General features: G+C 40.5%; 27 protein-coding genes and 1 pseudogene. 15 read left to right on the forward strand and 13 right to left on the reverse strand.

The annotated features are described in order from the left end of the window. Nucleotides 1-809 precede the first annotated feature (809 nt). The gene (locus tag RMX98_RS29665) at nt 810-1,796 is read left to right on the forward strand and encodes a transposase (protein WP_409882004.1); all 987 of its coding nucleotides are present in this window, start codon (nt 810-812) and stop codon (nt 1,794-1,796) included. 335 nt (nt 1,797-2,131) lie between these two features. Here the strand turns inward: RMX98_RS29665 and RMX98_RS29670 are convergent, their stop codons facing one another. Further along, nucleotides 2,132-3,568, reverse strand: a complete 1,437-nt coding sequence (locus tag RMX98_RS29670; RefSeq protein WP_322676611.1) for a carotenoid oxygenase family protein — start codon at nt 3,566-3,568, stop codon at nt 2,132-2,134. A gap of 185 nt (nt 3,569-3,753) precedes the next feature. Between RMX98_RS29670 and RMX98_RS29675 the strand changes: the two genes are divergently transcribed. After that, nucleotides 3,754-5,304 (forward strand): GTP-binding protein, encoded by a 1,551-nt coding sequence (locus tag RMX98_RS29675; RefSeq protein WP_322676612.1) that lies wholly within the window; start codon nt 3,754-3,756, stop codon nt 5,302-5,304. An 87-nt stretch (nt 5,305-5,391) separates the two neighbouring features. On the opposite strand, the gene RMX98_RS29680 is transcribed toward RMX98_RS29675, so the two are convergent. Further along, a complete protein-coding gene (locus RMX98_RS29680) occupies nt 5,392-6,081 on the reverse strand; it encodes a hypothetical protein (protein WP_322676613.1) in 690 nt (229 codons plus the stop codon). Nucleotides 6,082-6,644: 563 nt separating this feature from the next. Between RMX98_RS29680 and RMX98_RS29685 the strand changes: the two genes are divergently transcribed. Continuing rightward, the gene (locus RMX98_RS29685) at nt 6,645-8,420 is read left to right on the forward strand and encodes a serine/threonine-protein kinase (protein WP_322676614.1); all 1,776 of its coding nucleotides are present in this window, start codon (nt 6,645-6,647) and stop codon (nt 8,418-8,420) included. A 464-nt stretch (nt 8,421-8,884) separates the two neighbouring features. On the opposite strand, the gene RMX98_RS29690 is transcribed toward RMX98_RS29685, so the two are convergent. The 3 genes from RMX98_RS29690 to RMX98_RS29700 form a co-directional block, all read right to left on the reverse strand. Next, a complete protein-coding gene (locus RMX98_RS29690) occupies nt 8,885-10,174 on the reverse strand; it encodes a response regulator (RefSeq protein ID WP_322676615.1) in 1,290 nt (429 codons plus the stop codon). Next, nucleotides 10,171-12,600, reverse strand: a complete 2,430-nt coding sequence (locus tag RMX98_RS29695) for a hybrid sensor histidine kinase/response regulator (protein WP_322676616.1) — start codon at nt 12,598-12,600, stop codon at nt 10,171-10,173. The genes RMX98_RS29690 and RMX98_RS29695 overlap by 4 nt, the downstream gene beginning before the upstream one ends. A 293-nt stretch (nt 12,601-12,893) precedes the next feature. After that, entirely contained in the window at nt 12,894-15,026 is a 2,133-nt protein-coding gene (locus RMX98_RS29700) for a tetratricopeptide repeat protein (protein WP_322676617.1), read from the reverse strand. Nucleotides 15,027-15,207: 181 nt separating this feature from the next. Between RMX98_RS29700 and RMX98_RS29705 the strand changes: the two genes are divergently transcribed. From RMX98_RS29705 to RMX98_RS29725, 5 genes are all read left to right on the forward strand, one after another. Continuing rightward, nucleotides 15,208-15,906, forward strand: coding sequence for a rhomboid family intramembrane serine protease (locus tag RMX98_RS29705; RefSeq protein WP_322676618.1), 699 nt, complete (start codon nt 15,208-15,210; stop codon nt 15,904-15,906). 533 nt (nt 15,907-16,439) lie between these two features. After that, nucleotides 16,440-19,079: a PAS domain S-box protein gene (locus RMX98_RS29710; protein ID WP_322676619.1), complete on the forward strand. Its 2,640-nt coding sequence runs from the start codon at nt 16,440-16,442 to the stop codon at nt 19,077-19,079. A 79-nt stretch (nt 19,080-19,158) separates the two neighbouring features. Further along, nucleotides 19,159-19,386, forward strand: coding sequence for an addiction module protein (locus RMX98_RS29715; protein ID WP_094347640.1), 228 nt, complete (start codon nt 19,159-19,161; stop codon nt 19,384-19,386). After that, nucleotides 19,386-19,592 carry a hypothetical protein gene (locus tag RMX98_RS29720; protein WP_322676620.1) on the forward strand — a complete coding sequence of 69 codons (207 nt, stop codon included), beginning with the start codon at nt 19,386-19,388 and terminating at the stop codon, nt 19,590-19,592. Before RMX98_RS29715 ends, RMX98_RS29720 begins: the two co-directional genes overlap by 1 nt. Continuing rightward, the gene (locus RMX98_RS29725; protein ID WP_322676621.1) at nt 19,582-19,830 is read left to right on the forward strand and encodes a hypothetical protein; all 249 of its coding nucleotides are present in this window, start codon (nt 19,582-19,584) and stop codon (nt 19,828-19,830) included. Before RMX98_RS29720 ends, RMX98_RS29725 begins: the two co-directional genes overlap by 11 nt. Here the strand turns inward: RMX98_RS29725 and RMX98_RS29730 are convergent. Then, nucleotides 19,800-20,669, reverse strand: a complete 870-nt coding sequence (locus RMX98_RS29730) for a hypothetical protein (RefSeq protein WP_322676622.1) — start codon at nt 20,667-20,669, stop codon at nt 19,800-19,802. The two genes, RMX98_RS29725 and RMX98_RS29730, sit on opposite strands and share 31 nt — an antisense overlap. A gap of 226 nt (nt 20,670-20,895) precedes the next feature. On the opposite strand from RMX98_RS29730, the gene RMX98_RS29735 reads away from it, so the two are divergent. Beyond that, the gene (locus tag RMX98_RS29735) at nt 20,896-22,230 is read left to right on the forward strand and encodes a 50S ribosome-binding GTPase (protein WP_322676623.1); all 1,335 of its coding nucleotides are present in this window, start codon (nt 20,896-20,898) and stop codon (nt 22,228-22,230) included. A 284-nt stretch (nt 22,231-22,514) separates the two neighbouring features. Here RMX98_RS29735 and RMX98_RS29740 read toward each other — a convergent pair whose 3' ends face one another. Next, nucleotides 22,515-23,135 (reverse strand): rRNA large subunit pseudouridine synthase E, encoded by a 621-nt coding sequence (locus RMX98_RS29740; protein ID WP_322676634.1) that lies wholly within the window; start codon nt 23,133-23,135, stop codon nt 22,515-22,517. A gap of 382 nt (nt 23,136-23,517) precedes the next feature. Here RMX98_RS29740 and RMX98_RS29745 point away from each other — a divergent pair, with 382 nt between their 5' ends. The 6 genes and pseudogenes from RMX98_RS29745 to RMX98_RS29770 all read left to right on the forward strand — a co-directional run. Then, nucleotides 23,518-24,291, forward strand: a complete 774-nt coding sequence (locus RMX98_RS29745) for a sulfite exporter TauE/SafE family protein (protein WP_322676624.1) — start codon at nt 23,518-23,520, stop codon at nt 24,289-24,291. Between the two features lie 346 nt (nt 24,292-24,637). Further along, entirely contained in the window at nt 24,638-25,789 is a 1,152-nt protein-coding gene (locus RMX98_RS29750; RefSeq protein WP_322676625.1) for a sulfate ABC transporter substrate-binding protein, read from the forward strand. Nucleotides 25,790-26,077: 288 nt separating this feature from the next. Then, on the forward strand, nt 26,078-26,938 hold the full coding sequence (cysT, locus tag RMX98_RS29755) for a sulfate ABC transporter permease subunit CysT (protein WP_409881757.1): 861 nt from the start codon (nt 26,078-26,080) through the stop codon (nt 26,936-26,938). Next, the gene (gene cysW, locus RMX98_RS29760) at nt 26,925-27,800 is read left to right on the forward strand and encodes a sulfate ABC transporter permease subunit CysW (RefSeq protein WP_322676626.1); all 876 of its coding nucleotides are present in this window, start codon (nt 26,925-26,927) and stop codon (nt 27,798-27,800) included. Before cysT ends, cysW begins: the two co-directional genes overlap by 14 nt. 162 nt (nt 27,801-27,962) lie before the next feature. Next, a complete protein-coding gene (locus RMX98_RS29765) occupies nt 27,963-28,229 on the forward strand; it encodes an NIL domain-containing protein (RefSeq protein ID WP_322676627.1) in 267 nt (88 codons plus the stop codon). 234 nt (nt 28,230-28,463) lie between these two features. Beyond that, nucleotides 28,464-28,670, forward strand: a pseudogene (locus RMX98_RS29770) (IS630 family transposase); the annotation flags it as partial. Between the two features lie 66 nt (nt 28,671-28,736). On the opposite strand, the gene RMX98_RS29775 reads toward RMX98_RS29770, so the two are convergent. From RMX98_RS29775 to RMX98_RS29800, 6 genes are all read right to left on the reverse strand, one after another. Then, nucleotides 28,737-29,516 carry a hypothetical protein gene (locus RMX98_RS29775; RefSeq protein WP_322676628.1) on the reverse strand — a complete coding sequence of 260 codons (780 nt, stop codon included), beginning with the start codon at nt 29,514-29,516 and terminating at the stop codon, nt 28,737-28,739. Nucleotides 29,517-29,844: 328 nt separating this feature from the next. Beyond that, a complete protein-coding gene (locus RMX98_RS29780) occupies nt 29,845-30,081 on the reverse strand; it encodes a pyrroline-5-carboxylate reductase family protein (protein ID WP_322676629.1) in 237 nt (78 codons plus the stop codon). Then, the gene (locus tag RMX98_RS29785) at nt 30,082-30,666 is read right to left on the reverse strand and encodes a pyrroline-5-carboxylate reductase family protein (RefSeq protein ID WP_322676630.1); all 585 of its coding nucleotides are present in this window, start codon (nt 30,664-30,666) and stop codon (nt 30,082-30,084) included. Between the two features lie 355 nt (nt 30,667-31,021). Then, nucleotides 31,022-31,816 (reverse strand): hypothetical protein, encoded by a 795-nt coding sequence (locus RMX98_RS29790; RefSeq protein WP_322676631.1) that lies wholly within the window; start codon nt 31,814-31,816, stop codon nt 31,022-31,024. 146 nt (nt 31,817-31,962) lie between these two features. Then, nucleotides 31,963-33,972 carry an ABC transporter ATP-binding protein/permease gene (locus RMX98_RS29795; RefSeq protein WP_322676632.1) on the reverse strand — a complete coding sequence of 670 codons (2,010 nt, stop codon included), beginning with the start codon at nt 33,970-33,972 and terminating at the stop codon, nt 31,963-31,965. 187 nt (nt 33,973-34,159) lie between these two features. Continuing rightward, nucleotides 34,160-40,562, reverse strand: a 6,403-nt coding sequence (locus RMX98_RS29800) for a non-ribosomal peptide synthetase (RefSeq protein ID WP_322676633.1), incomplete at its 5' end; no start/stop codon positions are given.

Here is a 40,562-nt window from a genome sequence, read left to right on the forward strand (position 1 = left end):
AATGATTTCGACAATAGTGAAACTTTTGATTTCAACCTACAACTCACGAATTTTACACGCGATGGATTGCTTTCTTTCTTAACAGAACTCCACGGCTCCATTACCAATTTCACCAACATTACCCCGCCCGATGAGGCTAGCTGACACACTAGCCGAAACGGTGGCACAGAATGCCACCGTCGCGGATTGTGTCCAAAGCATCCGCAAGTTAATTAGTATTGTGCAGCGTTCAGAGTGAAATGCGCCCCTTTTCGTGAGGCGTTCCCCAATTCATGCGCGACACAACTCTAGTTAACTCCCCGAATGCGTTTACTCCTGAATCGCGCCCCTTATATGTGGGGCGTTAGGGTGATTCGTGCGCTATTAAGTTCGGGTAATTCAAGAGATGCCAGTCTCTAAAACCATCACTCATATCTCGCAGAACCATGACAATAGAATTAACAATTCTGGGAATTGATGTTAGTAAATCAAGCGTAACTTGCCATATTTGAACACAATATCCCAAGGGCGGATTACAAACATATTGGAATAAAACCAGAAATAAAGCATCAAGTTTATATCCGGCTTTTTACTCCAATCCTGATGCTAAGAAGAAGCAAAAATCAGCTTTTGAATTTGCAGATTATTTAGCAGAAATCAAGCCAGATTATGCCGTTTTAGAACCAACCGGAAACCACTATTCAAGACTGTGGGCATCCATCCTTAAAAAGCTAGAAATCAAAATTCTTTGGGTTGGTCACGTCGAACTCAGACGTTATCGCGGAGGTAAAAACCTCCCGAATAAAAGCGATCCAGCTGATGCTTTAGCAATGGCTGCTTACGGTCACGATCCAGATCACCGACTGGAAACTGGCGAATTAAACATGAGATATTTCCTCATGCACCGCCCTGAACCCATAGATGAACTCCGCGACGTGTGCCAACAGCTAGAACATCTCAACCGGGTGCAATCGCCAATTGTGAATTATGCCCGTCAGCTTCTGGCTTGGCAGTTTCCAGAAATGGCGCACACCAAGAGCGCATCTAGTAAACCAGGATTACTGCCACCACTTTGGGGATGGTTAGCTAAAAGGCTGGAAATTTCGCCCGCCGCCAAAACCCGAATTGAAAATCGTTATAAAATTTCCATCGCCCAAGACTATGAAATTGAGTTTGACCCAATCCTAGAACTCCATGCTGGTTGGATGTGCGATATTGCCCTTTTTGAGCAGCACTTAGAGGCAAGAATCACTCAAATGCTCTCTGAAGATGAATTTCAGCCTTACATGAGCGTGTTTGACAAATTCGGTTTTGGCCTGAGAGTGCGATCGCGACTGCTTACCAGGATTTATCCCTTTGAGTCGTTCCTGGGTGTCAATGGCAGGCCAGTCATTGAATACGAAGTGCGGGAGGTGAAGAAAACGGAACGCGATCGCAAAAACGGAGAAACCACCGTCAGACGTTTAGCCGGTGATACCAAACGCATTAAACGCAACCGCAGCCGCGACACTTTCAAAATGCGTTTGGGTATGGGTACTGTGCTGGAGCAGTCGGGGGATGGTCTAGTAGAGAAAGCTAGCGGCTCGTCACTATGTCGAATTAGCCTGTGGCAGTACGTCTTAACCGGGGTTGAAACCGGCAGGCTACCAAGCAATGACCTAACTAAGGAGTTGATCGACTACCGTGACTCACTTAAAGCTAATGTCACTGAGCAAGGTGAAAAATTGCTAGGTGGTAAACACATCCAGGGAAAGCTGATGAGCAAAGTAGTTAACCTACTGTTCCAAGAATTGTGTAAAATAATTACCCTAACCTGATGTTATCAGTGAATCAGCATTTAAAACCGAGGGGGATGAGTAGGGATACTCATCCCCCCAACTTTTGTAAATCCCCACAAAAATTTCAGTTACCCTGAATTGGGTATGGGGCACTTGTACTGATTTTCGACTACGCGGTAATCGAGCGAAGTCGAGATTCAACTACCGCGTAGCCGTTGGCGTGGTAACAGAGCGTAGTCGTTCGCGGAGCGTCTCGTAGAGAAGTGCAGCCTCTCTAAGAGTTGTATTGGGCATTGGGAAAACGCTTTTTTATTGTCTGCTTATCCCCAAGTCTTGCTTGCTTCTTAGCCATTCCCCAATCCCCAGTTGAATTGTTATGCTGGATTCCAAGTGCCGTGGAAACTGTAGGGAATAACGCTAGGTAATCCTAGTTTGCAAACGGGTTCTGCATCCAGGCGATCGCTATCAAATACCCAAACTTCACTACTATGAGAATTACCATCGTATACAACGGTTAACACCCAGCCTTGCTCAGGGTTTTGGGCATCTTGGGCGTAGATGGGTTCTGAAGGATAGCGGTTTTCTCCTAAGTCTGCTTCGGTGAGGGTTTCGGTTTTGTAGTCGAAGCGGGCGATCGCACCAAACGATTCTTTGTCTATATCCCCTCTTTGAGGCATTAATGATATGTAAGTATAGCGCCAAGGTTGCCCAACTTGCGAGTGCTGCACTACAGGAAATTCACACTTGCGATTGACAACTTCCTGTATTGCCGTTACTTTAGCCGTTTGGGGATTGAGGCGTACTTGCCACAATGTTCCTTTAGAAACTGTGTGTGTCTCACCAGTTGCAAATTCTCTAAGATACTCATTAGTTTGTTGAAAATCTGCATATCGCACCATGTCTAGAATCACGGAACCGTCTTCATCTTCATAGCCATTGCCAAAATGCCAATTAAACCAAGGATCGGTTTCGCCACGACTAACTAAAGATAAGTTTTCCCGGTCAAAGATTAACACCTGGGTTCCTAATTGAGGTTCCCACACCAGAGATTCACTAAAGGTAGTCAAACCTAGCAGAACTGACAGTGTTTTCATCCGCATCGGTGGCATAAAAAACACTAGATACTTTTGAGTTAAAACAAAATCATGCATTATCGAGCAGCGATCTAGCTTAAAAGCAGTTTTTTGGATAATTTTGCCAGTCGCATCGCTTTTGTAGAGATTCAGTTGTACAGAACTGCCGATGCTGATGCCAAAGTTAAAAATCTCACCTGTTTGGGAATCGCGCTTGTAATGAGCAGAATAAGGTAATCCGTTATCCAAAGCACCTAAATCATCCAATCCCTTGGTTTCTAAAGTTTGCAAATCAAGGCTATATGGATTGGTTACTTCCCATAAAGCCAACAATTTATCAGGTAAAGCCAACACTGAGGTATTTGCTGCATTCTTAATTTGTTGACCCCAACGCTTCCAGATGGGGCCTGGCGGATGCATCCCATAGACACCATAAAGAAACCTATCCGCTTGAGTTTCAGCTTGATATTCTGCGGTTTGCACATAGCGATAGACTCCGGTGGCTCCTGCATCCGTGAAATGAACGCCAAGAATTGCCCCATCTCCATCAAACCAGTGTCCCACGCGAGTGCCACCGCGTTCTAGCCGTGCGGGGCCATTGCGGTAAAGTGTGCCACGCAAGCCATCTGGAATTTTGCCAGAAATAATTGACAGTTGAGTAAGAGGAAATTCTTTTGCTGGTTCTGCGATCGCACTCGCCCAAGATTTATCGATTGACTTTTTAGTAATAGTATGCATATTAAAATTTATGAAAATATTAATGTAGACAATTACATTGTTGCAATTTTTTAATTGCTATACCTCAGAATCTCAAATTTCACCTCGTCGAGCAAAAGCTGCTTCTTACCACTCTGGTAAAAAATACCGAAACTATTAAGATTAGAAGCATCTGCCTACTGAATACTCACTAATCTTTCCTAGCCATGCCTCTGTCACGCATAGTAACGCTGATTGTCGGTCTGATCGTCATTTTGGGGCTAGCTCTATGGCTAATTGATTCGCTATCACGCCTCTACTGGCAATTGTCCTATTCGCCGTTGCTAGGCAATTTGCTGTTGTTGCTGCTGATTGTCCTCATTGGAGCCTTGGTTGCGGCTTTTGTCTATTATGTATTGGTAATTCAATCTGGGGAAAAGCGATCGCGTCGCAACCCGAAGCGAGTGACTGCGGCCCAAATTCCGGCTGCTAAATCTGACGCTGCTTCTACAACTCTCCAGGCTGTGCGGCAACAAGTAGCGCAAATTCAAGATGAAGTCACCCGCCAAGCTTTATTAAGTCGATCGCGAGAGATTGAAGCCAACCTAGCACGGGGTGAACTTCAAGTAGTGGTATTTGGTACGGGGAGTGCTGGCAAAACTTCTCTAGTTAATGCAATTATGGGGCGCATGGTCGGTCAGGTAGATGCACCAATGGGTACAACTCAGGTTGGGGAAACCTATTGTTTGCGTTTAAAGGGATTAGAACGCAAGATTTTAATTACAGATACGCCAGGGATTTTAGAAGCCGGGGTAGCGGGAACGGAACGGGAACAAATGGCGCGAGAATTGGCAACAGAAGCAGATTTACTGTTGTTTGTGGTAGATAATGATTTACGACGCTCAGAATATGAGCCGTTGCGGGGGTTGGCAGAAATTGGGAAGCGATCGCTCCTTGTTCTCAACAAAACTGATTTATATACAGATGAAGATAAAGAATCTATCCTCGCGAGATTGCGTCAACGGGTACGGGGATTTATTGCTACTAATGATGTGGTAGCGATCGCTGCTAATCCTCAACCTGCACAACTCGAAACTGGCGAAACCTTTCAACCGGAACCGGATATTGTTCCCTTGCTGCGACGCACGGCTGCTGTTTTACGTGCCGAAGGTGAAGATTTGGTAGCAGATAATATTCTTTTACAATCTCTGCGATTGGGAGACGAAGCGCGAAAACTCATCGATGGCCAGCGTCGCCGTCAAGCTGACAAAATCGTGGAACGGTTTCAATGGATTGGTGCTGGTGTAGTATCAGTCACGCCGATACCAGTTGTAGATTTATTAGCGACAGCAGCTGTCAACGCTCAAATGGTTGTAGAAATTGGCAGAGTTTATGGCTGTGAATTGAATATGGAACGCGGACGAGAATTAGCTCTTTCTTTAGCGAAAACTATCGCTAGTTTGGGGATTGTCAAAGGAGCAATTCAATTATTATCTACAGCGTTGCAACTCAATGTTGCTACCTTTCTGGTTGGTAGGGCAATTCAAGGCGTGACGGCAGCTTATTTAACGCGAATTGCTGGTAAAAGTTTTATTGAATATTTTCGTCATGACCAAGATTGGGGTGATGGGGGAATGACGGAAGTTGTGCAGAAACAGTTTCAAATTAATCGCAGAGATGAATTTATTAAAGCTTTTATTCAGGAAGCGATCGCGCGGGTAGTCAAGCCGTTACAAGAAAAATCTGAGGCGATCGAGGAAGAAGAAAGCAGAGAATAAAAAGTTTGTAATAGGGACTTCAATCTTCAAAAGCAGGAATAAAGTCCTTACTACAAACATTTTTGATTCAACGTAAATTAAATTAGCCTATAGATTTTGGAATGCTTTTCTTTGAAGCTTTAACCACAAACCCGTAATGCCAACAAGCACTGCCCCGCTAAGAGTGCCAGGTTCTGGAACAGTAGCTAGATCGGTATCAAGCACAAGTTTAGCAGACGAATCACTAAATCCAAACAGATACTGATCTCCAATTCCAAGATCCCCCAGAAGCGCACCTCCAATTGAGAAAAACTCTCCACTTCTTTTGTTAATATCTGCAATAGCGTCTGAGTTGAGAACAAAACTTAGAATTTCGTTTTGATCGCCAGAGGCGGTAACATTAAAATTACCGTAATTTTTACCACTTCCCAAATCGTTATAAATATTGATGTCGGGATTATTAACTTTTTGACTAAGTACATCAGCAGGTGTTGAAACATCAAAAAAACCTAAAGTCTTTATTGGATCTCCTGAACCTTTAAATCGTTGAACTTGCAAAGTTGCTGAAGAGACTCCAACTAATGAACTAAGATCGAATGTAAAAAAGCTATGATAACCGTTAGCAGTGTTTCCAGTTATATAGTTGCCGTTCTCGTTACTGTTAGTTATGTCCTTACTCCACCAACCTTGATTTGAACTACTCAAACTAACAGTTGCTGCTTGGGCTATGTTCAGCGTACCTAATCCAAATCCAACAATGGCAGCCGTAATTGCCAGTTTGTAACAGTTTTTGAGCATATATCCCTCTAAATTTGAACCTGTTTAGCTGAAATTCAAAAAAATTTCCCCTATGCAATCATTGCTTTTCAAAAAACGCAGATGCTCGACAATTAAAGTAACTAAACGTAGTGAAAAATTCAGTATTGCACTAGGGTTTTGTGGCATTGTAAATTATGTATTAAATAAAACAATGCTGTTGTTAGGATAATAGAATAAAAAACATTATCTCCAGCAAAAATATATAAGCTTTATATAAACTTTATATAAAGCTTATATAAACTTTATAAGTTTTTCATTTTTTACTTTCAAATTGCATCTAATTTCTTACAAAGAGATGAATGATAAATAGCTTTGAAGGTTGAAATTTTTTATTAGTTATCTAAAAATATATAGAATTATAAAAAGCTAATAAACTTAATAAGTCTTAATAAATAAAAATACTATTTTTTAAGTAAAACTACTGGAATAAATCAAGTTGACATCGAAATAGTTAAGTTCAGTAAATATATTCTTCAAGCATTCCGGAAACAAGAGGGAATGTCAGAAAAACTAGATAAAAGGACTTACTGAGTAACCAGGTCATGACCCACCACATAATCGGTAAATTACTACAAGGGCGTTACCAAATTGTCCAAAGCCTGGGTGCAGGGGTTTTTGGACAAACATACATTGCTATAGACGTAGATTATCCAGACAATCCCAAATGCGTTATTAAACAGATCAAAGTTAGCAGTTCCGAATCCGACTACTTGGAGATGCTGAGGTTACTGTTTCTGACTGAAACCGAAACCCTCAAGCTTCTAGGAAGCCATGACCAAATTCCTGAATTTATCGCCTGCTTTGAAGAAAACGAGCGATTTTATATAGTGCAAGAGTGTATTGAAGGACATGCGCTAACTGCGGAATTGCCCATCGGTCAACAATGGGGCTGTCTGTGGAGTGAAAGCGAAGTTGTAGAATTTTTGATAGATGTCTTAAGTATTCTAGAATTTGTTCACTCTCAAGGTGTGATCCATTGCGATATCAAACCGGAAAACTTGATCAGACGTACTAGCGATGCCTCCGGCAAGGGCAAAGCCCTACGCAAGTTAGTTATGATTGACTTTGGCTCAATCCAGTCTATCGATTTTGGCATAGGTGCGGAATTGCCCATTTATCGAATTCCCGTCACTTCATTGGGATACATACCCCCAGAACAATTTATTGGTCAAACACAACCCAATAGTGATATTTACGCTTTGGGTATGATTGCCATTCAGGCTTTAACAGGGCTAGAACCACTACAATTAAAAGTTGATCCTTATACTAATGAAATTTTTTGGCGTTCTCAAAACACGCCAGTTAACGATTATCTAGCTGCTGTTCTCAGCCAAATGATCCGCTACAATTATCAAGACCGCTTTCAGTCTGCGAGTGAAGTACTGCGGGTACTTAAGCAGATGGTATGGGAAACTCAGCTATCAAAAATATTAGAAGCAGATTCTCAATTTTCCCTAGAAGTAGCGAAAAATCCTGCGCCTGGAAAATCATCAGTGTTATTCACAGGAATGAAAGTAGGACTGGCAGCTAATTCTTTATTAATGGGATTTGGTGTATATTCTTTAGTTAATACTGCACCCGCATACTCAGAAACAGATACTTTATATAAAGCAAAAAAAGAATATCAAGCAGGGGATTTGGAAGAAGCGATCGCACTAGCTAAATCAATTCCCTCCCACAGCAATGTTTACCCAGAAGCGCAAGCTACAATTGAAGAATGGCAAGAACAATGGCAAGTAGCTGCACAGCAATACGAAATAGCACAAATAGCTTTTCATGAGAGCAGATGGTCAGATGTTCTTCATGCTGCTGCTAAAGTTCCAAATATTTTATATTGGCAATCTAAAACAGATAAACTAGTTCAGAAAGCATCTGTAAATATTGAAGCGCAGACACAAGATTTATTAGCAAAAGCTTACGAAAGAGCCGAGAACAAAGATTTTTCTGCTGCATTACAATATCTGCGTCAAATTCCTCAAGAAAGCCATGCAGGTGCTTTAGTTCAAGAAAAGTTGGCTGAGTATGATCGAAAGCGGCAGATCAGAGCAGCTTACTTTTTACAGAAAGCCTATAAAAAAGCATCTATTGGTGATTTCGATCGGGCTGTAAAATTTCTCAAAAATATTCCTCAAGATACTTTAGTTTTTGCTCAAGCTCAAGTCAAATTGAATGAGTATACTCAAAAACAACGCATAATAGCTGATAATCAAAAGGTAGCTTTTGCAAAAAAAGCAAATTCATTTCTCCCGAAAAAGTCAGCTACTAGAATTGAATATCTTCAGGGAGTAAATTACCTGCAAGAAGTGAATATTCGGTAGTTACAGCAATTTCTGGATAAATGGATTTGTGACATACAGCAATTCTCAGATGCTTAGAATACAGTCATTGTAATACCAATTCTTTATGAAGCTGCATAGAATTCGATCCCCCCTAGTCCACGCCAGTCGCTCCACTTGGGGAGACCCCAAGACCGCGCTGGCTCCCCTTAAAAAGGGGGGAACCGGAAAAACGTCTATCAAAGTCCCCCAATTTATCGGGGGATTTAGGGGGATCGAGATATCTGCAACTTCACATTAAATTGGTATAAGGGTGCAATATCTTGTGCCCTTATGCGTGTGGTTTATTTATATGAATCCTCCACTGATATCGTGTCCGGTTAAAGACTTATCATTTCATTTAGACCGCAGGGAGCAGGAGAAAAGGGGCTTTTGCGCTTTTTGCACAGATACGGGAATTATAACTAATTAGGCGGACATGATATGATAAGCTAAAAAACATTAATTTATCGGATGGGTAGTTCAATGATAAACTCTATGCCTTCACCTGGTTTAGAATCGTATGTGAGCTTGCCGTGATGATTATTAACCACAATTTGGTAAGCAATAGATAGACCAAGCCCGGTTCCTTTGCCAACGGGTTTTGTTGTATAAAAAGCATCAAATATTTTTGTGCCATCTGCTTTGTTTATACCTAAACCATTGTCGGCAACTCTTAAAATAACTTGCTCTCCAACTAACTCAGTTTTAATTTTAATTACTCCAGGATTTTGATAATTTGTATCAATATTTTTATTTTTTTCTTCAATCGCATCGATCGCATTACAAATTAAATTCATAAAAACCTGATTTATTTCGCCAGGAAAACACTCAATAAGTGGCAAATCCCCATATTCTTTAACTAATTGGATGGCTGGGAGTTGAGCATTTCGTTTAAAGCGATGTGTGAGAATGAGTAATGTACTTTCTAAGCCTTCATGCAAGTTAACTAGTTTCTTACCAGCTTCTCTGTGGCGCGAGAAGTTGTTCAGATATGACACAATTTCTGTAACGCGATTTGTACCAACTTGCATGGATTGAATAATTTTAGATAAATCATCTAACAAAAAGTTAATATCATTTTTATTAATTGCGGCTTGAATTTCATCTGGTGGTTCTGGCAGATATTTTTGATAGAGATATAGTAAATTTACTACCTCTTGTACATACTGTTCAACAAAATTTAAGTTGCCAGCGATAAAATTGATGGGATTATTAACTTCATGAGCAATTCCTGCTGTCAGTTGCCCTAAAGCTGCTACTTTTTCTGCTTGAATCAGTTGAGTTTGAGTTTGTTGCAATTCGGCGTTTTTAGCGATTAAGGTTTTCGTCAAATTTCTCAGCTTCAGGTGATTTTCGATTCGTACTAAGACTTCTTCATGCTGAAAAGGTTTGGTAATGTAGTCTACAGCTCCCAATTGCAAACCTTTGACTTTATCAGCAGTTTCTGAAAGTGCTGTCATAAAAATGACCGGAATATCTTGGACACGAGGATTGTTTTTTAGCTGTTTACAGGTTTCAAAACCATCTATACCTGGCATCATCACATCCAGCAAGATTAAATCAGGTAAATCATCATTTTCTAATCGCTGAAGGGCTTTCTCACCGCTACGTGCTGCCCAAACTTCAAAGCTAGACTGATCCAGAAAGCTGGATAAAACTTGTAAATTGGCAGGGTTATCGTCAACAACTAAGATAATTCCCCTGGAAGGAGCGTAATTGATAGAATTCTTTTGGTCTTCAATAATAGTTTTCATACTGTTTCAACGGTATTTTTAGTCAAGAAACTTAGAATTAAATCTTCATCAAATTGCCTTGCTAGTTGCCGTAGTTCGTTAGCAAATGGTGCGAAGGTTGTGTCTGTTTCATCAAGTTGATCGGCCCACTTGAGAATGGCATTAAAGTTACCTTTACTAGCTAAGGTAACTAGTTCCTGCAATATTTGTGGGGAAGGATAAGTTAATTGAGCAGATTGGCTATCGGCTGTTATTGCTTCTTGAGCTTTTTCTTTGTCAGTCTCAGATTGCTTGTAAATCCATACTAAATTTAAATATTGTTCTAGTTGCTCCAATAATTCATCTACCTGTATAGGTTTGGTTAAGAAGGCGTTACCTCCAGCTTGCAGACTGCGATGTTTGTCTGTTTCAAAGACACTAGCAGAAGAGACGATAATCTTGACATTCTGAATTTCTGGAGTGTGACGCAGGTATTTAATTAATTCAAACCCATCCATTTCTGGCATCAACAAATCTGTAATGATTAAGTCTGGTTTGAGAGCGATCGCTATTTCTAAACCTTCTTTACCATTGCTGGCTTCAACTACATTAAAACCCAGTGGTTGCAGTAAGTTTGCGATCACTGTCCGATTCTCCCAGCGATCGTCAACCATCAGGATGGTGTAGGGGCTACCCTCAAAGCCAATGATTTGTTTTTTTGATGCAGTCATCGCAGATTGAAAATAGTCAGTCGCTTCGGGAATTTCCAACTCAAACCAGAATCTACTCCCCTGGCCGATCTGACTCTGAACATGGATATCGCTACCCATCATCTGTACTAACTGCCGAGTAATAGCTAAACCTAGCCCAGTGCCTTCAGCTTGCCGCTTTTTCTCACCTACTTGTTCAAAGGGCAGAAAAATTTTGCTCAATTCTGCGGGAGTTATGCCAATTCCTGTGTCTTCTACAGTACAGCGAAGGCGATGTTTCACTGTTTGCCCATCACTGGGAGGTTGATCGATCATTTCAATATTAAAAGTAACCTGACCTTTATCTGTAAATTTGATGGCATTTCCCAACAGATTCAATAGCACTTGACGTAATCTTTTGACATCAACATGAACCCCTGTAGGTAAGTTGAGCGCGGGTTTATAGACAAAGGAAATGCCCTTTTGTTTTGCCCGAATGTGGCAGATTTCGACAATTCCTTGAAGAAAGGAGGGGAAATGCACATCATCTAGATGCAGTTCTAACTTTTTTGCTTCAATTTTGGAAAGATCCAAAATGTCATTAATTAAAGTCAGGAGATGAGAGCCGCATTGTTCAATAATATTGACGTGATATTGCTCTTGCTTAGGTAAAGCTGGAGAACGCAGTAAAATTTGGGCACAACCGAGAATGCCATTCAAGGGCGTTCGCAGTTCATGACTCATGTTTGCTAAAAATTCACTTTTAGCATGGTTGGCTGTATCAGCCGCAGCTTTAGATTTTTTCAGTTCACTTTGTTCAAATGCTTGCACCTGCCACAAGACGGTAATCATAGTGACAGTAAGTCCACCCACAATTAAGGCAATTAAATCGAGGAATTCCAATCGAGATTCGATATTTTGCTGGGGAATCACCAAAGCCACAGACCAATTAGTAGCTTTCAACGGCAGATAAGCTACATACTTTTTAGTGCCGTCAATTTCCATCAACTCAATTTTGTGTTGTTTGCTTACCATCCTCTGGGCGATCGCATTTAAATTGCGATCGCTTATTTTCAGCAGGCTGGGTGCAGGTTTTTCGACGGTTGACATTAACGCCGAGTTTGGATGGACGATCGCTTGTCCTTGGGAATTGAGAGCAAAAGCATAGCTGTTTGTGCCGTAATGCAGGGAGTTAACAACCTCTGCAATGCGATCGACTCTCACATTGCCTTGGAAGGCCCCTATCGGTGTACTGCTAGCATTTGACCGAATCGGGGTGGAGATCGCAATTAAAGGAATTCCTGTAGAACGGCTAATAAAGGGATCGGAAATGTTGCTCTTTCCCGCAATTGCTTTTTGAAAGTAGTCTCGATCTTGAATATTTTTATTTGAGTGACCAACTTTTGTATTAGAATATGAGCCATCTGGGGTAGCTATTTGGAAAAAGAAAAATTCATTTATCCGCTTAACTTCTGCTTTTAAATAGGGTTCTGCCACAGACCAGTTTAAGGAACGTACAGTTGAAGTATTCGCCAGGGTTTCTACCTCTACTTGGCGAACGTGTAACCACTCCTCAATTTCAGCACCCCCTCTCTGTACCTCTAAAAAAGCGCTCTGTCTCAAATCTTTGAGCATCAGATTTCTAGCAGCTTGATAGCTAAAATAGGCAGAAATACTGACTACAAGGGTAGTGCCGCCAAGAATAAATCGAATTAGTAAATTTTCTGAGGGATGATTTTCTTTATTAGATGCTGATAAGCTGGAGTTTGCTCGTATCAAGGGTTAGCTCCTTAATCACATAGTTCGGTAAGAAAAAATTCTAGGTTATCTTTAGATTTCCCCAGAAATTACCGATGCTCACAGCTTTTGGTAAAATAGACAATAAATTTATAGTAATGCCACGATTATAAGTTTTTATCTCAAACCATTCTTGCAAATTAACTAAAATTCTAATTCTTGGTTCTAATTACGGATTGTTAACGTACTAGTACAGCACAACGTAAATAAACCACCCATTAAAAATGAATAAAACACTCACGCTGTATTCATTTTCAATTTTCAATTTTTAATTTTTAATTCCCTTGCGGTGGATTGGTGGAATTTGGAAATGGAAGAATTGGCACAATTACAGGTTTAGGCTTTGATATTTCGCCTTGCAGTTGAATTTGGGCTTGACTGCGGCCGTCTATTGCTTGTTGGTAATTAGGCTTGTATTTTATTGCTTGATCGTAAGAGGCGATCGCATCTTTAAACCGTTTCAATTTTAATAGGGCATTGCCTCTACTGTACCAGCTTTCATAATGGTCTGGTTTATAACGAACTGCTTTATTATAAGACGCGATCGCATCTTCGTATTTCTGTAAAATGTATTGTGAATTTCCTAAATTATACCAGAGTTGATAGTCATTTTGCTTAATTGTTGCTGCCTTATTGTAAGATTTTATTGCTTCTTCATAGCGTTGGGTTTGATGCAGTGACCAGCCCAAATTATACCATGCTTGATAATTTCTCGGATTTAATTTAATTACTTGATTAAAAGATTCAATCGCTTCTGGATAGCGTTGTAAATTTAGCAGGACATTACCTCTAGAAAGCCAAGCTTGATAATAATTTGGCTGGTATTGTACAGCTTTATCATAAGCTGTAAATGCATCTCGATATCGTTGGAGCTTAACTCGATTATTCCCTAAGTTATACCAAGCTTGCTCATAGTCTGGTTTGAGTTCAACGACTTTTTCCAAGGCTGCGATCGCTTCTTCATATCGCTGAGAATTCTGCAACGCTAATCCTTTTTTGTACCAAGCTTCGTAATTATCTGGTTTGAGTTCAATCGCCTTTTCATAAGATTTTATTGCTTGATCATATTGGTTTAAATTGCTGAAAGCTTCACCCCTAGCATTCCAGACTTCTGAGTTGTTGTTATTTAATTGTAAAGCTTTGTCAAAAGATGCGATCGCTTCTTGATATCGCTGTAAATTTCCCAAGACAAAACCTCGTCCAACCCAAGCATCTAAATAATCTGGTTTAATTTGAATTGCTTTATCATAGGCTGCTAATGCTTCTTTGTATTTTTTTAATTTATCCAGCGTTTTGCCTTGGCCATTCCAGGCTTGAGCATAATCTGGTTTAATATTAACGGCTTTTTCATAGACTTCTAGCGCGTCTTGATAACGTTGCAAATCAAAAAGTGTATTTCCTTGTTTCGATAATTCTATGGCATTATTTGAATTAATATTATTCCAAATAAATATTGATGCTACTCCGCCAATACCAAGTAAAAATATTGATAGTAAAATTTTACCAAATCTGCCTTTTTTTGGTTGCGGTTTGTTGATATTTTGGGGTGGAGAAATCGGAGTTAAAGCTATTGTTTGGGTGGGTGGTTGTGTTAACTCTTTCAGCGCTTGTAATGCCACCGTTGCCGAAGGATAGCGTTGCCGAAAGTCGTAGCACACCATTTTATCTAAAAATTGAGCAAATTCTGGCGTTACCGTGGCTTGATTATGCCAGATAATTTCATTAGTATCAGCATCTTTGACTATTTCTTCAGCTGATAATCCAGTCAGAGCTTGAATAGCAATTATTCCCGCAGCATAGATATCACTACTTAATTTTGGCGTACCATGAGCTTGTTCACCAGGAATATAACCAGGCGTACCTATAGCAACAGTAGCTATAGTTTGACCTTGAGGAGTAATAACTTGAGTAGCAATTTGTTTAACTGCACCAAAATCAATTAAAATTAATTTGCCATCTGGTTGGCGTCTAAGAATATTTCGCGGATTGACATCGCGGTGAATTACATTCTGTTGATGGACAAATTCTAAGATTGTCAAAAGTTCTTGTAAAAGTGAAATTACTTGCTCTTGACTTAGGGTTTTGCCTGGTATTAATTCTTGACTCAAGTCATGCCCTTCGATCAATTCCTGTACGAGATAAAATTCGGTATTCTCCTCAAAGTAAGCTAAAAGTTGGGGAATGCGATCGTAAGTTCCTAATTTATACAGAACTTGTGCTTCCGTGTCAAATAAACGCCTAGCTGTCTCCAAAGTTACCGGATCGGTTGCTTGGAGCTTAAGTTTCTTAACGACACATAGAGGTGAACCGGGTAATTGAGTATCACTTGCCACAAAAGTTTCACCAAAACCCCCACCTCCCAAGTTACTAATAATTTGGTATCTTCCTACAAGTGTGTTTCCTAGCATCTCGTTTGCCTAGTATAAGTGCGATGCGATCTGATTTCAATCTTGCCACACGTTAAGGGGAAGTGAGGCAGGGGAGGCAGGGGAGCAGCACTTCGACTACGCTCAGTGACCAGGGAGCGGGGGAGAATAACAAATGACAAATGACTAATGACTAATGACCAATGACCAATGACAAATATATATGATTCCTATTAGTGATAACATTCGTTGTCGAAACAAACCAATTATTAATTACTGGTTGATTGCTATTAACCTGGCTGTATTTTTATGGGAACTTCAACTAGAGTTTAGCGGTCAATTAGGCTATTTTGTCAATACTTGGGGTATGATTCCAGCACAGATTAGTGGAGCAATTACCAATGCTCTCTTTTTCAACTCTGCTGCTTGGATAGTTGTTATTTGGCGGCTATTTACCCTATTGTTTGGAATATTTCTGCACGGCAGTTTTAGTCAAATATTAGGAAATTTACTATTTTTGTGGGTTTTTGGGAAAACTGTAGAAAATCTTCTAGGACACAGACGCTATCTAAGATTTTATCTAGCTACTGGGATAGCGACAGGTGTAATACAAATTCTGCTTGAACCGAGTTTGCCAGTTCCATTGATTGGGGCAAATGGTGCGATCGCAGCTATATTAGGAGCATACATTATGAAGTTTCCTAAAGCTAAAATTGACACCATTTTGCCGTTAATAATATTGTATATTCCTATCGAAATACCAGCTTTTTTCTATATATTTTGGTGGTTTTTACAACAGTTATTTTATGGTATAGGTAGCTTAAATATTCCTCCTGTTGGCGTAAATCAATCGGGTGTTGTTTTTTGGGGGCAGGTAGTGGCATTATTAATTGGTGCAGCTTTCATGCAATTAAAAAGATAAACTTTATTTAAGTATTTAGATATTTTTTTAGGATAAGCACTATTGACTGATATAGCAAGGGACGAGGGACACAACGACTGCGCGGTAGTTGAATCTCGACTCACTTCGACGCCGCTCAGTGCAAGTCGCTCGATTACCGCGTAGCGGTGCACTGAGCGTAGTCGAAGTGTCGAAACTCAGTGCATCGCTGGGGGCTGAGTGACAAGTCTTTTTGTGTCTAAGTTTCATCAACAGATGATGTCCTAACCACCAAGGCTTGTGCTATACCGAAAACCTCAATTTTTATATTTGTGGCAGTGCTTACCCGACATTTATTGAAACTCATATATGCCTTTTGGCTGAAATTACGAAGATATTTTTGCTTAATAATGCATATAGTTAATAGACAAAATGATTGCTGTGGTCAAATTTTTAATTTGAAAGTGTTTATACACCTTTTGATAGATTGCATTCCTTACTTGAAAAATTCATAGATTAAACTAGAGCATACCGACTATGCAAGTCGGTGTTATTAAGTATAAGCGGTGTACAAGATGCCAAATGTTGATAAAATTAACTTTCAACTCGCTGATGAATTAGCAGTTTTGCGTCAGCGTGTTGCTGAATTAGAGCAATCAGAGATATCTTATCAGCAAAGGCAAGCAGCGCTTGAAGAAGAATTAATAGAACTCAAAAGCAAGCTGCCAGTAGAAGTAGAAAATCCTCATATTCCAGTTGTTGAGTTGCATATTGAAAAGGATACATCCACAGCTATCAATATACCAAAAGATGTGGGAGTCATTTTACAGCAACTTCAACAAGAAATTGCAAAGCGAGAGCAAGTAGAAGTAGTCCTCAGAGATAGTGAAGAACGGCTGAGACTAGCTCTAGATGTTTCCCAAATGGGTTTGTGGGATTGGAATATTGTTACCAATCAAGTTATTTGGTCGGAAAATTATGAAGTACTTTTTGGTTTACTTCCAAGTAGTTTTGATGGGCCTTATGAGACATTTGAAAAGTGTGTTTATCCAGAAGACAGGCAATCTGTAACGCAAGCGATCGCCTACGCTTTGGCACATAAAACTAACTACAATGATGAATTTCGTATAGTTCGCTCAGACCAAAGTATCCATTGGATTTCTGCCAAGGGAAAATTTATCTACGATCAACAAGGGCAAGCAGTGCGAATGATCGGCGTTTGTATGGAAACTACTGTGTGTAAGCAGGCAGAAGAAAGCACTCGCGAACTAACAACCCAAGTCCAAGAACAAGCAAATATTTTAAATGCCATCCTTACCGCCTCCGTCGATCATATTTACATCTTTAATCGCCAAGGTCGCTATCAGTATGTTAGTCGTGATGGAGCAACAATATTAGGTTTAAAGCCCCAAGAAATTGTCGGAAAAACCTTGCCAGAACTTGATTTACCCGCAGACCTAATAACGCAAGTAGATAATCAACGACAAGCTGTGATGAAAACCGGGCAACCAATTAAGGATGAGTGTAAATATGTTACTGCTAATGGAGTGCATTATTATGAATATATCCTCACAGCATTACGCGATGTTAACCAAACTATTGAAGGTGTAATCGCTGTTTCTCGTGATATTACCGAACACAAACGAGCAGAAAAATCATTACGTGAAAGTGAAGCACGATTTCGGCGTTTGTTTGAATCTAACTTGATTGGGGTCGCTTTTTGGACTGTAGATGGTTTGATTATTGATGCCAATGATGCCTTTCTTGAACTAGCTGGCCACACTCGTAATGATGCCACTTTAGGTAAAATTAATTGGCAAGAACTGACTCCTGTTGAATATAAAGATTTAGACGATCGCGCCCTTTTGGAGGTGCAAACCACTGGAGTTTCCCAAATTTATGAGAAAGAGTACATCCACCGCAACGGGAAGCGAGTACCAATTGTTTTGGGGAAAGCTTTGCTAAATGATTCTCAAGAACATGGCGTTGCTTTTGTACTGGATATTACCAATCGCAAATTGGCAGAAAAAGAATGCGATCGCCTACTCTCCCGCGAAAGAACAGCACGTAAACAAGCAGAAATTGCCAACAAAATTAAAGATGAATTTTTAGCGGTTCTCTCCCATGAACTGCGAACCCCACTCAACCCCGTCCTGGGATGGTCGAAAATGCTGCGGACTCGCAAGTTTGATGAAAAAACTACTAACCACGCCTTGGAAACCATTGAACGCAACGCCAAGTTACAAACCCAGCTAATTGAAGATTTGTTGGATGTGTCTCGCATCCTCCAAGGAAAATTAAACTTAGATATCTGTCCAGTCAGCTTGGTAATGGTAGTTGAAGCAGCACTAGAAACGGTACGACTAGCAGCACAAGCCAAGTCAATTGAAATTCAAACCATATTTGATCCCAGTTTGGGACAAGTTATGGGCGACCGAAATCGGCTTCAACAAGTTATGTGGAACTTGCTCTCCAATGCAGTAAAATTTACACCAACTGGAGGACGGGTAGAAATTCGACTCATGGAAGCTGCTAATCAGGTTCAAATTCAGGTCAGCGATACAGGTAAAGGAATTATCCCAGACTTTTTGCCTTATGTGTTCGATTACTTTCGCCAAGCTGATAGTACAACTACACGCACATTTGGCGGACTAGGTTTAGGATTAGCGATTGTGCGTAGAATTGTAGAAATGCATGGAGGAAAAGTTCAAGCCGAAAGTCCTGGAGAAAAAGCGGGGGCCACTTTCATCGTTGAACTACCGCTTTTGGTTAAAAATGAAGATGTTTACCATCAACAAAATGAGTCTTCGCCTTGCGATCCTGAATCCTCGCTTCTTTCGGACACTCAAGTTTTGGTGGTAGACGATGAACCAGATATCCGTGATTTAGTTACCTTTATTTTACAAGACTACGGCGTACAAGTAACCGCCGTATCATCAGCACAGGAAGCATTACAGGCACTGTCTGAGTCAATACCAGATGTTTTAATTAGCGACATTGGAATGCCAAAGACAGACGGTTATATGCTGATGCGTGAAGTGCGATCGCGATCGCCCCAACAAGGAGGAAGCGTACCCGCGATCGCACTGACAGCTTATGCTGGAGAAATGAATCAGCAGCAAGCACTAGCAGCAGGATTTCAAATGCATATCTCCAAACCAGTAGATCCAGATGTATTGGTAAAAGCGATCGCTGATTTGATTGAGCAAAGTTGATCCTAGATAAGCGTCCGTCGGCTATCCATCACTTTAGTGTTGTGCGAAGTCTCCTGCTTTCCTGCTAAACTCAGAAATTATGGCATCTGTTGAGCAGATCATGAAAGAAGCCTTAACTTTGCCCAGTGCAGCGAGAGCATTGTTGGCAGAAAAGCTGGTTGAAAGTCTTGAATTTGATGTAGACGAAACACTCCAAACACTGTGGACAGATGAAGCCAAGAAGCGTAGAGATGAAGTTCGTAGCGGTGCAGTTTCACCCATTCCTGGAGAGGAAGCGTTAGCTAGAGTAAGACAACTTTTGGAGTAATGAAATACTTCTTTCATCCAGCAGCGTTGAGTGAATACGGTGAAGCAGTCAAGTTTTACGCAGAGCGCCGGATTGAATTAGCACAAGCATTTATTAATGCGGTTGAGGATGCAATTTTCCGAATTATCCAGTCACCGACTCGCTGGCCTGTTATTGACGAAGACATTCGTCGATGTCTAACGCGCAAATTTCCCTTTGCAAATTAAAACAATCGCATTGTCAGTCGATGCAATGGCATTGTCAGTCGATGCAATCGCATTGTCAGTCGATGCAATGGCATTGTCAGTCGATGCAATCGCATTGTCAGTCGATGTAATCGCATTGTCAGTCGATGCAATGGCATTGTTAGCCGATGCAATGGCATTGTTAGCCGATGTAATGGCATTGTCAGTCAAAACAATAATTTGCTGGTACTACTTTTTTCTACGGCGACGGACTGTATAGGAGTGTGAGCTACCCCCACCTCCAGAAACGAGTGAGTCGCAGGCTGTCCCATTACCATCTTTATCCAGTTGTGGATTAGATGGCAGGGCTTTTTGCGCCTCCTCTTGAGTGGCAAAGCTGTCGCACTTGCTACCTGTTGGAATGTTTGTGGTAACTTGTGGCTGATCTTGCACCTCAGCCGTCTCATCAGCATTGGAAAACGTCAGGCAAGACACGGATTCATCTTTATACTCAACACACACATCTTTTCCTGATTCCGGTGCAATAGTGTAATCTCTCCACATGACTTTTTCAAACCCTGATTCAGCTTGCAACTCTTGTACTAATGGGTCGCTGTCACCGTTTGCGCCAGTGACAACGGAAACCGATTCAGGTTTGATTAAATCGGTTTTGATGTACTGACAGGTCGTGTACAGTGCGATACTGGCTCCGTTAATTGGAAGATAAGCATCTGTGTTACACACGCTAGGGTCAAAAGCGACGAATGTAGGTGTTTCTGTGGGTGTTGGAGTTGGTGTTACCTCTTGTTTTAGCGTAGAAATTGGTGATGGCTTTAACTCCTGTTTTGCTACATCTGCGGCTGGTAATTTTACTTCTTGAGCAGGCGCTAGTTTTACTTCAGTTTTCAGTTTTGTCGCTGGTGCGATTACCACTGCTGGCTCTGACTTTGGAGCAAAGACGATCATTCCAACAAAGGAAAGCACAAATGCAGAAAGATAAACTTCAGAGCTTTTACGCCGAGTGCATTTTCCTCTAGGAAGTACCAGTTTTGGGCTAATCAACCCAACTCCAAAGGCAATAAGCGAAGTGATGTTAATTAGGCAAAGCAAGCCGAACATAGGATGACATCTCACTCATAATTGATGATCTGTCATAACAAATACTTCGAAGTCTCTGTGTGATTTCAAACATGGAGATATGGTGAAAAGTCAGTGTTTTTTCTCACCTTTATTTTAGTAAGGTAATCAAAAAACGCGATCGGCCAGGAACACTACTAACGGTACTAGTTATCCCTTTGAGAATCGCTATAAGATTAGTAAAAGGGTCTTCTACGTTTGGATAGAAATGACTGAGCAACGTGATGCTGACTCACCGCCAATTGATTCTCAGCAATTGAGTGAACCGACCGATAAAGCAACTACCAAGTCGGTCGATAATTCCTGGACAAACCGCATCGCTGGTGTCTGGAACAAAGCAACAACACATTTAACGCAAATCCTACCCGTAGAACAAGTGGCACAGACGGTTGTGGAATGGTTTAATGTGAGTGAAACTCAAGTTGCAGAGATTTTAGAGAAAATCCGAGCCGAACTGCCAACTACAGAAGCCCTTTTAATTGGTAAACCTCAAGCCGGAAAAAGTTCAGTTGTGCGGGGATTGACGGGAGTTTCTGCCGAAATTGTCGGTCAGGGATTTCGCCCACACACCCAACACACCGAGCGCTATGCCTATCCTTCTAATGACCTGCCGTTACTGATTTTTACTGATACAGTCGGGCTGGGTGATGTTAAACAAGATACTCAAACAATTATTCAGGAGTTAGTTGGCGATTTACAACAGGAAACTCGTTCCGCCAGAATCCTGCTTTTGACGGTTAAAATCAATGACTTTGCAACTGATACGCTACGACAAATTGCTCAACAGTTGCGCCAGAAGTATCCAGACATTCCCTGTCTGCTGGTAGTTACCTGCTTGCACGAAGTTTATCCTGCCGATACCGTCGATCATCCCGCTTATCCGCCAGATTATCAAGAAGTCAACCGCGCATTTGCCGCAATGCAACAAGCCTTCGCAGGAATAAGCGATCGCTCTGTACTCATTGACTTTACCTTAGAAGAAGATGGCTACACTCCAGTATTTTACGGCTTAGAAGCACTGCGAGATTCCTTAGCAGAACTACTCCCACAAGCAGAAGCCCAGGCGATTTATCAGCTTTTAGATCGAGAAGAAGTTGGCAAGCAAATAGGCAACCTTTACCGAGATGCTGCCCGCCGTTATATTTTGCCATTTGCGATTATGTCTGCCACCCTTGCTGCTGTGCCTTTGCCATTTGCGACAATGCCCGTACTCACTGCCTTGCAAGTCTCAATGGTGGGTCTGTTGGGTAAATTATATGGGCAGACAGTTACACCATCTCAGGCGGGAGGTGTTGTGAGTGCGATCGCAGGTGGTTTTTTAGCACAAGCTATTGCACGAGAACTAATTAAATTTATACCAGGTTTTGGGAGTGCGATCGCTGCCTCTTGGGCAGCTGCTTATACCTGGGCACTAGGGGAAGCAGCCTGCGTTTACTTTGGTGATTTAATGGGAGGTAAAAAACCCGATCCCCAGAAAATTCAGTTGGTGATGCAAGAAGCATTTCAAGCCGCACAAGAACGGTTTAAAGGAATTAAACATTAAGACTCAAAAATCCGTTTCTCAAAACAAACACTAACTGGATTTCCCACATAGCGCCCATAGGCTGCTATCGGTTGATAACCCGCAGATTCATACAGCAGAATTCAGCAGTAAAACACGCTTTATATCTAGGTAACAGACGCGAGCTTGTGTACCTTACTTTCCTTGAAATTTGCTGTATAATCAACGCGATCGCAATCTTGGCTCAATACTCAAGCCTGTCTAATACCAATTAGCAATTAGCAATTAGCGCAGAATGATAGTCAATATAGAAAGTCAAATTCCTGTTATGACGTTTTGGCTTTTGGGGGAAAACTTTTCGATTTACTGAAATGATGCAGAAATTGAAGTTCAGATGCGGTGAGGTCGCGCCATTGACCCAATTGTAGGTTATCTAATTGTAAGTGAGCTATGCTGACCCTGACCAATCGCAAAGTCGGAAACCCTACAGCCGCAGTCATGCGCCGTACTTGGCGGTTTTTTCCCTCAGTCAAAGTCATTTCCAGCCAAGCTGTCGGTACATTTTTGCGAAATCGAATCGGCGGGATGCGTTCAGGTAACTGTGGTTCTTCTAGTAAGAGCCTAACTTCTGCTGGTTGAGTGCGGTAATCTTGAATTTCTACACCTGTTTGCAACCTTTTGATTGCATCAGCATCTGGAATTCGCTCTACCTGTACCCAGTAAGTACGTTTATGACCAAAACGCGGATGAGCGAGGCGATGTTGCAATTGTCCATCGTTCGTTAACAGCAGCAATCCTTCACTATCCCAGTCTAAGCGTCCCACAGGATACACATCAGGCACATCAATATAATCTTTTAGGGTGCTATGTGTGGGGGCGTCTTTTGTAAACTGGCTGAGAACGCCATAAGGTTTGTAAAAAATAATATATCGGTGATGATTGGGCATTGGGAACTTGTATTGAGCAAACGCGAGTGCGTCTCCAAGAGTTGCCGTTGGCACAGCCTCTCCAAGAGTTGTATTGGACATCAGAAAGAAGGGTTTCAACTGAAGGTAAAACCCATAATAAATATTTATAACAACAGATGTGGTTCACTGTTGTAATTTACCAATTTATACAACTTTTTCCCAACTTAGTTGTTACTAATTTATATAAAAAAACCATTTTTGTTGGTATAAAAATAATAACTTTACACTTACTTGTGTCTATATTAATATAGCTAACAAAAGGCTGTGGTTCTTTTAAAACAAAAACTTGAGATGTCTTCTAGTCGCTGCCATAGCCTTAGAAAAAATGTACTCTTAACAACATAAAAAAATAAAATATTTCATGACTTCTAGTCAATTGCTCTTCCTGATTGCAATTTTTTTTCTAACAAGTATCATAAGTGTCATCACAGGAAGTACTTCTTTAATTACCGTTCCTGTAATGTTGCAATTGAGTATTGAACCGCGTATTGCTCTTGCCACTAATATGTTGGCATTAACCTTTATGAGTGTTGGTGGCACATTACCTTTTATTGGTAAAAAAGCAATTGACCGCAGTCGCTTGCCAATCATGATTGCCCTAACACTTTTAGGCTCAATTATCGGTGCATTACTTGTTTTAGTTGTACCTTCAAAATCGATGCCTCTAATTATCTCGATTTTGATGATTGTGGTTGTCGTGTTTTCAATCACTAATCGGAATGCTGGAATCGTTTCAAGAATAGGGAAACCATCACCAATAGAAGAAATTGGTGGATATGTGGCAACTTTTGTGCTTGGTGTTTATGGTGGTTTCTTTAGTGGTGGCTATGTCACTATGCTCACAGCAGCTTATGTCAGCCTATTTCGGATGACATTTGTTCAGGCGATCGCAAACACAAAATTTATCAACATTTTTTCTTCGCTGATTGCCACCATTATTTTCTTTACACAGGGAATAGTTGATTACAAACTAGGTATTATTCTGAGTATTACTATGTTCATTGGTGGAATTGTTGGATCGCGGGTTGCCCTCAGACTCAGCAACCTCTGGTTACGGCGTATATTTCTCAGTACAGTAATTGCTCTTGCATTCAAGACATTATTTGATTTTGTTGCATATTCACCAAAAATCTAAATACTTAACAAGCTGTTCATAGAGACAACTGCTATTGGCCATCCTGCTTTAGTGGTTCTTGCTGTAAGCCTCTGCCTCTGAAAGTTTTTATGCTAATTCCATAGCAAGTTGCTTGATTGCCAAAACTACTGATTGCGATGCCTACGGTGGGCTGCGCCTACGCAAATAATACTTGAAATTGAAACCATTTTTAATTGTTCACAAAACTGATAAAATCTCCATATTCTTTGTAAAAAATGTGGAGTTTTTTGGTGTTTGTAACTAGATTCAGGGAATCATCCGGTATTATAAATAGAATATAACTGTATTCCCATCAGTTATCTGTAGATTTAGTGGAGAAAATAGAATGAGTTTGTGGCAACGCCCACTGAAAAGATTACAAGCGATTGCTGAACATAGAACCTATCGGTTCAGACTAAATTCGCTCAAAGGCTTTGTATCACTCTTTTTGGTAGGGACTGTATTGAGTGTGGCGCTTGCCGCCTGCTCCGGTGGAGGAACTGGGAATACTTCTTCCTCTGAAACCCCTAATGCTAGTGCTACTCCTGTAGCTGCAAGCAAAGATAATGTTGAATTAACTCTAGTTTCCTTTGCTGTCACCAAAGCCGCTCACGAAGCAATTATTCCTAAGTTTGTAGAACAGTGGAAGAAAGATCATAATCAAACTGTCGTCTTCAAGCAAAGCTATGGCGGTTCTGGTTCCCAAACTCGCGCCGTTATTGATGGTTTGGAAGCAGATGTTGTTCACTTGGCGCTAGCTGGAGACACTTCAAAAATTGAAAAAGCTGGATTGATTCAGCCAGGATGGGAGAAAGAAGTTCCTAACAATGGTATTGTCTCCAAATCAGTTGCAGCATTAGTCACCCGTCCAGGAAATCCTAAAGGTATCAATACTTGGCAAGATTTATCTAAAGACGGGATCAAACTAATCACTGCCGATCCTAAAACATCAGGAGTTGCTCGTTGGAATTTCTTAGCTCTTTGGAATTCAGTGATTAAAACTGGTGGAGATGATACCAAAGCGACTGAATTTGTGACTAAAGTCTACAAAAACGTACCTTTGTTGACAAAAGATGCCCGTGAAGCTACTGATGCATTTTTCAAACAAGGTCAAGGTGATGCCTTGATTAACTATGAAAATGAGATCATCTTGGCAGAACAAAAGGGTGAAAAGTTGACTGCGATTATCCCTGATGTCAATATCTCCATCGATAATCCCATCGCAGTGGTAGATAAAAATGTTGATAAGCACGGTACGCGTGAAGTTGCCGAAGGTTTTGTCAAATATCTATATACTCCAGAGGCTCAACAGGAGTTTGCAAAACTAGGATTCCGACCAGTGGATGATACTTTGACCTTAAGTAAAGAAGTTGCAGACAAATTTCCCAAGGTGAAAACTTTAGGTACAGTTGCAGACTTCGGTGGTTGGGATGGAATCAATAAAAAGTTCTTCGCAGATGGAGCTATTTTTGACCAAATTCAAGCCAAGAAAAAGTAATTAATCAACATAATTTGTAATTCGTAATTGAAGGAGAGATTAACTAAGCTGAAAAACACCTAAATTGCATAATCAGATTAAATAAAACTCTTGTGGGGTGGGCTGAAAAGCCCGCCATAGTTATGCAATTCAAATGTGGTACAGCTTAATTTGCTTACGGCACTCTGCGCGAACTGTTGTGGAGTAATAATTACGAATTACGAAAACTGACAAAAAACTTTTTTTGAATTTTGAATACTTCGACAAGCTCAGTACAAGTTTTGAATTTTGAATTCGGAGCGAAGCAACGTGACGACTGTATCTCCGTCTGTGGAAGTTGAACGCAAAACACCGTTCTGGAAGAAATTGGGGCGGGTTCCTTGGACTTGGCGAATCACCATAGGATACCTGACAGTGATGTTGTTTATCCCCATAGTTGCCATGTTCCTGAAAGCGGGTACAGAACCTCCATCTAGGTTTTGGGCGATCGCAACCAGTGATATCGCATTAGCAACATACAACGTAACTTTTTTTACAGCTATATTTGCAGCCTTACTCAATGGCGTATTTGGAACTTTGATTGCTTGGGTTTTGGTTCGTTACGACTTTCCTTTAAAGCGCTTGATTGATGCCACAGTAGATTTACCCTTTGCACTACCAACTTCTGTAGCAGGGCTAACTCTGGCAACAGTTTACAGCAATAATGGCTGGCTCGGTTCGCTACTAGCACCACTGGGAATTAAGGTGTCTTTTACCCGCACGGGAGTAGCGGTAGCAATGATATTTATCTCACTACCTTTTATTGTGAGAACTGTGCAACCCGTACTTCAAGAAATGGAACATGAAATTGAAGAAGCTGCCTGGTGTCTGGGTGCTTCTCAATGGCAGACCTTCTGGAAAGTGATTTTGCCACCTTTATTTCCCACGATTTTAACTGGTGTTGCCTTGGGTTTCTCCCGTGCAGTTGGAGAGTATGGTTCGACTGTAATTATCTCTTCTAATACGCCCTTCCAAGATTTAATCGCACCTGTGCTGATTTTCCAACGGTTAGAGCAGTATGACTATTCTGGTGCAACAGTTATTGGCATAGTTTTACTATCAATTTCGCTGGTACTGTTATTGGCAATTAATTTCTTACAAGGATGGGCAAGGCGATATGACAGTAGATAAGCCAAGTTTTCACTCATCTGCATCTGAAACACATACCGCCAAGCCGAAAGAGCAGAATAGTTGGGTGCCAATAGTTTTAATTGGGATAGCGATCGCCTATTTAGCCTTAGTTCAATACATCCCGGCAATTAACGTTTTTGTCCAAGCCTTCAGCAAAGGAACTGGGCCGTTTCTATCCAACCTGACGCGACCAGCTTTTCTCCATGCAGCTTGGTTAACACTGTTATTAGCTGTGATTTCTCTACCTTTAAATACAGTGTTTGGGCTATGTGCAGCTTGGGCGATCGCTCGTCATAAATTTCCTGGACGCGCCGTAGTTTTGAGCATTATTGACCTGCCCTTTTCGATTTCGCCCGTAGTTGCAGGATTAATGATTGTGTTACTTTACGGACGCAATGGGTGGTTTGGCCCTTGGCTCCAAGCCCATGATATCAAGATTATCTTTGCCTTTCCAGGTATGGTACTGGCTACAGCCTTCGTAAGTATGCCCTTTGTAGCGCGGGAAGTAATTCCTGTTTTAGAAGAGTTTGGTAAGGATCAAGAAGAAGCTGCTAGAACTTTAGGAGCAAAAGATTGGCAGATATTTTTGCGCGTCACTCTACCTAGTATCCGTTGGGGCTTACTCTACGGTTTAATTTTGACCAATGCTAGAGCAATGGGTGAATTCGGAGCGGTTTCAGTCGTATCTGGCAACATTGCTGACCAAACCCAGAGCCTACCACTATTTGTAGAAGATGCTTACAAACAATACGAAACCGAAGCGGCTTTCTCTGCGGCTGTATTGTTAGCGTTGTTAGCAGTAGTAACCTTGGTGCTGAAGGAAATTCTGGAACGGAAAACCCGTATTAAAGATGTTGATTAAAGATGTTGAATAGAAAAATCAAGAGATTATAGTTATCCTTTGAATAGGATACAAGCAAATCATGGGATATGGTACGATCTACTTAGTACCTATCAGGAAATTACCATTAGGGTAAAGGGTAGTTCTGTACCAATCTCGATTGGGGATTGAAATAATTCAGATATGGCTACTGACAATACACTTACCAATAAACGGATTCGACTCAGAATTCCCAAAGATTATCACCAGGAACCTGTCATTTCTCGCCTGGTGTCTGACTATGGACTGACTGTAAATATCACAGCAGCGATTTTGGGAGCCAATGCTGTCGGTGATGGTTGGTTTGACCTTGAACTACAAGGAACAGATGCACAAATTCAAAGCGGATTAACCTATCTTCGCAACTTGGAATTGGAAGTCTGGGATGATACTAAAGCAAGCGATTGGTAAGAGTAAGAAACTGCTCGCTAATTCCTACCCATATCTAAACTAAACTTACTCTTTGCCCACTTCTTTAATCAATTTATCAATAAAATCTTTAAACCGTTCTTTCCAGTTAGGGACGGTTTTTAATTTTTTCTATTTTCAAACATCATTTTATATAACAAGGGACTGGGGACAAGGGACACAACGACTGCGCGGTAGTTGAATCTCGACTTCGCTCGATTACCGCCAAGCGATGCACTCATCATGTACTCTCTTCCCCCATATACTCCTCAACTTAACCCCACTGAGTGTATTTGGCCATTACTTAGAGAACGATTAGCCAATAAAGTGTTTGATACCCTTGATTCTTTAGAGACCATCTTGATTCAACGATGTCAGTGGTTGATGAACAATCCAACCATCGTTAAAGGAGAAGTCGGATTTTCCTGGTTATGTTCCATATAACGAAAAGTAACAATACTATCTTTGGCAACTTCGTATTACACACTTTTACAGGTTTATAAATTGCCTTTACGACCAAAAAACTAAATCACCTCCCGGCATTTTTCCAATAAAAGAGCTAATTGTTATACGCTCTCCAATGCCTGGTAAGACTTCATGAAAATTACGGCTGTTGAAGATAACTAAATCTCCTGTGAGTGGAATATTATGCTTTACTTCTGAGTTAGCTACTAACGAATAATCGTAGCCATAGGAACCAGGAATTTTATATTTTTCATCTTCAGGCTGCCACTGGCGGTTGTAGACTTTGCAGATACCACCTTGGCTAGGAGCTTTAATATATACATTCCACACTAGTTGAGAAGTAATATTTCCTATTGTCCAATTTGGAGCATCTAACCGTGCAAAGTCTAAGTGTAACAAGGCAATATTGATCTGACGTATCAACCCCGCAAAATAATGTCCACACACTTCATTTTCATATGCAATTTGTACTTGACTTGATACATTCTGGCGCAAAATTGTTGCTAACCGTTTTAGCGGATCGAAAGATAAGTAAGTTACGTTATTATAATTTTCAGTAGCTTTTCTAACTGCATCAAAATATCCTGATTTATCCCTATTTATATATTCAAATTGAGTAATGCCAATTCTGCCAATAGGTGGTTCTACATTTTTATAAAAATCAAATCCAACTTTTTCAATTCCTAATGCTAATTTCTGGCATTCTTCAATTGAAGCAAATTGAGAAATCCGAATTGATGGAATTTCATTTCTTAGTAATGCCTGAAAATTTTCAGGGTTCATTTCGCAGTCATTTAAGGTTTGCCATTGAGTTGTCTTTAACATGAAAGTTTCTCCTTTATCTCTTGTGATTAAGTTCTATGAAGATAATAAACAATAAAATTTCTTAATAAAAAAGCTTTATTAAAAAGTGGTTTTGGCAAACAATGTTTGATTTAAATTTTTAAAAACTGTGTGTTAATTACAGTCAAAAATAATAAAGTATCGTGAAATATTTAACTGCATATATTCATCTTTTGAAAGAAACTAACTATTTAATTGTTTAATAAAATGTGATTTAGGTTTAAAACATGTGGGCTTACCTAATTCAATATTTTGAAATCTAAATGTTGTTTGCGTAACTTGTAACTGTTGATATAAACTTTATTGCTTTTTAAAACATATTGCCTAGTTGTTGAGTGCGGCTCAAAGCAGTAAATACTGCATTAGAAATTACAGTTCGCAACCCACCTTTTTCTAACTCGTAAAGGCCAGCAGCAGTTACTCCCCCAGGACTCGTTACCTTGTTGCGTAAGATGGCTGGATGTTCATTAGTCTGAAACATTAGTTCTACACTGCCAGCAATTGTATGTAATGTTAATTCTTGAGCTTGTGTGCGAGTTAAACCCATCTAGACTCCAGCATCAATCATCGCTTCGATGTACAAAAATATAAATCCAGTCCCAGCGCTACTCAACGCCGTTGCCATATCAAGGTAATGTTCATTTTGAGTAGCAAGCTCCTTACCTAAAGCTTGTAAAATTACTTGTGTCTGCGATCGCTGTATCTCTGTCACACTTGATGATGCGCTCCATACTGTAGTTCCATGACCTACTTGTACTGCAATATTCGGCATTGTACGGACAACAGCAGCATGATTTAACCCTTGGCACAGAGATGCAATACTTACTCCACCCACAATACTAATTACTAAAGCTTCAGGTGAAATTTTATCCTTCAGCATAGCCATAACAGATCCTAAAACCTGCGGCTTCACTGCCAATATCACAATCGATGCACCTTTTACCGCTTCTATATTGCTGGTTGTGGTACGGATTCCATATTCCTGTTCCAAATGCAGGCATCGCGCATCAAGTGGATCGCTGACAATAATTAGATCGAGTTTTGGAACAATTTTCGTCGATAATAATCTAGTTATTATCATTTCGCCCATCGTCCCACCACCGATAAAGGCAATTTCTAAATCTCCAAGCATATCTTCTCCCTATTACACAAATCAATCTATTATTGTTATCAAGATAGATTGGGAACAATCACAGCCTTTAATACAGAGCCTTTTTCTACATCTGCTAGAGCTTGATTAATTTCTTGTAGTGTGTATGAACGACTAATTAGACTTTCCGTAAGTTTTGCACTGTAACTGGTTGTAATGGTGCATTCATCACAGCTGCTAGGGGCATGAATCATTACCTCACTGTATTTTATAGTTATTAGTAAGTAGTAATTAATAAACAGTGATGTATTACTCCTTAAGTTAGAGTTCACTACCATAGGGCTTGATAACTATTTACTATTTACTGATTACTGTTAACTGTTAACTGATTACTGTTTTAAGACCAGAAAATAATTTCACCGTTAGGAAGTAAGCCAATCATGGAAGTGAAACCTACACGTTGTCCTTGCATTGGCTCAACATAGTGAAAGTTGCTGGTATTGAAAAGCAAGACATCACCCACATAAGGTTGGAAAGCAACCGTGTCTACATTGGCAATGACTGTATCGCTATATCCGTAGGAATCGAGTTTATATTGCTCATCTTCTGGTACCCAACGGCGATCGTAAATGCAGGTTTGACCATGATTTTTGTCAGACAATTTCAAGTATAAAGTCCAAGAAAGTTGAGTGGTAATTGTGCAAACTTCCCATCCAGATTGCTCCAATGGGGCAAAATCAATATGTATTTGCGTACCATTCTCAATTTTTCTGATCAACCCTGCATAATAGCTTCCGTAGTCTGCTTCAGAAGCTATTCGCACTTTTGCACCACACTCACGAAATTTCTCCATGATGCGTTCCAATGGATTGAAAGAAGCTGCAAAAATTGAATCTCTTAATTTAGATGCTCTTTCTACTTCTTGAAAATAATTTGCTTTACTAATGCTGTTGTATTCAAACACTGTGATGCCAACTTTTTCAATTTTAGGAGTAACATCTTCATAAGTGTTAAAGTTAAGCAATTGAGATTGAGAATATAACATCTCACACTCTTCAACAGTAGCAAAGTCTTTAATCCGAATCAGCGGAATGCGGTGTTCAATCAGCTTTTTTAAAGATTCTGTATTTAAGGAATACTCTTGTTTTTCTTCCCACAGAGTTGATTGAATTTGATTAGATACAGTAGTCATAATACAGTTCCTTTCGTTTAAATAAATTGCAATTACGACCTTTTTAATTGTACTTCAAAACCATTAATACTATTTGGATTTTTATTATTTTTTTATCACACTTTTATATCTAAATAAAAATCAATCTTATAGAATCCGATTAACCTTTAAATTACGATCCATTTCAGTACATGGGGGTCTTTGTTATAGCGGTAAGTAAAGCCATCTCTAGCTGCAATAGTCTCTCCTTTGCTTGCTTTACTCCTAATAGTCTTAATAGCATAAAAAGTTAATTCACTCATTTCTTTATGAGAAAGTCCTTCATTTATAGTTTTTTGTGATAAAGTGTCAGATTGTTTTTGTAATTTATTATTAGATGTTGTTAGTGTATCTTTATGAAAATTTTGATTAGTTATTTTCTGATTGCGATAATCCTGCACGCTCAAAAGTTGCCAACTAGAATCAGATGTAAGTTCCAAAACCCATTGATGATAATCAAATAGGCTTTCCCGGTGTCCTACACTGATAAATGTTGTTTTCATTACTTGTAATTGTTGATATAAACTTGATTCATTTTTGAAATCTAAAGCACTTGTTGCTTCATCTAATATTGTGAATCGAGGATGAGTCACTAATAGGCGTGCGAATGCAAGGCGTTGTTGTTCTCCCAATGACAATATATTCTCCCAAGGAACTTCTGTATCAAAGCCATCAATTCGACTTAATAAGTTTTGTAGATTGACTTGTTGCAAAACTTCTCTCAGTTCTCTATCAGTCATCTGACGATTAGTTTTAGGATATAGTAACTGTTCGCGCAGAGTTCCTAAGATGATGTAAGGACGTTGAGGTAAAAATAAAACTTCTTCTAGGGAAGGTCGCACCAAACGACCAGTTCCCGCATTCCACAAACCAGCGATCGCTCTCAACATAGAACTTTTACCTCGACCACTCGGCCCGACAATTAATAAACCTTCTCCCGGTTGAACAGACAATGACAAGTCTTCGACGATTACCTCCTCATAGTTAGGTGTTTGTAAGGTGACATTCTCAAAAGCGAAATGATTTTCTTCTATTGTTTTAATAGTACTCACATTCTGTGGTTCTTCAATCACTGCTTCTAACGCATCTGAAAACTCAGATAAACGCTTAATGTAACTAGAAAATCGCCCAGAAGTACCAAATTCACTGATTAATGTTTCCAGAGCAAGAGCAAACTGATAGCTAGCTGTAATAGCTTGTGCAAGTTGTCCAAAATCAATTTCGCTCTTGATATATAAAGGTGCAAGTACCAAGAGCACGAAAAGTTCGATAGCAGACCGATAACCTCTGTTATAAATCTCTTGAGTTCTCTCCCAATTAATCTTGTGTTTAGTATTTTTTATAAAATTACTAAATCTACGTTGAATTATATTTAGTTCCTGTTTTTCTCCCCTAAAAAAAGCTATCGACTCAGCATGATTGCGAACATGAGTTAGAGCGTAATTATAATCGGCTTTAGATTCGAGTTCTTTTTGATTAATTTTAATCAATCCTTGATTTAAGTAAACAGCAATTAAGTTAGCTATAATTGTATACACAAAGAGGGCAACAGCTATCTGTTGTGAAATTGACCAGACAACTATTAAAAAAGTTGTCATTTCCAGTACTTTTTCTAGCAAAGTAGCTGAAAAGCTCAGGAAATTACTGGCAATTGGTTCAATTTCTTGGGATAAACGTTGATCTGGGTTATCAATATCAGCTTTAAAATTAATTTTGTAATAAGCACGATTGTTAAAATATTTATCTACAATATGATTATTAAGCCATTGATACCAATCAAGAGCAATTTGCTTTCTAACAAATCTAGAAAATCCTAAAGTAAAGGTTATTAAAACAAGTCCAGCAGCATAAATGGATATAGTCTGAATAAATTTAGAATAATCTTTTTCTTGTATAATGAAATCGACCAAATAACGATAAATAAAAGTGTTAAAAGCAGTTATACCAACAAGCGTGATTATTAGTAATATTAGGAGAATAAGCATTCCCCACGCACGAATTACGTCTGAAAATGCTCTTTCTCCTGGCTTTGTTGGATACCAGTAAGGACCAGTAACCGCTTTTATATCTTCCCAGAATTGAGTAAAATCTGAAAAAGCATTTCTTGAAGGCTGAGCTTGAACAACTTGCGTTACCATATTTTAGAAATAAACTGAAAATCTTTGAGAATGAGTTTAGCGTAGAATTATTTTTGGGACTCGCATCTTGATGATTGTTGACGGTTAACGGTTAACGGTACGCGCATTGCCGTCCTAAAAGGACGGGGTTTCTACCCAATATTTGTTGACAGCTAACAGTTAACAGTCAACTGTCAACTGTCAGCACTTAAATATTTTTCTTCGCTTGTTCGATGCAATCTCTCAAGCGATCGGCTAAAACTTGAACGTGAGGTGGAATCATCATCGTAATATGGTTGCCAGGGACAAACTGAACATTCACTGGTTCGCTAGACAAGGTGTTCCATCCCCAAGCGACATCATGGAAAATCCCTGGCTCAGATTCATTGACAGGCTCTTTTATATTAGACTCGCTGGCTCGTAACAGAGCCAGTGGAACCGGATGTACTTGTTGTGGTACATACTCAAAGAAGGCTTTGACATCAACTTTGAAAGCGTGCATTAACTGCTTCAAAGATGTGGTATCTGCATCAAGAGGCAAAATTTCAAGCATTTTCAAGTATTCTAAAACATATTTAAGTTGCTCATCTAGGTCTGATAGTGGAAATGCATCAGTATCCATATCCATGTCTTTTGCATACATAGTTTTCATGGTGTCAGCAATCTTAATCAGCCATGTAGCATCATCCCATTCCATCTGCGGTTCCTGAGGATCCGGCGCTGTGGTATCAAGAATAGCAACTAAAGCGATCGCCTGACCCTGACGCAGCAATTGCTGTGCCATTTCATACGCAACTCTACCGCCAGAAGAATGTCCTGCCAAAAAATATGGCCCTTGTGGCTGCACAGCCTGTAATGCTTGAATATATTCACTAGCCATGTCCTCAACAGGTGCTATTTCTCTACCTAAATGATTTGCTTGGAAACTATAAAATGGTTGGTCACAACCGAGACAACGGGATAAGTTATACAAGTAAAAAGCATGACTCCCAGAACCCGGTAGACAAAACAAAAGTGGGTTTGAACCTTTTGGCTGAAGTTCTACCAGAGGAGACCAGCTAAAGACACCAGCATCTTTTTGCAACACCTCTGCCAACTCTTCAATCGTTGGATGTTGGTATACCGTGACTAAGGGGATATCTTTACTAAACTGCTGCTTAATCTGAGCTATTAAGTAGGGAACTAAAAGGGAATGACCACCCAAGTCAAAAAAGTTATCTTTTACTCCCACATTCTCAAGCTTGAGGATTTTTGACCAAATATGGGTCAGTTGTAGTTCTATGGTATTTCGGGGTTGAACAAATGTGTCTAAGTTATTGATATTAGAAGGTGCTTTTAATGCGCGGCGGTCTACTTTGCCGTTAGGAGTAAGTGGCATTTCCTCCAATATCACAAAAGCATTTGGCACCATGTAATCAGGTAGCTTTACTTTTAAGAAGTTGCGTAATTCATAGATTTTAGGTTTGCAATGCTGATGCGGAAGTACATAGGCAACTAAGCGTTTATTACCAGGAGTATCTTCACGCACAATGACACAACATGATTTGATATCGTCATATTGACCTAGTACAGCTTCAATTTCGCCCAACTCAATGCGGAAACCCCGAATTTTAACTTGATTGTCAATACGTCCTAAAGATTCAAGCTTACCGTCAGCTAAATAACGTGCTAAGTCCCCAGTTTTATAGAGGCGAGAATTAGGGTCACTGCTAAAGGGGTTAGAGATGAATTTCTCTTGTGTTAATTCAGGACGGTTCAAGTAACCTTGGGCTAAAAGCACACCTGCAATGTACACTTCTCCTGTGACACCAATCGGTACAGGCTGTAAATATTTATCTAGGACGTAAATTTGCGTGTTAGAAATCGGTCGTCCAATGGGAGGCAGTAGCGGCCAAGTTTGGACTGAATCAGGCAAAGTAAAATTGGTAGCTAAATGGCTTTCGGATGGCCCATACTGATTGTGCAATGTACAATCAGTTAGTTTACCCAACCAATCATAAATCGCTGGGGTAATTCGCAACTGATCCCCAGAAGTAATAATTTCTCGCAAATGAGTATTGACTAATTCATTACTAATAGCGAATTCCGCAAGTTGCTGTAAGCCGACAACAGGGAGAAACATTCTCTGAATTTGTTTCTCTTGCAGAAAACCTAACAATGCTAAAGCATCACGACGTAACTCCTCTGTGATTAAGAACAATGTACCGCCAGAACACCAGGTAGTGAAGATTTCCTGGAATGAAACATCAAAGCTAATCGAAGCAAATTGTAGAGTTTTTGCGTCACGAGAAATTTTGAGATTGTCCCGATGCCACAAAATATGATTGCAAAGAGCAAGCTGACTCATAGCTATACCCTTTGGTTTGCCTGTGGAACCAGAAGTGTAAATTATATAAACTAAGTTATTGGGTTGTACGCCAGAAATTACGTTGTCCTGGCTGTACTGAGAAATTGCTTCAGCGTCAGTATCTAAGCAAACCTTGTACTGAGCGCAGCCGAAGTGAAGTTTTGCTTGATTTAGGGGCAGCCTGTCAATCAGTCGCTGTTGAGTCAGTAAAACTTTAACTTGAGTATCTTCTAAAATAAAACTCAAGCGATCGCTCGGATACTCACTATCAAGTGGAACATAAGCTGCACCTGCTTTGAGAATTCCCAACACTCCGACGATCATCTCTAAAGAACGCTCGACACACAACCCAACTAAGGTATCTGGTTTTACACCGACTGACTGCAAGTAATGTGCTAAAGAGTTAGCACGACAGTTTAATTGGGAGTAAGTGAGTTGTTGATTTTGAAACTCCACGGCTACCGCATCGGGTGTCAGTTCCACTTGCTCCTCAAATAACTGATGGATGGATTTATGTAGGGGATAATCTACAAAAGTATCGTTCCACTCCACTAATAACTGCTGTTGTTCAACTTCTGTTAGCAGGGGCAGTTGAGAAATTCGTTGTTCTGGGTTAGCAATAATACCTTCTAACAAGATGACAAAGTGACTTGTCATTCGCTCTATGGTAGAGACATCAAACAAGTCTGTATTGTACTCCCACAACCCTACTAACCCAGTGTCAGTATTCTGCACAATCAAGGTTAAATCAAACCTGGAGGTTTTACCTTTCATTGAGAATGGACTGACACTTAGCCCACTCAGTTCTAATCCAGATGTGGGGGCATTCTGGAGGACGAACATGACTTGAAACAGTGGTGAATAACTCAGATCCCGTTCTGGCTGCAATGCTTCTACCAGCATTTCAAAAGGTAAATGCTGATGAGAGTATGCCTGCATTGTCATGTCACGAACGCGACTCAGCAATTCGTTAAAGGTGGGATTGCCTGCTAAGTCAGCCCGCATGACTAGGGTATTGACAAAAAAGCCAATTAATCCTTCTATCTCGGAGCGATCGCGGTTAGCAATTGGAGTCCCTACCAATATGTCTTCTGTACCCGTGTAGCGGGAAAGTAGGGTATCAAATGCCGCCAACAACGTCATAAACAGAGTACAACCTTGCTCTTGGCTAAGTTTTGCCAGCTTACTAGTTAGTTCACCAGAAAGTACAAACTCTTGATGTGTCCCATTGTAAGTTTGCTGGGCTGGTCTGGGTCGGTCTGTGGGTAGTGATAATAAGGCTGGTGCATCTTGAAGTTGTTGTTGCCAGTAAGAGAGTTGGCTTTGTAGTACATCTCCTTGCAACCACTGTCTCTGCCATAAAGCGAAATCTGCGTACTGAATTGGCAATGGTGTTAAATGTGACGGCTGACCTATTGAATAAGCATTGTAAAGTGTTACCAATTCATAAACAAACACACCTGCTGACCAGCCATCAGAGACAATGTGGTGCATACACACTAATAAGATGTTTTCTGTCTGGGACAAGACTACTAATGTGGCTCTGACTAATGCTCCCTTTGCCAAGTCAAACGGTTGAATTGCTTGTTGCTGTGCTAATCGCTGTGTAGCTATTTCTTGTTCGCTAGTTGATAAATGCTTTAAGTCAACAACTGATAATGTCCAATTTGTTTGTGTTTGAATGACTTGAGTTGGTCTTCCATCAACTGTAGTGAAATTAGTGCGTAAAGCTTCGTGGCGATGAATAATTTCACTTAAGCTTTGTTCTAAGGCGGCAACTTGCACAGTCCCTGACAAACGCAACCCGATAGGTACGTTGTAAAAGGAACTGTTTGGCTCTAATTGGTCTAAGAACCATAAACGCTGTTGTGCATAAGACAGTGGTAAGTCTGCATTTTCTGCTCTTTTTAATATCGGTGGTGCAAATACTTCTAGGTTTTCTTGCTGTAACTGACCAATTACTCGGGCCAATTCGGCTACTGTGGCAGCAGTAAATAACTCACGCAATGGTAGTTCTATTTTGAAAATGTTGCGGATACGCGAAACTAGTTGAGTTGCGAGTAGCGAGTGTCCGCCAAGTTCAAAGAAGTTATCATGAACGCCTACAAGCTCTACTTTCAGCACTTGCGCCCAAATTTGTGTCAACAGTTCTTCTGTAGGTGTCCGTGGGGCGACATACTTTTCTAAAAGTGTACCGTCTAAATCTGGTTTTGGTAAGGCGCGGCGGTCTACTTTGCCACTAGGAGCTAGAGGTAAGGACTCCAAAATGGCGATCGCACTAGGAACCATGTATTCTGGTAGCTGGTGCTTGAGAAATTCACGTAGTTGATGGGTTGTCAGTGACTTATCAGTAGCAGCTAAATATGCTACTAAACGTTTATCACCTGGAATATCTTCTCTAGCAATGACTACAGCTTGTTGTATTTGTGGGTGCGTGTTGAGGACTGTCTCAATTTCTCCCAACTCAATGCGGAAGCCGCGAATCTTCACTTGGTTATCGATGCGACCAAGGTATTCAATTGTCCCATCTGGTAAATAACGTGCTAAATCACTAGTTTTATAAAGGCGGGAATGTGGTTCATCGCTAAAAGGGTTAGGGATGAATTTTTCTTTTGTCAACTCAGGACGGTTGAGGTAGCCTCTTGCTAATCCAGCACCGCCAATGTGCAGTTCTCCTGGTACACTAATCGGAACTGGTTGCAGATATTCATCTAAAATATAAACCTGCGTGTTAGCGATCGCGCGACCGATAGGAACAACCGAGAGATGAATATCCGGCTTGCAAGTCCAGAAAGTTGCATCAATACAAGCTTCCGTCGGCCCATAGAGATTGTGCAAGTTAACTTTGAGATTACTTAAGACTTTCTGTTGCAAAGCCAATGGTAAAGTCTCACCACCGCAGAAGATGTGTTTCAGGGAGTCACAAGTTTCCAGTCCGCTTTGTTCTAACAGTATTTGTAACAATGATGGTACAAATTGAACAGTAGTTACCTGCTGTTCGGCAATTAACTCCTTGAGGTAAGCAGTGTCAGCATGACCTCCTGGTTGAGCTAATAGCAACTGTCCGCCTACTAACAAAGGAGCGTAGAATTCCCAAACTGAGGCATCAAAGCTAAAGGGAGTTTTCTGTAGCACTTTGTCTGCTTGAGTCAGGGGGAATGTTGCTTGCATCCAGAACATATGGTTGCAAAGGTTGCGGTGAGAAACCATCACTCCTTTAGGCTTTCCGGTAGAACCAGAGGTATAAATCACATAAGCCAAGTTACTATCTTGCACAGTGGCGATGGCGTTCCGCCCACCTTCGGTGATACCTACGGTAAGCTGCGCTAACGCATTATCCTGACTTAACTGAGAAATAACTTGCCAGTTAGTATCTAAACATACAACCTGTGCTTGATGCTGAGGCAACTTTTCCAGCAGTTGCTGTTGTGTCAGCAGCACTGGAACTTGAGCATCTTCCAGCATAAAGCTCAAGCGTTCTTGAGGATAGTTTGGATCGAGTGGTACATAAGCACCACCTGCTTTGAGAATACCTAACAGTCCTACGACCATTTCTAATGAACGCTCAACGCAAATCCCCACTAGCACATCTGGTTTTACGCCTAAAGACTGTAAGTAATGAGCCAACTGGTTAGCACGGCAATTCAACTGCTGGTAAGTCAGTTGTTCATTTTCAAACGCCACTGCTACTGCATCCGGAGTACGCTCTACCTGCTCTTCAAACAACTGATGGACACATTTATTTAGTGGATACTCTACTGCTGTCTGGTTCCACTCTACTAATAACTGATGCTGTTCAACTTCTGTAAGCATTGGCAATTGGGAAATCTGCTCCTCTGGGTTAGTAACAATACCTTCCAGCAAGGTCACAAAATGCCCACTCATCCGCTCAATTGTGTTGGTATCAAATAAATCAGTGTTATATTCCCACACGCCCATTAGTCCACTAGGAGTGTTCTGCATTGCTAAAGTTAAATCAAACTTGGTAGTTGTGCTTTGGGCACTCAATGAACTGATAGTTAAGCCAGAAAGCTCTACTCCAGACATGGGCGTGTTCTGAAGTACAAACATTACCTGGAACAGTGGTGTATGGCTGAGGTCGCGTTCTGGCTGCAATGCTTCTACCAACATTTCAAAAGGCAAATCTTGATGAGTGTATGCTCCGAAAGCGACTTCTCGAACACGAGTCAACAACTGCCTAAAGGTGGGATTGCCTGATAAGTCGGTACGCATGACTAAGGTATTGACAAAAAAGCCAATCAAC

Source organism: Nostoc sp. DedQUE02 (assembly GCF_034531035.1).
In the GTDB taxonomy this organism is placed as follows: Bacteria; Cyanobacteriota; Cyanobacteriia; order Cyanobacteriales; family Nostocaceae; genus Nostoc.

Coding starts and splice junctions, on each gene's coding strand:
- RMX98_RS29665 (WP_409882004.1), top strand. CDS start 810: ATGGCTGCTTACGGTCACGATCCAGATCACCGACTGGAAACTGGCGAA.
- RMX98_RS29795 (WP_322676632.1), bottom strand. CDS start 33,972: ATGGTAACGCAAGTTGTTCAAGCTCAGCCTTCAAGAAATGCTTTTTCA.
- RMX98_RS29670 (WP_322676611.1), bottom strand. CDS start 3,568: ATGCATACTATTACTAAAAAGTCAATCGATAAATCTTGGGCGAGTGCG.
- RMX98_RS29790 (WP_322676631.1), bottom strand. CDS start 31,816: ATGACTACTGTATCTAATCAAATTCAATCAACTCTGTGGGAAGAAAAA.
- RMX98_RS29720 (WP_322676620.1), top strand. CDS start 19,386: ATGAAATACTTCTTTCATCCAGCAGCGTTGAGTGAATACGGTGAAGCA.
- RMX98_RS29740 (WP_322676634.1), bottom strand. CDS start 23,135: ATGCCCAATCATCACCGATATATTATTTTTTACAAACCTTATGGCGTT.
- RMX98_RS29700 (WP_322676617.1), bottom strand. CDS start 15,026: ATGCTAGGAAACACACTTGTAGGAAGATACCAAATTATTAGTAACTTG.
- RMX98_RS29780 (WP_322676629.1), bottom strand. CDS start 30,081: ATGGGTTTAACTCGCACACAAGCTCAAGAATTAACATTACATACAATT.
- RMX98_RS29715 (WP_094347640.1), top strand. CDS start 19,159: ATGGCATCTGTTGAGCAGATCATGAAAGAAGCCTTAACTTTGCCCAGT.
- RMX98_RS29735 (WP_322676623.1), top strand. CDS start 20,896: ATGACTGAGCAACGTGATGCTGACTCACCGCCAATTGATTCTCAGCAA.
- RMX98_RS29750 (WP_322676625.1), top strand. CDS start 24,638: ATGAGTTTGTGGCAACGCCCACTGAAAAGATTACAAGCGATTGCTGAA.
- RMX98_RS29675 (WP_322676612.1), top strand. CDS start 3,754: ATGCCTCTGTCACGCATAGTAACGCTGATTGTCGGTCTGATCGTCATT.
- RMX98_RS29765 (WP_322676627.1), top strand. CDS start 27,963: ATGGCTACTGACAATACACTTACCAATAAACGGATTCGACTCAGAATT.
- RMX98_RS29785 (WP_322676630.1), bottom strand. CDS start 30,666: ATGCTTGGAGATTTAGAAATTGCCTTTATCGGTGGTGGGACGATGGGC.
- RMX98_RS29710 (WP_322676619.1), top strand. CDS start 16,440: ATGCCAAATGTTGATAAAATTAACTTTCAACTCGCTGATGAATTAGCA.
- RMX98_RS29775 (WP_322676628.1), bottom strand. CDS start 29,516: ATGTTAAAGACAACTCAATGGCAAACCTTAAATGACTGCGAAATGAAC.
- RMX98_RS29705 (WP_322676618.1), top strand. CDS start 15,208: ATGATTCCTATTAGTGATAACATTCGTTGTCGAAACAAACCAATTATT.
- cysW (WP_322676626.1), top strand. CDS start 26,925: ATGACAGTAGATAAGCCAAGTTTTCACTCATCTGCATCTGAAACACAT.
- RMX98_RS29680 (WP_322676613.1), bottom strand. CDS start 6,081: ATGCTCAAAAACTGTTACAAACTGGCAATTACGGCTGCCATTGTTGGA.
- RMX98_RS29685 (WP_322676614.1), top strand. CDS start 6,645: ATGACCCACCACATAATCGGTAAATTACTACAAGGGCGTTACCAAATT.
- RMX98_RS29730 (WP_322676622.1), bottom strand. CDS start 20,669: ATGTTCGGCTTGCTTTGCCTAATTAACATCACTTCGCTTATTGCCTTT.
- RMX98_RS29690 (WP_322676615.1), bottom strand. CDS start 10,174: ATGAAAACTATTATTGAAGACCAAAAGAATTCTATCAATTACGCTCCT.
- RMX98_RS29745 (WP_322676624.1), top strand. CDS start 23,518: ATGACTTCTAGTCAATTGCTCTTCCTGATTGCAATTTTTTTTCTAACA.